Origin of the sequence: Thermosyntropha lipolytica DSM 11003 (assembly GCF_900129805.1) — a bacterium.
Lineage (GTDB): Bacteria > Bacillota > Syntrophomonadia > Syntrophomonadales > Syntrophomonadaceae > Thermosyntropha > Thermosyntropha lipolytica.
The window spans coordinates 1-57,671 of sequence record NZ_FQWY01000008.1 but is presented as its reverse complement, the minus strand read 5'-3'; the positions used below and the strand labels follow the sequence as shown (position 1 = coordinate 57,671).

General features: G+C 43.9%; 60 protein-coding genes and 1 pseudogene (1 of these 61 running past the window's edge). 57 read left to right on the top strand and 4 right to left on the bottom strand.

The window, feature by feature from the left end:
* Nucleotides 1-497 carry the 5' portion of a PulJ/GspJ family protein gene (locus BUB92_RS03585; protein ID WP_073090128.1) on the bottom strand. 16 nt of this gene lie to the left of the window's left edge, so 497 of the gene's 513 nt are visible here — the first part of the coding sequence; it begins with the start codon at nucleotides 495-497; the stop codon falls past the left edge of the window.
* A gap of 22 nt (nucleotides 498-519) precedes the next feature.
* Nucleotides 520-2,307: a carboxypeptidase-like regulatory domain-containing protein gene (locus BUB92_RS03580; RefSeq protein ID WP_073090126.1), complete on the bottom strand. Its 1,788-nt coding sequence runs from the start codon at nucleotides 2,305-2,307 to the stop codon at nucleotides 520-522.
* Nucleotides 2,308-2,665: 358 nt separating this feature from the next.
* On the opposite strand from BUB92_RS03580, the gene BUB92_RS03575 reads away from it, so the two are divergent.
* The 21 genes from BUB92_RS03575 (at nucleotide 2,666) to nrfD (ending at nucleotide 22,920) form a co-directional block, all read left to right on the top strand.
* Complete coding sequence (locus tag BUB92_RS03575; RefSeq protein WP_073090124.1) at nucleotides 2,666-4,354, top strand: GspE/PulE family protein; 1,689 nt, start codon at nucleotides 2,666-2,668, stop codon at nucleotides 4,352-4,354.
* A gap of 5 nt (nucleotides 4,355-4,359) precedes the next feature.
* Nucleotides 4,360-5,412, top strand: coding sequence for a type IV pilus twitching motility protein PilT (locus tag BUB92_RS03570; RefSeq protein ID WP_073090121.1), 1,053 nt, complete (start codon nucleotides 4,360-4,362; stop codon nucleotides 5,410-5,412).
* An 81-nt stretch (nucleotides 5,413-5,493) separates the two neighbouring features.
* Nucleotides 5,494-6,711 carry a type II secretion system F family protein gene (locus BUB92_RS03565; RefSeq protein ID WP_084728311.1) on the top strand — a complete coding sequence of 406 codons (1,218 nt, stop codon included), beginning with the start codon at nucleotides 5,494-5,496 and terminating at the stop codon, nucleotides 6,709-6,711.
* 131 nt (nucleotides 6,712-6,842) lie between these two features.
* Nucleotides 6,843-7,265, top strand: coding sequence for a competence type IV pilus major pilin ComGC (locus BUB92_RS11935; protein WP_073090119.1), 423 nt, complete (start codon nucleotides 6,843-6,845; stop codon nucleotides 7,263-7,265).
* Between the two features lie 3 nt (nucleotides 7,266-7,268).
* Nucleotides 7,269-8,018, top strand: a complete 750-nt coding sequence (locus BUB92_RS03555) for a prepilin peptidase (RefSeq protein WP_073090116.1) — start codon at nucleotides 7,269-7,271, stop codon at nucleotides 8,016-8,018.
* Nucleotides 8,019-8,033: 15 nt separating this feature from the next.
* Complete coding sequence (locus BUB92_RS03550) at nucleotides 8,034-8,426, top strand: type II secretion system protein (RefSeq protein ID WP_423230193.1); 393 nt, start codon at nucleotides 8,034-8,036, stop codon at nucleotides 8,424-8,426.
* Nucleotides 8,413-8,976 (top strand): PilW family protein, encoded by a 564-nt coding sequence (locus BUB92_RS03545; protein WP_159432300.1) that lies wholly within the window; start codon nucleotides 8,413-8,415, stop codon nucleotides 8,974-8,976. Before BUB92_RS03550 ends, BUB92_RS03545 begins: the two co-directional genes overlap by 14 nt.
* Nucleotide 8,977: 1 nt before the next feature.
* Nucleotides 8,978-10,699, top strand: a complete 1,722-nt coding sequence (locus BUB92_RS03540) for a PilX N-terminal domain-containing pilus assembly protein (protein WP_073090107.1) — start codon at nucleotides 8,978-8,980, stop codon at nucleotides 10,697-10,699.
* 20 nt (nucleotides 10,700-10,719) lie between these two features.
* A complete protein-coding gene (pilM, locus tag BUB92_RS03535; protein WP_073090087.1) occupies nucleotides 10,720-11,712 on the top strand; it encodes a type IV pilus biogenesis protein PilM in 993 nt (330 codons plus the stop codon).
* Nucleotides 11,713-12,279 (top strand): PilN domain-containing protein, encoded by a 567-nt coding sequence (locus BUB92_RS03530; protein ID WP_073090084.1) that lies wholly within the window; start codon nucleotides 11,713-11,715, stop codon nucleotides 12,277-12,279. It abuts the gene before it with no gap.
* On the top strand, nucleotides 12,276-12,881 hold the full coding sequence (gene pilO / locus BUB92_RS03525) for a type 4a pilus biogenesis protein PilO (protein WP_073090082.1): 606 nt from the start codon (nucleotides 12,276-12,278) through the stop codon (nucleotides 12,879-12,881). Before BUB92_RS03530 ends, pilO begins: the two co-directional genes overlap by 4 nt.
* 108 nt (nucleotides 12,882-12,989) lie before the next feature.
* Nucleotides 12,990-14,414: a TldD/PmbA family protein gene (locus BUB92_RS03520; RefSeq protein ID WP_073090079.1), complete on the top strand. Its 1,425-nt coding sequence runs from the start codon at nucleotides 12,990-12,992 to the stop codon at nucleotides 14,412-14,414.
* Complete coding sequence (locus BUB92_RS03515; RefSeq protein WP_242938993.1) at nucleotides 14,415-15,767, top strand: TldD/PmbA family protein; 1,353 nt, start codon at nucleotides 14,415-14,417, stop codon at nucleotides 15,765-15,767. It begins immediately after the preceding gene.
* Between the two features lie 19 nt (nucleotides 15,768-15,786).
* Complete coding sequence (aroQ, locus tag BUB92_RS03510; protein WP_073090077.1) at nucleotides 15,787-16,233, top strand: type II 3-dehydroquinate dehydratase; 447 nt, start codon at nucleotides 15,787-15,789, stop codon at nucleotides 16,231-16,233.
* A 31-nt stretch (nucleotides 16,234-16,264) separates the two neighbouring features.
* Nucleotides 16,265-17,320 (top strand): M24 family metallopeptidase, encoded by a 1,056-nt coding sequence (locus tag BUB92_RS03505; protein WP_278280491.1) that lies wholly within the window; start codon nucleotides 16,265-16,267, stop codon nucleotides 17,318-17,320.
* Between the two features lie 16 nt (nucleotides 17,321-17,336).
* Entirely contained in the window at nucleotides 17,337-17,894 is a 558-nt protein-coding gene (gene efp, locus BUB92_RS03500; RefSeq protein WP_073090070.1) for an elongation factor P, read from the top strand.
* Between the two features lie 71 nt (nucleotides 17,895-17,965).
* Nucleotides 17,966-18,400: a CD1247 N-terminal domain-containing protein gene (locus BUB92_RS03495; protein ID WP_073090067.1), complete on the top strand. Its 435-nt coding sequence runs from the start codon at nucleotides 17,966-17,968 to the stop codon at nucleotides 18,398-18,400.
* A 184-nt stretch (nucleotides 18,401-18,584) separates the two neighbouring features.
* A complete protein-coding gene (locus tag BUB92_RS03490; protein ID WP_073090063.1) occupies nucleotides 18,585-20,810 on the top strand; it encodes a molybdopterin-containing oxidoreductase family protein in 2,226 nt (741 codons plus the stop codon).
* Nucleotides 20,811-20,813: 3 nt separating this feature from the next.
* Nucleotides 20,814-21,419, top strand: a complete 606-nt coding sequence (locus tag BUB92_RS03485) for a TorD/DmsD family molecular chaperone (protein ID WP_073090060.1) — start codon at nucleotides 20,814-20,816, stop codon at nucleotides 21,417-21,419.
* Nucleotides 21,412-21,969 (top strand): 4Fe-4S dicluster domain-containing protein, encoded by a 558-nt coding sequence (locus BUB92_RS03480; RefSeq protein ID WP_073090057.1) that lies wholly within the window; start codon nucleotides 21,412-21,414, stop codon nucleotides 21,967-21,969. Before BUB92_RS03485 ends, BUB92_RS03480 begins: the two co-directional genes overlap by 8 nt.
* A 6-nt stretch (nucleotides 21,970-21,975) precedes the next feature.
* The gene (gene nrfD, locus BUB92_RS03475; protein WP_159432299.1) at nucleotides 21,976-22,920 is read left to right on the top strand and encodes an NrfD/PsrC family molybdoenzyme membrane anchor subunit; all 945 of its coding nucleotides are present in this window, start codon (nucleotides 21,976-21,978) and stop codon (nucleotides 22,918-22,920) included.
* A gap of 89 nt (nucleotides 22,921-23,009) precedes the next feature.
* Here nrfD and BUB92_RS03470 read toward each other — a convergent pair whose 3' ends face one another.
* Nucleotides 23,010-23,933: a LysR family transcriptional regulator gene (locus tag BUB92_RS03470; RefSeq protein ID WP_073090050.1), complete on the bottom strand. Its 924-nt coding sequence runs from the start codon at nucleotides 23,931-23,933 to the stop codon at nucleotides 23,010-23,012.
* A 257-nt stretch (nucleotides 23,934-24,190) separates the two neighbouring features.
* On the opposite strand from BUB92_RS03470, the gene BUB92_RS03465 reads away from it, so the two are divergent.
* The 36 genes from BUB92_RS03465 to recN all read left to right on the top strand — a co-directional run bounded on the left by BUB92_RS03465 (nucleotide 24,191) and on the right by recN (nucleotide 57,368).
* Nucleotides 24,191-25,174: a rhodanese-like domain-containing protein gene (locus BUB92_RS03465; protein WP_073090047.1), complete on the top strand. Its 984-nt coding sequence runs from the start codon at nucleotides 24,191-24,193 to the stop codon at nucleotides 25,172-25,174.
* A gap of 101 nt (nucleotides 25,175-25,275) precedes the next feature.
* The gene (rfbB, locus tag BUB92_RS03460; protein WP_073090044.1) at nucleotides 25,276-26,292 is read left to right on the top strand and encodes a dTDP-glucose 4,6-dehydratase; all 1,017 of its coding nucleotides are present in this window, start codon (nucleotides 25,276-25,278) and stop codon (nucleotides 26,290-26,292) included.
* Nucleotides 26,293-26,317: 25 nt separating this feature from the next.
* The gene (locus BUB92_RS03455) at nucleotides 26,318-27,049 is read left to right on the top strand and encodes a sugar phosphate nucleotidyltransferase (protein WP_073090040.1); all 732 of its coding nucleotides are present in this window, start codon (nucleotides 26,318-26,320) and stop codon (nucleotides 27,047-27,049) included.
* A 12-nt stretch (nucleotides 27,050-27,061) separates the two neighbouring features.
* Nucleotides 27,062-28,207 (top strand): dTDP-4-amino-4,6-dideoxygalactose transaminase, encoded by a 1,146-nt coding sequence (gene rffA, locus BUB92_RS03450; protein WP_073090037.1) that lies wholly within the window; start codon nucleotides 27,062-27,064, stop codon nucleotides 28,205-28,207.
* A gap of 15 nt (nucleotides 28,208-28,222) precedes the next feature.
* Nucleotides 28,223-29,131, top strand: a complete 909-nt coding sequence (locus tag BUB92_RS03445) for a glycosyltransferase family 2 protein (RefSeq protein WP_073090034.1) — start codon at nucleotides 28,223-28,225, stop codon at nucleotides 29,129-29,131.
* 20 nt (nucleotides 29,132-29,151) lie between these two features.
* On the top strand, nucleotides 29,152-30,414 hold the full coding sequence (locus tag BUB92_RS03440; protein ID WP_073090031.1) for an ATP-grasp domain-containing protein: 1,263 nt from the start codon (nucleotides 29,152-29,154) through the stop codon (nucleotides 30,412-30,414).
* 12 nt (nucleotides 30,415-30,426) lie between these two features.
* Nucleotides 30,427-31,482 (top strand): ABC transporter substrate-binding protein, encoded by a 1,056-nt coding sequence (locus tag BUB92_RS03435; protein WP_073090028.1) that lies wholly within the window; start codon nucleotides 30,427-30,429, stop codon nucleotides 31,480-31,482.
* Between the two features lie 2 nt (nucleotides 31,483-31,484).
* Nucleotides 31,485-32,270 carry an ABC transporter permease gene (locus BUB92_RS03430; protein ID WP_242938992.1) on the top strand — a complete coding sequence of 262 codons (786 nt, stop codon included), beginning with the start codon at nucleotides 31,485-31,487 and terminating at the stop codon, nucleotides 32,268-32,270.
* Nucleotides 32,271-32,287: 17 nt separating this feature from the next.
* Nucleotides 32,288-33,055, top strand: coding sequence for an ABC transporter ATP-binding protein (locus BUB92_RS03425; RefSeq protein ID WP_242938991.1), 768 nt, complete (start codon nucleotides 32,288-32,290; stop codon nucleotides 33,053-33,055).
* Between the two features lies 1 nt (nucleotide 33,056).
* Nucleotides 33,057-35,033: a hypothetical protein gene (locus tag BUB92_RS03420; protein ID WP_073090020.1), complete on the top strand. Its 1,977-nt coding sequence runs from the start codon at nucleotides 33,057-33,059 to the stop codon at nucleotides 35,031-35,033.
* 147 nt (nucleotides 35,034-35,180) lie between these two features.
* Nucleotides 35,181-36,140: a stage III sporulation protein AA gene (gene spoIIIAA, locus BUB92_RS03415; protein WP_073090017.1), complete on the top strand. Its 960-nt coding sequence runs from the start codon at nucleotides 35,181-35,183 to the stop codon at nucleotides 36,138-36,140.
* Nucleotides 36,140-36,664: a hypothetical protein gene (locus tag BUB92_RS03410; RefSeq protein ID WP_073090014.1), complete on the top strand. Its 525-nt coding sequence runs from the start codon at nucleotides 36,140-36,142 to the stop codon at nucleotides 36,662-36,664. Before spoIIIAA ends, BUB92_RS03410 begins: the two co-directional genes overlap by 1 nt.
* 24 nt (nucleotides 36,665-36,688) lie before the next feature.
* The gene (spoIIIAC, locus tag BUB92_RS03405) at nucleotides 36,689-36,883 is read left to right on the top strand and encodes a stage III sporulation protein AC (protein WP_073090011.1); all 195 of its coding nucleotides are present in this window, start codon (nucleotides 36,689-36,691) and stop codon (nucleotides 36,881-36,883) included.
* Between the two features lie 49 nt (nucleotides 36,884-36,932).
* Entirely contained in the window at nucleotides 36,933-37,322 is a 390-nt protein-coding gene (spoIIIAD, locus tag BUB92_RS03400) for a stage III sporulation protein AD (RefSeq protein WP_073090008.1), read from the top strand.
* Nucleotides 37,323-37,375: 53 nt separating this feature from the next.
* Nucleotides 37,376-38,572, top strand: a complete 1,197-nt coding sequence (gene spoIIIAE / locus BUB92_RS03395; protein WP_073090006.1) for a stage III sporulation protein AE — start codon at nucleotides 37,376-37,378, stop codon at nucleotides 38,570-38,572.
* A 44-nt stretch (nucleotides 38,573-38,616) separates the two neighbouring features.
* Entirely contained in the window at nucleotides 38,617-39,204 is a 588-nt protein-coding gene (locus tag BUB92_RS03390; protein WP_073090003.1) for a stage III sporulation protein AF, read from the top strand.
* Nucleotides 39,204-39,788: a hypothetical protein gene (locus tag BUB92_RS03385; RefSeq protein ID WP_073090000.1), complete on the top strand. Its 585-nt coding sequence runs from the start codon at nucleotides 39,204-39,206 to the stop codon at nucleotides 39,786-39,788. Before BUB92_RS03390 ends, BUB92_RS03385 begins: the two co-directional genes overlap by 1 nt.
* The gene (locus tag BUB92_RS03380; RefSeq protein WP_073089995.1) at nucleotides 39,785-40,339 is read left to right on the top strand and encodes a SpoIIIAH-like family protein; all 555 of its coding nucleotides are present in this window, start codon (nucleotides 39,785-39,787) and stop codon (nucleotides 40,337-40,339) included. The genes BUB92_RS03385 and BUB92_RS03380 overlap by 4 nt, the downstream gene beginning before the upstream one ends.
* 172 nt (nucleotides 40,340-40,511) lie before the next feature.
* On the top strand, nucleotides 40,512-42,416 hold the full coding sequence (locus BUB92_RS03375; RefSeq protein WP_073089992.1) for an oxaloacetate decarboxylase subunit alpha: 1,905 nt from the start codon (nucleotides 40,512-40,514) through the stop codon (nucleotides 42,414-42,416).
* Nucleotides 42,417-42,429: 13 nt separating this feature from the next.
* Nucleotides 42,430-43,776 (top strand): acetyl-CoA carboxylase biotin carboxylase subunit, encoded by a 1,347-nt coding sequence (accC, locus tag BUB92_RS03370; protein ID WP_073089989.1) that lies wholly within the window; start codon nucleotides 42,430-42,432, stop codon nucleotides 43,774-43,776.
* A gap of 75 nt (nucleotides 43,777-43,851) precedes the next feature.
* Entirely contained in the window at nucleotides 43,852-44,262 is a 411-nt protein-coding gene (locus BUB92_RS03365) for an Asp23/Gls24 family envelope stress response protein (protein WP_073089986.1), read from the top strand.
* Between the two features lie 79 nt (nucleotides 44,263-44,341).
* Nucleotides 44,342-44,884 (top strand): alkaline shock response membrane anchor protein AmaP, encoded by a 543-nt coding sequence (gene amaP, locus BUB92_RS03360; protein WP_073089983.1) that lies wholly within the window; start codon nucleotides 44,342-44,344, stop codon nucleotides 44,882-44,884.
* 37 nt (nucleotides 44,885-44,921) lie between these two features.
* Nucleotides 44,922-45,143, top strand: coding sequence for a DUF2273 domain-containing protein (locus BUB92_RS03355; protein WP_073089980.1), 222 nt, complete (start codon nucleotides 44,922-44,924; stop codon nucleotides 45,141-45,143).
* Between the two features lie 30 nt (nucleotides 45,144-45,173).
* On the top strand, nucleotides 45,174-45,575 hold the full coding sequence (gene nusB / locus BUB92_RS03350) for a transcription antitermination factor NusB (RefSeq protein WP_073089976.1): 402 nt from the start codon (nucleotides 45,174-45,176) through the stop codon (nucleotides 45,573-45,575).
* Nucleotides 45,572-46,531 (top strand): Kae1-like domain-containing protein, encoded by a 960-nt coding sequence (locus BUB92_RS03345; RefSeq protein WP_073089973.1) that lies wholly within the window; start codon nucleotides 45,572-45,574, stop codon nucleotides 46,529-46,531. The genes nusB and BUB92_RS03345 overlap by 4 nt, the downstream gene beginning before the upstream one ends.
* A 27-nt stretch (nucleotides 46,532-46,558) precedes the next feature.
* Nucleotides 46,559-47,437, top strand: a complete 879-nt coding sequence (locus BUB92_RS03340) for a bifunctional 5,10-methylenetetrahydrofolate dehydrogenase/5,10-methenyltetrahydrofolate cyclohydrolase (protein WP_073089970.1) — start codon at nucleotides 46,559-46,561, stop codon at nucleotides 47,435-47,437.
* 14 nt (nucleotides 47,438-47,451) lie between these two features.
* Nucleotides 47,452-48,669 (top strand): exodeoxyribonuclease VII large subunit, encoded by a 1,218-nt coding sequence (xseA, locus tag BUB92_RS03335; RefSeq protein WP_073089967.1) that lies wholly within the window; start codon nucleotides 47,452-47,454, stop codon nucleotides 48,667-48,669.
* On the top strand, nucleotides 48,657-48,893 hold the full coding sequence (locus BUB92_RS03330; RefSeq protein WP_073089964.1) for an exodeoxyribonuclease VII small subunit: 237 nt from the start codon (nucleotides 48,657-48,659) through the stop codon (nucleotides 48,891-48,893). The genes xseA and BUB92_RS03330 overlap by 13 nt, the downstream gene beginning before the upstream one ends.
* Nucleotides 48,890-49,804, top strand: coding sequence for a polyprenyl synthetase family protein (locus tag BUB92_RS03325; RefSeq protein ID WP_200774189.1), 915 nt, complete (start codon nucleotides 48,890-48,892; stop codon nucleotides 49,802-49,804). The genes BUB92_RS03330 and BUB92_RS03325 overlap by 4 nt, the downstream gene beginning before the upstream one ends.
* 686 nt (nucleotides 49,805-50,490) lie before the next feature.
* Nucleotides 50,491-51,063 carry a CNNM domain-containing protein gene (locus BUB92_RS03320; protein WP_073089961.1) on the top strand — a complete coding sequence of 191 codons (573 nt, stop codon included), beginning with the start codon at nucleotides 50,491-50,493 and terminating at the stop codon, nucleotides 51,061-51,063.
* Nucleotides 51,064-51,071: 8 nt separating this feature from the next.
* Complete coding sequence (dxs, locus tag BUB92_RS03315; protein ID WP_073089958.1) at nucleotides 51,072-52,985, top strand: 1-deoxy-D-xylulose-5-phosphate synthase; 1,914 nt, start codon at nucleotides 51,072-51,074, stop codon at nucleotides 52,983-52,985.
* Nucleotides 52,972-53,781 (top strand): TlyA family RNA methyltransferase, encoded by an 810-nt coding sequence (locus tag BUB92_RS03310; RefSeq protein ID WP_073089955.1) that lies wholly within the window; start codon nucleotides 52,972-52,974, stop codon nucleotides 53,779-53,781. Before dxs ends, BUB92_RS03310 begins: the two co-directional genes overlap by 14 nt.
* A 1-nt stretch (nucleotide 53,782) precedes the next feature.
* Nucleotides 53,783-54,589 (top strand): NAD(+)/NADH kinase, encoded by an 807-nt coding sequence (locus tag BUB92_RS03305; RefSeq protein ID WP_084728306.1) that lies wholly within the window; start codon nucleotides 53,783-53,785, stop codon nucleotides 54,587-54,589.
* A gap of 12 nt (nucleotides 54,590-54,601) precedes the next feature.
* The gene (gene mnmM / locus BUB92_RS03300; RefSeq protein ID WP_084728305.1) at nucleotides 54,602-55,171 is read left to right on the top strand and encodes a tRNA 5-(aminomethyl)-2-thiouridylate-methyltransferase MnmM; all 570 of its coding nucleotides are present in this window, start codon (nucleotides 54,602-54,604) and stop codon (nucleotides 55,169-55,171) included.
* 18 nt (nucleotides 55,172-55,189) lie between these two features.
* Entirely contained in the window at nucleotides 55,190-55,645 is a 456-nt protein-coding gene (gene argR / locus BUB92_RS03295) for an arginine repressor (protein ID WP_073089949.1), read from the top strand.
* Between the two features lie 43 nt (nucleotides 55,646-55,688).
* A complete protein-coding gene (gene recN, locus BUB92_RS03290; protein ID WP_073089946.1) occupies nucleotides 55,689-57,368 on the top strand; it encodes a DNA repair protein RecN in 1,680 nt (559 codons plus the stop codon).
* A gap of 17 nt (nucleotides 57,369-57,385) precedes the next feature.
* On the opposite strand, the pseudogene BUB92_RS03285 reads toward recN, so the two are convergent.
* A pseudogene (locus BUB92_RS03285) lies at nucleotides 57,386-57,671 on the bottom strand (hypothetical protein); the annotation flags it as partial.

Here is a 57,671-nt window from a genome sequence, read left to right as displayed (position 1 = left end):
CGCACCGCAAAGACTTCTTCCACATACAGCGGTTTTGCCTGAGCCTGGCTCTTTTCTATTTTAAAACGGATAACCACCTTTTTTCCCTGCCGCTGGAAAAAAGGCAGGGGCTGGTTGTTATTATCGCGCAGAGGATAGACTGCTTCCAGCAGGGGTTTGAAATTGTCGGGATTTCCTTTTTTTACCCGGCTTTTTTCCAGTTTATTATCTCTTACCCGGTATTTGATAGTGTATTCCAGGCCTTTTTCACTCCGCTTAAGTTCCAACTGGTTAGATGTTGCTTCGATGAAGGCTGCCTCCCGTATCTCATCTCCCAGTACCAGCAGCAGGCTGCGGATTTCATCGGTGTAGGAGGCATCTTCGCTGGTTTTTTGCCAGGTTTTGCCGGCAAGGAGATAAAAATTAAATATGCCGGAAAAAGCCAGGGTCATGATGGAGAGGACCAGGACAAGTTCTAAAAGGGTAATTCCTTTTTGATCAAAAAGTTTTTTTAACATAAATTTCCTCCTGTCCGCATAACTATCTGCGCAAAGGGCCACCGGCTGAAGGTTCCTTACCAGCATCATCAGGCAGGGTAAATCCATCCGGCAGATAGTAGGCACCTTTTTCTAATATTATTTTGCCACTGCTGTCTTTAACATCTTCATAAAAATACACTTCAACATATTTTTGCCCCGGAATCCCTGTGTATCCCCGGTAATCCTGAACAGCCGAACCATCAGGAGCTTCTTTTATGAGCAGGTTGCCAGAGGGATCAGTTATGGAAACATAGCTGCCGTTATAATGTATATTGCCGGTTATGGCATTAAAGGTGATTTTCCCGCTTGCGTCCTGACCTTCTTTACGAAGTTCTATTGCACTTAAAAAGGTTATGATATTACCTTTAAGCTTTAATTCTGCGTTGCTGGATATGGTAAGTTTCTGGTTATTGAACAGGAATTCAGCTGCGGTATACTGCGGAGAACCGCTGCTTAAAATTAACTCGTCACCATTATTGGTACGGAATACAGCCGGCTGAATAAGGTACATTTTAGAAGGTGGATCTGCTTCGGGATCTATTATTACTTCAATAAAAGCTATGCCTTTGTTATCAGGATTTTCTCTTATTTCGTTGTCCTCGGTCCAGCCGGCAGGTAAAACCGGGTTTTCCGGGAAAAAGAGCTTTACAAGATAAAAGGTAAGTCTTTTGACAGTGCCTGGCCGGGAGAACTCACCTCCCCATGGTTCATTCCTATCCTGATCATAGGCACCATTTTCCCCATTGCGTCCGGAAAGGACATAGCCGGGAATTTTTATCTCGGCACGGTCCCAGCTATATTTGCCGGTAAAACCTTCTCCTACCGGCCAGAGGTCTTTAAAGGGATGGCCTAAAAGTTCCCCGCTGGCCGAAGAAGATGTAAATTCCCAGCTCTGGCGGTAACCAGCAGGATGAGGATGGATGAGTGTCAATCTGGCTTTTTCGGTTAGATTAAGGGATAGCGGATTTTCATATATATCTTTAAAAAAAAGCTGTAGGCGGCAGGGTATTTCTACCCAGGCAAAAAGCTGACGGGTGCTGTTATCAGTTATAGTTATATTATTTTGCGGATAAGAACCGGGAAAAACTATCATACCGACCAGGGAAGGATCGACATCTACCTGGTAGGTGCCGGCAGGCATACCCAGAAATAGGGCTGAGCCTTTGGAGGTGGTATAGACCTGGGTGGTGCTTCCTCCCTGGCTGGCCAGCACTTTTACACTGGAAACCGGTTTTATGAAGTTAACATCGAATTCGCCGGTATCAGGGTTAAACCCGGCTCCCCAGATTCTAAAGACACATACCCGGAGATTGGCACCGGTTAAGGCCGGCTGTTCAGCATCACGGGCTATAAGGGAGCTGATTTCTACTTTTAACGGCTGTTTATTTTGCTGAAAAAAACCCCTTAATGCGGTAACCCTTATCCTAACCTGTTTATAATCCCAGTCGGCATTGTTGCCGGAGAGGCAGCCGCCTTCCTCAATCCAGTTGATAAAGGTTTCCACTTTAAAGGTATATTTGCCAACAGTTACAGTTTCGGCAAAAGGAATGTTACCGGCCGGATTTCCTCCTTCGGTTCCTATTTCATTAAAAGGAAGGGCTCTTATTTCTTCCATTTTTTTATTGGCCAGGTTAAGGGCGGCTATTTTGGCCCGGCTGTACTCGGAAGACTGGGCAGAAAAAACCAGCACCGGTGCGAGAGAAGCAACAATAAGGCCCAGGATAAGGATGGCGAGCAAAACTTCCAGCAGGGTAAAACCTTTTTCATTACGGTTTAATATTTGGAACATAAAAAATATTTTCCTCCTATCTTAAAGAGTGAGGCAGGATATTTTAGATAAAAAGTTAAAATGAATAATTAAGCTGTTTTCTATATTGATTTTAACATTAATGAAAGGAGGAAAAAATAGGATTTTTCGCTTATAACAGGCGCCAAAATTTCTTTTAACCCCGAATTTATTAGAGTATTTTATTGGTATAATAGTTCTGATTTATAGAAGTTTTGTCGATAATGTTTACAGACTTTATACAATTGTGCTAATATAGCGGCAGAAATTTGCCAATTTTTTGAAAATAGTCGTTTTCTCTAGGACTGGAGAAGGTATTAAAGAAAAAATTCACATTGACAGGTAAGGCTGGTGGCTTTATATGGGGAGAACGAAAAAGATGGGCGAAATGCTGGTGGATATGGGGCTTATAACCCAGGAACAGCTGGCAGAAGCCCTGGAAGAACAGAAGGTAACCGGTGAAAGACTGGGAAAGATTTTAATAGATAAAGGATTTATAACGGAAAATCAGCTTCTGGAAACCCTGGAGTTTATGCTGGGCATTCCCCATGTGCAGCTTAGCAGGATGCAGATAGATCCGGAAGCGGTAAAGCTTGTGCCTCCTAATATAATACGAAAATACAAGATTTTGCCTATTAAAAAGACGGCAGGCAGCATAATGCTGGCCATGGCTGATCCCTTAAACCAGCAGGCAGTAGATGATGCCCGTATGGCCAGCGGTTTTGATATAATACCGGTTCTGGCCAGTGAAAGAGAGCTGGAAGGAACTATAAGGCAGTATCTGGCTTTCCAGATGGATCCAGGCATGGAAAAAATCCTGAGTGAGCTTAAAGAGACAGGACGTCCGCTGCGAAGGGAAAATCAGAATATAATAAGAATAGAAGATGAAGCACCTATTATCCGCATGGTCAATGCTATACTGAATCAGGCAGTACAGGGAAGATGTAGTGATATACACTTAGAGCCTCAGGAAGGCGATATGCGGGTAAGATTCAGGGTAGATGGTGAGCTCTACGAGGTTTTGCATATACCCAAGGCTTCGGAACCGGCAGTAGTTTCGCGTTTGAAGATTATGGCTGGCATGGATATAGCGGAAAAGAGGGTGCCGCAGGACGGCAGGTTCAGCCTGAATATAGAAGGAAGGGAAATCGATTTTCGCGCCTCTACCCTGCCGACAGCTTACGGGGAAAAGGTAGTCTTACGTATTCTGGATAGGGCAAGTGCCCTAAACCGCATTGAACAGCTGGGGCTTACCCCGCAGAATCAGGAAAGACTCCTGCGCCTGGCTAAAAGGCCTCACGGTATGCTTATTGTAACCGGGCCTACCGGGTCAGGCAAAACTTCAACCCTTTATGCCCTGTTGAATGAGATAAATTCCATTGACAAAAACATTATTACCCTGGAGGACCCGGTGGAATATACCTTAGCCGGCATAAACCAGGTGCAGATAAATGTCAAGGCAGGCCTTACCTTTGCCAGCGGCTTGCGGTCAGTTCTCCGCCAGGACCCGGATATCATCATGGTAGGAGAGATAAGAGACAATGAGACAGCTGAACTGGCAGTAAAAGCTGCCCTGACCGGACATCTGGTGCTTTCCACCCTGCATACCAACAGCGCGGCCGGAACGGTGGCCCGGCTTCTGGATATGGGGATTGAAGGTTTTCTCCTTTCTTCTTCCCTTATAGGTATAGTGTCCCAGCGGCTGGTAAGAAAACTGTGTACTAACTGCCGCCAGCCTTATATTCTGGAAAAAGAAATGGCTGAACACCTGGGGATACCGGAAGAAGCAGGGGAGAAGTTTTACCGGCCGACAGGATGTCATATGTGCCGGCAGATTGGTTATCAGGGAAGGACGGCTGTGCATGAGATTATGCCGGTAGATGCAGGGATAAAAAAGCTTATCAGCCGGGGAGAAGTAAGTGAAGAACAGATTGAAGCCGAAGCGGTAAGAGAAGGCATGATAACGATCAAGATGGATGGCATTTTAAAAGCCAAAAAAGGGATAACATCGCTGGAAGAAGTTATGAAAGTTGTCTATCTAGGAGGATAAAGTATATGCTTACAGCCAGGGAAATCATAACCAGAGCTGTGGAAATAGGAGCTTCTGATGTCCATCTTACGGTTTTTCGCCCCCCGGTATACCGGATTAATGGGAAACTTACCTCCCTGCCGGGAGAAGAACTCCTGAAACCGGAAGATACGCAGAGGATGGCAGAAGAGATAATACCCAATGAAGAAGTGCGGTTTCTTTTTAAACAAAACGGGCAGGTGGATTTTTCCAATGCCTTCCCGGGTATAGGCAGGTTCAGGGTAAATCTTTATGTGCAGAGAGGTTCGATAGCGGCAGCTATACGCATAATTCCCATGCAGGTTCCCCACATAGATGATCTGGGACTGCCGCCTGTTGTTAAGGAATTTGCCATGAAAGATACCGGACTGGTGCTGGTTACCGGGGTTACCGGCAGCGGAAAATCGACTACCCTGGCAGCCATGATCGACCTGATGAACAGAACAAGAAGCCTGCATATACTCACCCTGGAAGATCCCATTGAATACCTGCACCGGCATGGAGGATGCATGATTAACCAGCGGGAAATCGGCATGGATGCCAGGTCTTTTCCCCAGGCGTTAAGAGCTGCTCTAAGGCAGGACCCGGATGTAATAATGGTAGGGGAGATGCGGGATCTAGAAACTATATCTACAGCTATTACGGCTGCGGAAACCGGACATCTGGTGCTGGCCTCACTTCATTCCGGGAGTGCGACGCAAACGATTGCCCGCATAATAGATGTTTTCCCACCGGAGCAGCAAACCCAGATCCGGATTCAGCTTGCCAATTCCCTGCAGGGGGTAATAAGCCAGCAGCTTATTCCCCGTTCTGACTATAAAGGACGGGTAGTGGCCTGCGAAATTCTGGTAGCCACCCCGGCAGTCCGCAATCTTATAAGGGAAAATAAGGTCCACCAGATTTATTCAGTCCTGCAAACCGGAGCTGCTTACGGTATGATAACCATGGAGAAATCTCTGCGTAACCTGTATGAAAAGGGGATAATAAGTCTGGATGAATTTAATAAGCGGATGGCAGGTAAGGATAACCAGCTTTTGTGAAAGAAGTGAACTGTAAAATTATTACTTTTTGCTGATTGCTAACTACAAAGATTATAACTATTAAGGAAAGGGGGGAGAATTTTGGAATACCGTTATAAAGTAAGGGATATGCAGGGGCAGGTTTTAACCGGGGTTCTGGAAGCGGAAAACCGGGAAGCCGTTATCCGCAGCCTTCTAAACCAGAACTACTACATAACTAAACTGGAAGAAGTCGGTTCATCCAGCCGCAAGGTGGAGTTAAGCTTAACTTTGGGCCGGGTTCCCACCCGGGATTTAGTCTTAATGACCAGGCAGCTTTCCACCATGCTTGCTGCCGGCCTTTCCATCTTACGAGCTTTCAATATACTGATTGAACAGACGGAAAATAAAACCCTGAAGAAGGCGCTGACAGAAGTAAGGGATGATATTGAAAGCGGATTACCGCTTTACCAGGCCTTAGCCAAACATCCCCGCATATTTTCCAAAGTTTATGTGAGCATGGTAAGAGCCGGCGAGTTAGGAGGGGTTCTAGAAGGAGTTCTGGAAAGGCTGAGTGAACATTTGGAAAGGGAAGAGGAGATAAATTCTAAAGTAAAGACGGCATCTATCTATCCTTCCATAATTGCCGTTTTTGCCCTTATAGCTGTATTTTTCATCATAACTTTTATAATGCCTACTTTTGTGGGCATGTTCGAATCAGCCGGTGCAGCTTTGCCCCGCCCTACCGAGATACTTTACCATACCGGCCTGTTTTTGCAGAGTTCATGGTATCTGGTAATAGCAGGCATCGTCCTGCTGGTTGTGGTGTTAAAAGGCATAGGCCGCACCGAAGGAGGCAGGATGTTTTTCGATACCCTTTATCTTAAAATTCCGGTTATAGGCAGGGCCAATGCCAAGATTATCACCGCCCGCTTTGCCCGCACCATGGGGATACTGCTGCGCTCCGGGATACCGGTTCTGCAGGCGCTGGAAGTGGTCGAAGATGTGGTGGGTAATGTCTATATAGCTAGAGCCCTGAAAGAAGCACGGGAGAGCATAAGCGAAGGGGATTACATAAGTTATCCCCTGGCCCAAGCTGGAATATTTGAACCCATGGTGGTGCAGATGATTGCGGTAGGGGAAGAAACCGGAGCCCTGGATGCCATGCTGATAAGGCTTTCCGACTATTTTGAAAGGGAAGTTATGCATACCGTTGATGCCCTGATGGCCATGATCGAGCCGGCCCTTATTATCCTGGTGGCCCTGCTGGTAGGCGGAGTAGTCGTTTCTACCCTGCTTCCGGTATTTGAAATGATAAATGTAGTAGGCCAGGGGGTATAGGGGGGTGGACATGGGCAAGGCTTAAAGGAATAAATGTCAGGCAAAAGGGGGTGGGAGAGAGAAAAAGCAGTTTGAAGCCTTATAAGGTTTTTGTCAGATTTTTATAATTTTTATAAAGGAGGAGAGAGTTTATGCTTATTAAGATGCGGGAAATGATGAGGAGAGACAGCCGAGGATTTACTCTCATCGAACTTATTGTGGTAATGGCTATTCTGGCTATTCTGGCCCTGATTGCCATACCACGGTTTAGAGCGTCAACTGAATCAGCCAAGATTAGGGCGGTAGATGCCAACCACCGGACTATAGTCAGCGCTGCCCAGCTGTATTATGCGGAGAATAATGCGTGGCCTGCAAATTTGAATGCATTAACCGCTGCAAATAATGGCTTGTTAACAGCAAGTGATTTACAAAATCCTCCCGGTGCTAACTATAATGTTTCAGTAGATACTAATAATAATAATAAATGTACAATCACGGCAACTTATGGTGGAAAAGAATGGCAATGGGATAGTGAGAATGGCTTTACCAAACGCGGCGCTACCCCAACACCATAAACCATGCTGTATGCAGTATTTATCTTCCTCTTCGGCCTTATTATCGGCTCTTTTCTCAATGTAGTCATCTACCGGCTCCCCCGGGGGGAGTCGGTAGTAGGGCCTTTTAGCTTCTGCCCTCTATGCGGCAGAAGGCTTAGAGCTTATGATCTGGTGCCGGTTTTGAGCTACCTGTGGCTTAAAGGCAGGTGCCGCTACTGCCAGGGGGTAATATCCCCCCTTTATCCCCTGGTGGAAGCACTCACCGGAGTCCTGTTTTTGTTAATTTACATACAGTACGGGGTGTCGTTTACTTCCCTTTCCGGTATGGTGCTGGTATCTTTTCTCCTGCCGGCATCCTTTATTGATATAGAACACGGTATTATCCCGGATAAGATAACCTATACCGGTTTTATGGCCGGCATTGTTCTTTCCTTTTTTACCATTGGCTTTAAGTCTGCCTTTTTGGGAGGCCTGGTTTTCAGCCTGTTTTATCTGGTAATTGCTCTGGTATCCCGGGGCGGTATGGGGGGAGGGGATGTCAAACTGGCTGCGCTTATTGGCTCCTTTGTGGGGCTTGAAGGGATACTGGCAGTTTTTATCATATCTTCCCTGGCTGGAGGAATATTTGCCCTTATGCTTCTCCTTACCGGACGGGGAAACCGCAGGACAGAGATAAAATTCGGACCTTTTCTGGCCTTTTCGGCTTACCTGGTCTGGATGTATGGAAGCGATATAATCAATCTTTACTGGCTTATGTGGCGGGGGATGTGATACAGCTTGTGGAAAGTGAAACTTCAATCTGATTGTCGGGAAAAAGGATTTACCCTGGTGGAAGTTCTAGTAGCCCTGATCATTATTACCCTTCTGGTTACCTGTTTTTTGCCGGTTTTTGCTACCGCTTCCCTTATGGTGCGCATAGCCGGGGAAGAAAACCGCATGAGCTCTTATGCCTTTATGGTTATGGAATACCTGCGTTCTTATCCCGGAGAGCTAAAAGAGGGTGTGACCCTGGCTGATATTGATGCAGAAGAGGTAAGAAAAATACCTGATGGCCTGACGGCCAGCCTCCAGGTGAACCGCTATGGAGGCGAAAGCCTTTATGAGGTGCGGGTAGAGGTGAAAAGCCGGGTTATAAAAGGTAAAAAGCTTGAGTTTGCCAGCATTATTGCCAAACATTGAGGAGGATATATATATATATGGGGCTAGGGAGAAAGTAAACCGGAGGGAAGCAGGGTTTACCCTGCTGGAAGTTTTAATCGCTTTGGCCCTGGCTGTTTTTATAGCCGGGGCGGCTTTAAGCCTGTTTAGCCTGAGCAGCCGTGCCTGGGCTTACAGTGAGGAAAAGTCGGCAGCCCAGTATGAACTCAGGATGGCTCAGGATAAGATCTGGCAGGATATAAAAGAGAGCCGGCTTATAAAAGACAGGCCGGTTAAGATAGTAAATGAACAGAGGCTGGTTATTGAAAAAGAGGAGGAAATAAACGGGGTTTTAACTCCAGCCAGGATAACCTATATGTTAAACGGAAAAGGACAGCTGGCAAGAAGGATAGATAAGCTGCCGGAAGGTACATATGTATCCCTGATGCCGCTGACGGAAATTAAGGTAGTTCCCCAATTTGAAGAGATAGGAGAGGGCGGATTTTACAGGATAATCCTGAAAGGTTTTAATGCTAAAGGTGATAAAATCGTGCAGGTCCTGGAAACTGGTTTTACCCGGAGGGTAGAGTAGAATGCAGAAGAGAAGGAAAACCGGACTTTTGGCAGGAGAAGAAGGGCAGGTAATGGTTTTTTTGCTCCTTATTTTACTGGTTCTGGCAATTATGGGAACTGCTGTTTTAAGCGGGGCAGAGGTAGAGCACAAAATGGCTCTAACCGATACCCGGGTTAAAAAAGCCCAGAATGCGGCTGATTCGGGAGTAGAAATCGTGCGCGACTTTTTTATAAGAGAGCTAAAAGGGACAGGAGAACTGAATCAAACGCGTGTAAATGCGATTAAGAACCGGGCACAGGATGAGCTGATAAATGCTTCCCCGATTATGCTGCCGGATGGGAGCAGGATTTTGATAAAAAAGGTGGATGTGAGCCGGCTTTTGTCCTATGGGGAAGTTGACCTGGTAGTAGTAGGGATGATGGGAAAAGCTTCCCGCAAGGTGACGGCTACTTTAAGCTTTAATACCCTGCCGGTAAAGGCGGTTCATGCAGATAAATTAAGGATTGTAGGAACTTATTATCTGGTTTCTGATAGTGTTCCCTGGAATATTGATGGCTATGGGGCAGGGATGAATGCCTATGAAGCTCCCCGCTGGCCTTATGTAAAAGAAACAGCCTATACCATAGGCTATGGTGATGGCAACAGCAATATCGGCAGGAAAGCCTTCTGGTGGACAGACGGGCGTGATGAACTGGTGCTTCCTCTTATAGGTGGAACCGGGCTTTATAAAATCCATTATGCCCCCTATTACCGGGCACAGGGAAAGGTTTTAGTGGATGATCCTGCAGAAATATGGTTCAATAACTGGCTGGATGATCCCGGGCCATATCGGGACAATCTTTTCTATCCCGGGCTTGATCTCTCCCAGATTGGGGATATAGCAAATCCTTTAAAATGGGGATGTGTAAGGCATGAACCTGCCAGGGATTACAGCATATTCCGCTCGCGCCATTTTGTAGAGAATACGAACTTCCAGAGTTTGAGTGAAAAAGGCCTTTACCGCAAGCCTCCTGAGTTTACAGAAGAGCAGCTGCAGAAGTTGCGGGAAATAGCCAAAAAAGAAGCAGGAAATCCGCAGGGGAATTGGGCTTATATAAACAACGGAAGCAACACCCTTTATATCTTTGCCCTGCGCAAGCCTTATACCTTTGTGGAACTGCCGGCAGGAGAGGTACTCCATATAAGTTTTGGCGTACCTCCGGGAGCTAATATCATTGATGGCATACGCAGCTTTTTCTATACGGTGATAAGCCTGTTTACAAAAGGGGTGCCGGGAGTTATGCTGGTAACGCCCGCTGATGTAAAAATAAGTTTTTCCAATGACCTTTTTAACATGATAAATGAGCTGGAAATGATTTTAGGAACTATTTTTCCCCAGGTACAGGAAGCGCGTTATCTTTTTATTACTCCCGGCAGTATAAGTATAACCTACGGAAGTCCGATTAGCAATGAGGACTTCAATATCTATGCCCTTGCCGGCCGGGATGTAAATATTGTGTGTGAAGAGAAACCGCTCAACTTTTTCTGGAGCTATAATCACGGTTCATTTAATGCAGGAAATAATGTAAATATTATCCTGAAACATGAGAAGGATATAATTTGGGGGAAAAATCAGACCAGCACCAATGATCGCACTTTAAAGCTGCGTACCGATGCTAAGCCGGTGGAGAGTTTTCAGGAAAGATGGAATCTAATCGGCATAGGCAGGATAACAGCTTATAAAGTGGAAAATGGAACTTAGATAAGGCAGGGAGGTAGAAGATGTTTAAGGACAGGATAACTCTGGGACTTGATATTGGAACCGAGAGGACTAAGATAGCTCTCTTGCAAAAACGGGGCCGGGAGGCGGAAATAAAACTCCTGGAAAGCCTTCCTACCCCCCGCGGTTTTGTAGATAGTGGAAATATTCTGGAACCAGTTCAGCTGGGGGAAGAGATAAAGAAGGTAGTAGAAAAACATGGCCTGAAAGGAAGAAAAACAGCAGCTTCTGTTTCCGGACCTCAGGTTTATACCCGCATTTTCACCATGCCGGAGATGAAAAAAGAAGAATTGAGGGAGGCTGCCCTTTATCAGGCCAGCACCTTTTTGCCTATTCCGCTGGAAGAGGCAGCTGTAGATGTCTATCCTCTGCGCCTTTTGGAAGATGACGAAGGCAAAAAAAGGGAAGTATTTTTTGTGGCGGTGCGCAAAAGCCAGGTGGAAAGGCTGCAGATTGTATGTGAGACGGCAGGCCTCAATCTTCAGGTGGTAGACATTGAGCCCCTGGCTCTGGAGCGGGCAGCTAAAGCTCCGGAAGAAATCAAAGCTTTTTTGCATATCGGTTCTAACCGGGCGCAGTTTTCTGTTTTTGCTCGGGAAATGCTAGTCATACACCGCTCGCTTTCTTTTGGCTGTTCGGCTTTTCTGATTGCCGGCAATCCTTCCTGCCCGGTTCCAGAAACCCTGGAAAACATAGATGTGCGAACGGGAGAATATGATTATCTGGTAAGTGATATGATGGGAGAACTTTTACGCGCGGTTGAGTATTACCGTCTTCAGAATAAGGAACCCCTGATGAGAATCTATATTTCCGGCGGTGGCTCCCGGCTTAAGGGGCTGGATGAGGTAATAGAGAAAAATACGGGAGTAAAAGCTTCTCTGGTGGAATTGAATCAGGTTTTTCGGGGAAAAGAGCTGGATGATGAAAAGAGAAAGCGGGAGATAAAATATGATTTCATGATTGCCCTGGGGCTGGCTTTAAGGGGGGTGATTTAGATGCTGGTCAATAGAGGAAAAAATGAAGAGAAAATCCTGATAAATCTGCTGCCCCAGGACTTATCACGGGAAAAGAGAAGAAAAGGAATGGCTCTAGCGGCTGGTATACTCATAGTCTGCGGATTGGCAACGGGTGTATGGTATAAAAATATGGGGGGATTGATCGCAGAAGAACAGGCGAAAAAAGAGCGTTTGCAAAAGGAACTCCGGATTTATACCAGTTCCCGGGAAGATTATCCGGATTATGCCAGCTTGAAGGAGCAGGTGGAAAAAAAGAAGGCAGTGCTGGAAAAGATTGAGGGAGGGAAAATATATTACGGGGATTTTCTGGAGACTTTTCAGGATATAAACGCTTCTAGTCCTTATATTGCTTATATGGAATTAAAGCCCGGATATATGAATATGGAAGGGTCAGGGCGGGATTATGATGAGATCATAGATTACCTGTCCTGGCTGTTAAACCAGGAAGAGATTGTGGTTATTGAAAAGCTGGCAACCTATAGACAAAAAGACAGCGGAAGGCTTAATTTCCGTATGTCGGTGCGATGGGAGAGTGGAAGGCAATGAAGCTGTCCGTGCGGGAAAAAGTTTTGCTCATTATTTTAGCCGTCCTTCTTTTAGGGGGAGGATTTTATAAATATATTTATACCCCTTTAGAGGAAACGCTTGCGGGATTGCGAAGGGATAACCAGATTTTAGCCGAGCAGATTGCCCGTGCTAAAAAAGAAAAGATGCAGCATGTAAGTCTGGAAGCGGAAGCTGAGAGGCTTAATGAGGAATACAACCGTCTTAATATGATTATTCCTCACGAACCGGAAATGGTGGAGGCTGCTTCTTTTATAAAAGATGCTGCCCGGGAATGTGGAGTAAATATAAATTCTCTGGAATATGAACCAGGAAGTGAAGAAGAAGGGACGGCAGTTATTAATGTAAAAGTTATGGCTGAAGGCAGGTATCTTCCTCTGCTCACCTTTATCAAGAGGGTAGAGAATGCCTCCCGGCTTTATATGGTGGAGAATTTGAGCTTCAGTGCTAAAGTAGAGGAGGGTATAAGTCCCGGTAGTGATGAAAACAGCAGTGCCGGGAGAGCTGAAGGCAGTTTTCTTCCCTACAACCCCAACTATTTCCAGCTGGATTTGCAACTGCGCACTTACTGTGAAAAATTGTAATATTTTGTTATAATAATTTATAATGTTTTTTAACAGCCTTGCTGAAAAGGCTGATTTTTTTAATTTTTATAAGGAAAATATATAAAGTCATGATAGGGGAGTTTTGGGATGCTGGATAGTAGAATATTAAGCCGGGTTTTGCACCGGGCTCTGGCTAGAGGGGCAGATTTTGCCGAAATCTATGGGGAAGAAAGAAATACCGGCAGCCTTTTTTATGAAGATGGAAGGCTGGAAAAGGTTAACCAGGGCCTGGAAAAAGGAGCCGGGATAAGGGTAGTCAAAAATGGGAATACCGCTTATGTTTATACCAATGATATAAGCGAAGAAGGGCTTTTGAGGGGGATTGACACGGCCTATCATGCAGCAGCAAAGGCTAGAGACCTGGATGAGGAGCTGGCTTTAAGGATTAAAGAAGCGCCTTTTGTTTTTTCTCCGGTAAGAAGGCCGGAAGAAGTGGAATGGGAAGAAAAGATAAGATGGGCTAAAGAGGCAGACAGAGCCGCAAGGAGCCTGGGGGAAGAAATCAGGCAGGTTACGGTAGGCATAGCCGAGGTGGAGAAAAAGGTAGTTATAGCCAATACAGAAGGAGAGCTGGTAGAAAAAGAAGAGGTTAGAACCAGAGCGGTAGTCAATGTAGTAGCCTGTAAAGATGGGATTATGCAGACCGGCTATGAAACCGCAGGAGGAGCAGCCGGCTGGGAAATATTAGGCGAAGATGGATTGAACGGCCTGGCAGTTAAAGCCGGGGATCTGGCTTTGCGGCTTCTTGAGGCTAAACCGGCACCGGCAGGAAGGATGCCGGTGGTTATGGCTGCGGAAGCGGGAGGTACTATGGTACATGAGGCCTGTGGACATGGGCTGGAAGCAGATCTGGTCGGCAAGGGACTTTCGGTTTATAAAGATAAAAAAGGAAAACAGGTGGCGTCTGAACTGGTTACGGTAATCGATGATGCTACCCTGGATAAAAAATACGGCAGTTATGTGTTTGATGATGAAGGAGTACCCGGGCAGAGAACTATTTTGATTGCGAAAGGAGAGCTTAAAGGTTATATGTATGACCGGCTGACAGCTGCCCGGGATGGGGTTTTATCTACCGGCAATGGACGCCGGGAATCTTACCAGCATAAACCTGTTCCCCGCATGAGCAATACCTTCATAGCTCCTGGAAATGACCGTATAGAGGAAATTATCAGGTCTACTCCCTATGGGCTCCTGGTAAAGAAGATGGGAGGAGGACAGGTTAATACTACGAATGGAGATTTTGTTTTTGAAGTTAAGGAAGGGTATTTGATCCGGGACGGAGAGGTAGCCGAGCTGGTAAGGGGAGCTACTATTTCCGGCAACGGACCGGAAGCTTTGCTAAATGTGGACCGGGTAGGAAATGATCTGGGATTTGCTATTGGCGTCTGTGGCAAAGAAGGGCAGGGAGTGCCGGTAGCTGACGCTCAGCCTACGATAAGGATCAAAGAGCTTACCGTAGGAGGGATAGTAGAGGAAGAAACCCCTGCGATAAAGAGGATAAGGAGAAGGTAGGTGGAAAAAAGGGTGCAGGATTATTTGCAGGAAAGAGGAGAAAAAGTTTTAAATCTGGCCGGGGATTTAAAGGTGCAGGCCGAAGCTTTTCTCCTGTATAACCGGGAGTTATCAATAGAAGTTGTGGGGGGAGAAGTCGAGACCTTAAAGCAGGCGGAGGAAATAGGTCTGGGAGTAAGGGTAATAGATAAAGGACGTCTGGGATTTGCTTATACTACTGACTTATCGGATGCGGCTTTAAAGAAAACGGTAGAAAGGGCAGTTTATATAGCCCGTTATGCCGAAACTGATGAGCATAATGTTTTGCCGGCAGGAGAACAGGTTTACATAAATCTGCCTTTGTATGATGAAAATATTGAAAAGGAGAGCCTGGAAAATAAAATAGAGCTGGCCCGGGAGATAGAAAGGGGAGCGCGGCATAAGGATAAGAGGATAAAGATAGTGGAAAGAGCAGGCTATGAAGATACTTCGGTGGTTCTGGTTATAATGAACACCGCAGGGCTTAAGGCTGCAGAGCGGGCTAATTTTTGCGGAGGTTATATATTTCTGGTGGCTGAAGAAGATGGTGATGCCCAGCATGGATTTGCGGCAGTTAGCAAAAGGAGGTTTAAGGATATTTTGCCCCGGGATATAGGGGAGGAAGGTGCAGTTCGCGCTTTGCGCGCTTTAAAGCCAGGTGCTATCAAGACCGGGAATATGCCCTGTGTTATGGAGCCTTATGTGGTTACCCGCTTTTTAGGAATAATAGCGGCAGCAGTAAGCGGGGATGCAGTGCAGAAGGGAAAATCGATGCTTAAAGGCCGGATAGGAGATAAAGTGGCGTTTGCAAAGCTTACCCTGGTTGATGATGGGCTTTATGTCGAAGGAATGGGAGCTTTTCCTTTTGATGGGGAAGGGGTAGCGGCCAGAAAGAATACGATTATCGCCAATGGGGTATTGCGAAGTTTTCTTTATGATACTTATACCGGTTTAAAAGCAGGATTATCCTCTACAGGCAATGGCCAGCGCACCTCTTTTCGCACCCTTCCCGGGGTCGGCACCACCAATTTTATGATCAGCCCGGGGGATAAAACCCCCGGAGAGCTTCTAGAAGGCATAGAGAGGGGTTTTTATATTACCGAGGTTATGGGTATGCATACGGCCAATCCGATAACCGGTGAGTTTTCCGTGGGAGCAGCAGGCATTATGATTGAGAAGGGGAAGCTTTCTTATCCGGTAAAAGGAGCTACTATTGCCGGCAATATTATTGATCTTTTGCAAAAGGTAGATGGGATAGGAAATGATATAAGGTTTTATGGGAGCCGGGCAGCTCCCAGCCTTAGGATAAAAAGCCTTAGTGTTGGCGGAGTTTAAAGAGAGGAGGTAGAGGATTTTGCCGGCTAAGATCCTGGTGATAAATGGTCCCAATCTCAACCTGCTGGGGATAAGAGAGCCCGGTATCTATGGAAGAAAAACCCTGGAGGAGATTAATGAAGAGCTTAGGAGGGAAGCGGAAAGCCAGGGAGTAGAGATTGAATTTTTCCAGTCTAATCATGAAGGAGAGATAGTGGATAAAATACATGATTGCTTAAATAAGGTAAATATTATTATAATAAATGCTGGTGCCTTTACTCATTACAGTATTGCGATAAGGGATGCCCTGCAGGCCGTAAATATACCGGCTATTGAAGTGCATCTTTCCAATATCTATAAAAGAGAAGAGTTCAGACATAAATCGGTTATTGCCGATATAGCCGTAGGTGGCATTTACGGCTTTGGCGATTTGAGCTACCGCCTGGCTTTAGAAGCCGCCCTGGCCTTTTTGCAGCAGGGACATTAAAGGTGAAGGAAGTGATAGAATAAACCGGCGTTTGCATAGATTAAGGCAAAAAATGAAGGAAAAAGGGCTTAATGCTTTTCTGGTTAGCAAACCAGAAAATATCCGGTATCTTTCCGGTTTTACCGGGGGAGAAGATGCCAAACTCCTTATTCTGGAGGATGAGCAGTATATAATAACCGATACCAGGTACCGTGAACAGGCAGCCCGCGAAGCTCCTCATTTTGAGCTCCTGTTAGACAAATTTCCTTATCTGGAAGCCTTAAATAAGGTCAGGAGGAGCTGCTGGGATAGGCTGGGTATAGAAAGTCTGCACTTAACTTATCATGAGTACAGGATGCTGGAGAGCACGCTTGATGTTGATCTTTTTCCCCTGGAATATGAGGTGGAAGAATTAAGGATGGTAAAAGAGGAAGAAGAGCTGGAATGCATAAGAGAAGCTGCCCGCATAGGGGATATGGTGTTTGAGGAGATAGTTTCTTTTTTAAAACCAGGGATAACGGAAAAGAAGATAGCAGACAGGATAGCTTTTCTTCTGCGGGAAAAAGGATGTGCCAAAGAAGCTTTTGATGTTATTGCGGCAGCAGGAGAAAATGCTTCTCTTCCTCATGCCCGGCCGGGGGAAAAGGCAGTAAAGCCTGGAGAGATGCTTATCCTGGATTATGGCGGTTTTTATGAAGGATATGCTGCGGATATGACCAGGACAGTATTTATAGGTTCTCCTTCCGCCTATTTTCAAGATGCCTACCGTGAAGTGTTAAAAGCGCAAAAAATAGGCATTTCTGTAGTGAGAGCAGGTATAAAAGCTTCGAAGGTAGATGAGGCGGTAAGGGATTATTTAAAAAGCTCAGGCTTAGGTGATTATTTTGTGCATTCTACCGGACATGGTTTAGGTTTGGAGATACATGAAAAACCAGCTTTATCGCCGGCAGGGGATATAGAACTTAAAGAAAATATGGTAGTTACCATTGAACCGGGGATTTATATACCTGGTAAGGGAGGAATAAGGATAGAGGATACCGTAATAGTAAAAAAGGATGGGTGTGAAATAATTACCCGTACTGATAAGGAATTAAGAATAATTTTTTAATGGAGGGATAATTACCGTGATTTCAGTCAACGATTTCAGGACAGGCCTTACTATTGAGCTGGAAGGACAGGCTTATCAGGTGGTGGAGTTTCAGCATGTAAAGCCAGGCAAAGGAGCCGCCTTTGTGCGCGCCAAGCTCAAAAATGTAAAGACAGGGCAGGTTGTAGAAAAAACTTTCCGGGCCGGGGAAAAAGTGCCGAAAGCTCATCTGGACCGCAGGGAAATGCAGTATCTTTATAATGATGGTGAAGGCTATATATGCATGGATAATCAGACTTATGACCAGATCAGCATTCCGGCAGAGGCGATTGGCGATGGAGTGAAGTGGCTTTTGGAAAATATGAATATTCAGGTGCTTTTCTTCCAGGGTAATATCATCGGGGTTGAACTTCCCAACTTTGTAGAGCTGGAAGTAGTGGAGACCGAGCCGGGAATAAAAGGCGATACCGCAACCGGGGCTACGAAAAACGCTACTTTAGAAACGGGTGCTGTGGTGCAGGTTCCGCTTTTTGTGGAAAAAGGAGATAAGGTAAGGATTGATACCCGTACGGGAGAATATTTAGAAAGAGTATAATCTGGTGTGTATTTTCTCCTCTTAAGGTAAATAATAAATAAAAAAATATCCTTGAGAGGAGGAAATATTCCATGCGCCAGATGTCAGAACGCTTAAGCTATCTTAAAGGCCTTAGTGAAGGGTTGAATATAAGTGAGGCCAGCCCGCAGGGAAAGATTTTGGCGGGAATAATTGATGTTCTTGAGGAAATGTCGGATATGATAAATGATATCCAGTATGATATGGAAGATTTTAAAGAATATGTAGAAAGTATTGATGATGACCTTTATGAACTGGAAGAAAGCTTTTTCGACGCTGAAGATGATGATAGGCATGAATGGGTAAGTACAAGGTGTCCTAACTGTGGAGAAGATTTATATTATGAAGCTGATATGCGAGAAGATGAAGATGAGATCGAGCTTATCTGTCCGCACTGTAATGAACTGGTGTATGTAAATGAGGATACTCTGGAAGGAAGAAGCTTTTATGATGAAGGGGATGAGGTTTATAATCCGAATCCTTCCTGATAATGACATTTTAATATGCATAGGGAGCCAGGCTGCTTTAAATAGGCAGCCTGGTTTTTTTATGGGCTGGTAAAAACAGCTATTATAAGGTAATAAAAAAGTCTGATAACAGGCGAAAATTATAAAATGTTATATTTTAATAAACAGATGTTGATTTGTGCATAAAAAAGGAGGGAAGGCGAAAATGGGCTTAACCAGACGCGAATTTTTTAAGCTGGGGGGTGGCGGTATAGCAGCTATTGCCGGAGCAGGGATTCTGGGCAACAGCCTGCTTAACAATACCAGAACCCCTCTTCGTGCTGACGCGACAGATATAAAGTATAAGCACGGGGTTTGTGAAATATGTGAAATGAATTGTGCCTTTTTAGGCAAAATCGAAAATGGAAGATTGGTTAAGCTGGAAGGGAAACCTAAAGACCAGCACAGCCGGGGATCTCTTTGTGCCAAGGGGAATGCCGGGATCAATATGCTTTATGATCCGGACCGCTTGAAATACCCTATGATGAAAACTGTTCCTGATCGGATTCCCGGCCAGGATCCGAAATGGAAGAAGGTTTCCTGGGAAGAAGCTATAAACCAGGCGGCAGAAGAGATAAGAAAGGCTATTGATAAGTACGGACCGCAATCGGTTATATGGATTGGACATAACAAAGGCAATGACTTTTTAAGAGCTATAGGAAGCCCTAATAATATAACCCATATGTCAACCTGTAATGCGGTAAGAATTTGGGCTACAAATGTAACTTTAGGGGTAGCCAATTATGTGCCTGATTTTGAAAACAGCAAATATATACTGTGCTTTGGCTGGGACCAGCTGGGCAAGGGCAAGAATTCGCTGGCCCGGGGAATGATTGAGGGCAAGGTTAATAATAATGCCAAAGTAGTAGTTTTTGATCCGCGTCTTTCTACTACTGCTTCTAAGGCCCATGAATGGATTCCTATCCGCCCGGGTACTGATCTGGCAGTTGTACTGGCTATGCTTAATGTAATTATTTCGGAAGAAAGGTATAACAAGGAGTTTGTAGCTAAATATGTTGATGGTTTTGAAAAACTGGCCGAGGAGGTAAAAAAATATACTCCGGAGTGGGCCTCCAGGATAAGTGATGTTCCTGCTGATACTATAATCCGCATTGCCCGCGAATTTAGCAGCGGATGTCCGGCGGTTATACCTATTCACAAGCGGGAAGCTATTCAGGTAAGGCCGGGTGGATTTGAGCTTGTTAGAGCCTGTCTGGCTATGATGGCTATAACCGGCAATATAGAAAGGAGAGGCGGAGCTCTCCTGCCGCGCATTGCTCCTTTGAATAATCCGGCTCCTAAGGTAAAACCCCCGGAAATAGAAGTAAAAGAAAGAGTAGATGGCGGACATCTTTTCCCGCTTGCAGTACCGGCTCCTTTGGGAGGAACCGGACTTTATCAGAGTGTGCCGGATATGATCCTTAAGGAAGAGCCTTATCCGGTTAAGGTAGCTATAATATACGGGCAGTCTCTGCAGTCAATGCCCCAAACCGATAAGTGGATTAAGGCTCTGCAGAAGCTGGACTACATCATAAACATAAATATTTATCCAGATGATATGGCAACTATGGCCGATCTGGTGCTTCCGGAATCGGTATACCTGGAAACCGCCCACATATCACCGCGCATAACTAATGCCCGCTATCCCCAGATAGCCGTAGGAGAACCGATGATAGACAAGCTTTATGATACTAAGGAAGTAGATGAGATCAAGTATTTGCTGGCTAAAAAGCTGGGGGTTGAACAATATATGCCTGCTTTGCGGGGTAAAGCTCTCCTCAATTACAGGCTTAGAAGATATGGCATTACCTATGATGAAGCCTTAAAAAAGGGCGGTATTTTAAATGGGAGCCAGAAGTTTGAGCCCCGGGATTTGACTTCTCTTCGTACGGAAAGCGGCAAGATTCAGCTTTATTCTTCCAGACTGGAAGAAATGGGTTATCATCCTCTACCCTGGTTTGACGAAAAGTGGCTCTTACATCCTGAAGCTAAAGACGAGTTTTATGTGGTAACCAGCAGGCCGGCGGTGCATCGCCATGCCAAGACCCATAATATGAAGTGGCTGCATGCGATAATGCCGGAAGGATTTATCTATATGAACAGCACGCGGGCTGCCGAGCTGGGCATAAAAGACGGGGATATGGTGGAATTGACCTCCAGGTACGGCAGGGAAAAGGGCAGGGTAAAACTTATACAGGGGATAAGGCCGGATACCATCTGCATTTTACATGGTTTTGGACAAAAGTCGCCTTATCTTAAGCTGGCGCAAAATAATGGCCCTAATGATTCACAGATCATGCCGGCTTATCCTAAAGAGACGAATATAGCCCTGAAAGACCCCGTAGGAGCTAGCCTGGATTGTCATTTTATTGTTAAAGTCAGGAAGGTGTAATTTATGACTATATTGCTAAATGCTGACTTTATATGGGGATTGAAAAATCTCTTGCGCTATCCAGAACGGAAGATGTGGCAGGAAAACCGTTCTGACCTGGATGTGCTTCTTGATTGGGCAGAAAGAGAAGGTTTGCCTGTAGAAAGCATAAAAGGATATGTGCAGGATGAAGAGAAACTGCTTGCTGATATCGAGATTGATTTTACCCGTTTGTTTATAAATGGAGTTCCTACTGCCAAAGCCCATCCTTTTGCTGGATGGTATAGGGGAGATAAAATCGTATTTGGTGAAACTGATCGCGAGATGCTGGCATTTTATTCCCGCTACGGTTTTATCTATGATGAGGACAGCAAGCTGCCGGCTGACCACATACTGGTTGAGCTGGAGTTTTTAGCCCTTATGCTGGAAGAGTACCAGCATAATCCGGATGATTTTTATATAAAAGGAATTAAAGAGATATTAGGGCATATGAAGCAGTGGGTTCCGGATTTTATACGCAGCATTAAAAACCATGCGCAAACGGATTTTTATAAGGAAGTAGCCGGTATGCTGGAGTATGTTTTGCATATGCTGGAGGCAAGATTGGAGGAGGTGAAAACTGATGGCTAAAAAAAGATGGGGAAAGATAGTTGATCTTAATAAATGTGTAGGATGTCATGCCTGCAGTGTGGCCTGTATAGCGGAAAATAAAGTAGAAGAAGGCAAATACCGCACCAAAATAATTGAGCATGAAGAAGGGGTATTTCCCAATGTTTATAAATATACGGAAAAGTGGTCCTGCAACCACTGTCAGCATGCACCCTGTGTCGATGCCTGTCCTACCAAGGCTTCTCATTATACAGAATGGGGAACAGTAGAAGTTAAGCCTGAACTTTGTATAGGCTGTGGCTATTGTGTTCTGGCCTGCCCTTACCGGGTAAGGATTATGAATGAACGCAAACATGGAGGCCTGCCGGAAAAATGTACTCTTTGTGTGCACTTGCTGGAAAAAGGAAAAAAACCGGCCTGCGAAACTTCCTGCATTGCCGGGGCTATTATAACCGGGGATCTAAATGATCCGCACAGTGAAATAAATCAGTGGATGGCCAAAGGTGCGGTGGAGAGAAGGCCTGATCTTATGACTCATCCCAATGTATTTATTATTCCTTACCGGAGGTGATAAGTGGTGGAACATCATTTTACCTGGGGATATTTGATTGCGATTTATCTTTTCACAGCTGGGATTTCTTCCGGAGCAGGCATTGTGGCAGCCATAGGCTATATTGTTAATGGCATGGATGAAAGGCTAAAGAGGCTGGCAGCTTATTTTGCTCCTTTTCCAGTACTTATAGGTTTGGCCTGCTTGATTTTAGACCTGCACCGGCCCTGGAATTTTTATAAGGTTTTAATCTATTATAATCCGACTTCGGTTATGTCCTGGGGAGCCTTTTTCCTTCTGGTTTTTCCTCTGGTATCTCTGGCTTTTGCAGTGATGGTTTATTTCAATATTGATAATAAGTTAAGAAGGTTTTTAGCCTGGATGGAACTGGTATTTGGCATAGCCATAGGGGTATATGCCGGCTTGCTCCTGGCTGCTATTTACAATAATCCGGTATGGAGTAATCCGCTTATTGCTTTTTTATTCTTTATATCTGCTCTTTCTACTGGCATCTGCAGCCTGATGCTTATAGGCAGAAAAGGGGATAAGCTGGATGATCTGGTTAGAAGATTTATCCCGCAAAAATGGCAGCCGGAGAAGATTAAGCTGGATTTTGATAAAAAACTTTTCCTGCGTTTGCTTATTGTCGATGCAGTTTTTATTGTGCTCGAACTAATGGTAATATCAACTCTGCTTATAAGTTATGCCTTAAGGCCAACCGGGGAAATTGCCCTGGGAGCCATAATTACCGGAGGATATTATCTCCTGTTCTGGATAGGGGTGGTCCTGATTGGACTTACTATTCCCTTAATTTTAGGGATAATGGAAGTAGGAGGCAGGATAAAAGGCAGGCTGGGACATATAGTACCCTGGGCTGAGCCTACCATGGTTCTCATAGGAGGGTTTTTGCTCCGCTATGTTATTGTTTACGGCGGAGAGATTGTATATCCGATACTTACTCTTTATCCCTAAACATTGCTTTCTCTTTTCCCACTAATATATATACGGGTACCGCATAGAGCATTTCGGTACCCGTATATGTTATTTCATCTATGTATAAGTTAATCAAACACCTTGTTCTCCCAGCAAAAAATGCTTTTCTGCGGATGTAATAACAGGTTAACAAATCTTTGCGCGGGGAGAGAGAGTTCTTCATTTTTTAAATAGGCAAGATGGATGGGCATATAAAGATCAAGTCCGGTTACTTTTACGGTTTTTAGAAGCTGGTTATTTATTTCTTTTTTTATTGTAATTTCAGGCACTATTGATATCCCAATATCGTCCTGCACGGCGGCTTTAACCGCATGGATACTGGTCATTTCGGTTACGATATTGAATTGTTCCAGGCTGTATCCGTGGTCGGCAAGTGCTTTTTCAAATATCTGCCTTACAGCTGCTCCTTTTTCCCGGATGACAAAAGGTTTAGAAGAAAGCTCGGTCAGGGAAATCTCTTTTTTCTTTACTATTCGGGAAGCCAAAGAAACAATAAAGACTAATCGGGTATCGGTTATTTTGTAAACTGCCAGATCGGGATTTTCCGTACTGCCTTCGATTACTGCCACGTCTATTTCTTTGCGGTGCAGTTTTTCCAGAATGCCCCGGGAATTGCTTATGTCAAGCTTTACTGTTATATCAGGATAACGGTCTTTAAAAATCTTAATACAGCTAGGCATGGCATAGTTGCCTACTGTACAGCTGGCACCGATAGTCAGGATAGAGTTGTTTTGTAAGAGCTGTTTGAGTTCTTCATCCATGGCCTGTTGCAGTTCAGCAAAGCGCACAGCATAAGCATTTATTATTTTACCGGCTTCGGTAAGGGTGACCCCCTGAGCAGTGCGGTGGAAGATTTTTAGACCATAGTAGTCTTCTATATCTTTGATTTTACTGCTGATAGCCGGTTGAGACAGGTGCAGGATCCTGGCGGCTTTGGAAAAACTTTTAGTCTCGGCCACGATAGGTATGATGGATAAAGGGTTTAAATACATTTTTTTCCCTCATTTCTCTATTTGTTTTAATCTGCAAAGGTATTAAAAATTTTTATATCCTGTTTTTATTATAGTGAAAGGAAAGATTTTTTTCTATGGCTGAAGGCAAAAGTGCGGTTTTTTATAGTTTATAAGAAACTTTTTTATATTTGCTTATAGGGTTATAAATATTTTGAATAATTTACCTGCTATGCCTTCAGTTATAATTAAAGCAACCAGATGTTGGAGGTAGCTCGAAAATTCCAGTTTAGCAGGGGGTGAAAAGGAGTAAAGAAATATTTGTAAAGGTACGGTTTATAATTACTGAGAAAGATGAAAGGAGAGGATTTGGGGTGCTGAAAAATATGAAGGCCAGATGGCTGTCTCTTTTACTGGTGATGGTTCTCTTATCTTCCCTGCTGGTAGGCTGTGGGGCCAAAAAGGAAGCTGCTCCTCCCGTTCCGGAAGAAAAACAAGCGGTAGAACAGGTTGATATCAGGGATATTGCTGATGAGTACTTTGCTCAAATGCCGGAAAATAATAGAATAATAAAATCGCCTGCTTTAAAAGAAAGGATTGATGCTGGTGATACGGATATACTGGTAATCGATATTCGTCCCCCGGAAGTCTATGCCAAGGGACATATCAAAGGGGCAGTCAATATTCCCTTTAGAAAAATGCATGAGTATTTAGATAAGCTGCCTGCTGATAAGGAAATAATTATTGCTTGTGTTACCGGTCAAACAGCTGGACAGGCTATAGCTATTCTGAATATGTACGGGTATGATGCCAAGTCATTATATTTAGGTTTTGACAAAGGATGGGTAGGAGAAAATGACTTCCCGGTAGATACTGCTGAATATAAGCTTCCTCAGGATGTAACCCCGGCTAAACCTGATCCGGCAATTGCCCAGATTCTGAAAGATTATTTTGCTAACCTGCCTGATAATAATAACATAATAGATCCGGAAGAATTGCAGAAAAAGATAGATGCCAGTGAAGATATCATGATAGTTGATATCCGGGCTCCCGAAGATTATGCCGAAGGACATATTAAAGGGGCAGTAAATATTCCTTTTAGAAAAATAAACGAACATTTTGATGAATTTGCTCAGGATAAGCCGGTATATGTATATTGCTATACCGGTCAGACAGCCGGCCAGGCGATAGCTGTGCTCAAAACATTAGGCATAGATGCCTATTCGGTAAAAGGCGGATTTAAACTGGGCTGGGCTCCGGCCGGGCTGCCTGTAGAAAAGTAAATGGGGTCTGTGTTACAATAAAATTAATGCCATATGATAAGGGGGAATTTATTTCCCCTTTATCAGTTTTAGGAACATTGCTGCCGGTGGGAGGTTAGGTTTTGCAGACTTATTTGGTTACAGGAGGAGCCGGTTTTATCGGCTCTAATTTTATACATTACCTTTTGACCAGATACCACAGGGATATTGTGGTGGTAAATGTAGATAAACTTACTTATGCAGGCAATATTCATAATCTGGACGGGGTAAAAGAATATGGGAATTATGTTTTTATTCAGGCTGACATCAATGACCTTATCACATTGGAAAAAGTTTTTGCACGGTATAGGCCGGATGTAGTGGTAAATTTTGCTGCTGAGACGCATGTGGACAGGAGCATATCTTCACCCCGTATTTTTGTAGAGACTAATGTCTTAGGCACGCAGGCTTTGCTTGATATGTGCCTTAAATATCCGGTAAAAAAGTTTGTTCAGGTTTCTACCGATGAAGTTTACGGGTCGCTGGGGAAAGAAGGGGTTTTTACCGAAGATTCTCCTTTAAGGCCTAGCAGCCCTTATGCGTCATCCAAGGCGGCAGCTGATTTGATACTGCAGGCTTATCACCAAACTTATGGCCTTCCTTTTAATATAACCAGATGTACCAATAACTACGGACCTTTGCAGATGCCGGAAAAGCTGATACCCCTTGTTATTTCCCGGGTTTTGGATGGTATGCCGGTACCTGTGTATGGTGAGGGTACTAATATAAGGGAGTGGATTTTTGTCGAGGACCACTGCCGGGCTCTGGAGGAAGTAATCCATAAGGGGGTTACAGGGGAGGTTTATAATATAGGCAGCGGATGCGAGATAGAAAACCTCAGGCTGGTCAAGCTGGTAATAGATATGGTAAAAGAGCTTTTGCCGGCAGGGGATAGGCGAAAGAATTGTATAAGCCATGATTTAATTGAGCTGGTTGCCGACCGTAAGGGACATGATTTCAGATATGCTGTAAGTTCAGAAAAAATAAGGCAGGCTACCGGCTGGCAGCCAGCGGTCAGTTTTGAGGAGGGAATAAGGTTTACGGTAAACTGGTACCTGACCCATGAGGAATGGGTTAAGAAGGCCCGCCAGCGCCTTTAAACTGTGTAGATTATGAGGTGATATGATGAAAGGGGTTATACTGGCAGGGGGAAGAGGAACCCGCTTGTATCCGCTTACCAAGGTTACCAACAAGCATCTTTTACCCGTAGGCAAAGAGCCTATGATTTTTAATCCTGTTAAACAGCTGGTGTCGGCAGGCATTCATGATATTATGGTGATTACCGGAAAAGAACATATGGGGGAAATGGTGAGGCTTTTAGGCAGCGGAGAGGATTTTGGCTGTGATTTTACCTTTAAAGTGCAGGAGGAACCGCTGGGAATTGCCCATGCCCTCCTGCGGGCGGAAGATTTTGCCCGCGGTGAGAAGATAGTAGTTATCCTGGGAGATAATATCGCTACCCACAGCATAAAAAAATATGTTGATAAATTCAGGGAGCAGAAGGAAGGAGCCCGGGTACTTTTGCGTAAGGTAGAAGATCCGGAAAGATACGGCATAGCTGCTCTCGATGAGCTAAAAATTGTGGAGATTGAGGAAAAACCCCTGCAGGCTAAAAGCCCTTATGCCGTTATTGGTATCTATATGTATGATGAAAAGGTTTTTGATATTATCCGCTGTTTGGGACCTTCCCCTTCCGGCGAATATGAAATAACACCGGTCAATAACTACTATATAAAGCTGGGACAGCTGGCCTATGATTTGCTGGAAGGTGACTGGGCTGATGCCGGTACTTTTACTTCCTGGGCCTATGCCAATCAGATGATGCTTAGCATAGAAAATAAGATAATAAACAGCTAAAGGATGAGGTTTATGTATATACCTTTTAACCGGCTTTATTTTTCCGGGCGGGAACTTGCCTGTATAAAGGACTGCCTGAAGAGAAACAGCATAGCCGGCAATGGTTATTATACCGGTAAAGTGCAGGATTTTATGGCTAGCCGATTTAAAGCCGAGAAGGTTTTCCTCACCACTTCGGCTACCAGTGCTCTGGAGATGGCTTCTCTTCTCCTTTCTTTAAAGCCGGGGGATGAAGTTATCATGCCTTCTTTTACTTTTGTATCTACGGCCAATGCTGTTATGCTAAGAGGGGCTAAACCGGTATTCGCGGAAATTGATCCGCGAACTCTTAATATTGATCCGGAGGATGTTAAGGAGAAAATAAGCCCTCATACCCGGGCGATAATCCCTGTCCATTATGCCGGGGTAGCCTGTGATATGGATAGTTTGCTGGCTATAAGCAGGGAATATGGCCTTTTTATCATCGAGGATGCGGCTCAGGGAGTCAATGCCCTCTATAAAGGACGATATCTGGGGACTATTGGCCATATAGGATGCTACAGTTTTCACGGCACTAAAAATTACAGCTGTGGTGAAGGCGGGGCTCTTTTGCTGAATGGCCTGGGGAAAGATATGCTAAAAAAGGCAGAATACATATGGGAAAAGGGGACTAACAGGTCCAGTTTTTTGCGCGGAGAAATTGACAGGTACACCTGGATGGAAATCGGGTCAAGTTATACTCCTTCGGATATACTGGCCGCTTATCTTTATGCCCAGCTGCAAGATATGGATATGATTACGGAAAAAAGAGAGAAGATTTATTATAATTATTTAAACAGCTTGCGGGAATATGAAAAGAAGGGGCTCCTAAAGCTTCCTTACCTGCCTGATTATGCGGTTTCTAATTATCATATTTTCTATATTATTTTTGCCCATAAAAACACAAGGGATTATGTACAGGAAAAATTGAAGCAAAGAGGAATCGAGTCTGCTTCGCATTATGTGCCTTTGCATCTTTCTCCCATGGGTAAGAGATTAGGTTATCGCCCGGGTGAGTTGCCGCTTACCGAAAAATTAGCCGATGGGCTTTTACGTCTTCCTCTTTATCCGGATATGACTGCCGGGGAACAGGAATATGTCATAGAAAACCTGAGAAAAGTTTTGCATGAACTGGAATAAACAGGGGAGAGTTGTATGCTTTTTTCGGTAGTAGTTCCTGTATACAACAGTGCCAGAAGCCTTCCCGAACTCTATGAACGAATAAAAGGGGTCATGGAGGAAAGAGGGTGGGATTTTGAAATAATTATGGTTGATGACCGGAGCCGGGATGAAAGTTACCAGGTTATGCAAAGACTGCGGGAAGAAGATAAAAGGGTGAAAATAATAAAACTGGCTTTTAATGCCGGACAGCATAGTGCTACCTTGTGTGGCCTGAGGTATGCTACGGGAGATTATGTCATAACTATAGATGATGACCTGCAGCATCCTCCCGAAGAGATTCCCCGGCTTTATGCCAGGATTAAAGAAGGCTATGAAGTCGTATTCGGGGTTCCCCGGGAGCGAAAACATCCTTTTTATCGTAATCTGGGCAGCAGGCTTATAGATAAGAGTCTGGGTTTAATATATAAAAAACCGGCGACTTTAAAAATGAGCAGTTTCCGCATTATGGATAAGAGAACGGCGGGGCGACTGGCTGCCTGCCGAAGAAGAAATATCTATCTGGCAGCCCTCCTTTTGCAGGATGTATCCCGGGCAGTAAGTTTGGAGGTAAAACATGATAAGCGCAAATATGGAAGGAGTAATTATAATTTTTCTAAAGCCTTAGGGTTAGCTCTTGATCTTATTTTTAGCTATTCCCATCTTCCCTGGCAGGTAATTACCTGGTTATGGGCAGGTTTGCTTTTATTATCCTTATGCTGGGGGCTAAAGTTTTATTTTTATCCGGGAGATAAGAGCATTTGTCAGGGGGGAAGCCTGTTTATTATAGGAGGAATTCTACTTTTAGGTTTTTTGACTTCCCTTACCGGTTGGAAATATGCTAAATGCTGGCTTAAGGAGATGGATGGCCGGCCTCCTTATTCTATAGAAAAAATGGAGCTATGACGGTTTAGGCGGGGGATAACATGAAGGTTTTGATTTTAGGCGGCGGATTTATGCAGCTCAATGCTATACGCAGGGCAAAGGCCAAAGGATGGACGGTAGTGGTGTCTGATTACCTGCCCCATGCTCCCGGCAAAAGACTAGCCGATTTTGCCGAACTGGTAAGCACTTTTGACATCGAAGGCAATATCGAAGTAGCTTTAAAACACAGGGTAGATGCCGTTTTTACCATAGGGACTGACCAGCCGGTTTTAACTGCGGCTAAAGTAGCTGAAACCCTTAATTTGCCTGCTTTGATAAGTGCAGATACAGCTTTAAAGGCTACCAATAAAAAATACATGAAAAAAACCATGGAAGAAAACGGGATCCCTTCCAGCCGTTATATCCTTGTAAAAAAGGAAGAACTGGCAACTCCGCATACCATAAGAAAACGTCTGGACGATTTTAATTTACCGGTAGTCGTAAAACCCTTAGACAGCCAGGGACAAAGAGGAGTATTCAAGCTTTACCGCTTTGATGAACAGGCGATATCTTATATGCAGGAAACTTTTAAGTTTACCCGTCAGGAAGAGATAATCGTAGAGGAGTTTTGTGCTGGAGATGAAATAACAGTAAGTGCCTGGGTAGAAGAGGGCATACCTTATATTCTTATGATAACTGACAGGCCGCTTCTCTATGTAGAACCCCACCTGGGAATACCGGATGGACATGTTTTCCCTTCCGTATATACTTTAAGCTACTATGATGAGATTAAACAGCTGGTAGCAAGGATTATCAGGGCTTTTGCTATAAAAAGCGGACCTTTGTACATACAGATGATAATTGGGGAAAGCGGGGTTAAGGTAGTAGAGATTGCCTGCCGTATCGGTGGCGGCCATGAAGAAGAACTGATCCCTTTAGTTTCCGGTATAGATATAGTAGATATGTTTCTGGAAAAGTCAGTCGGCAACCATATAGATGTTGAGAGCCTGAAGAGGTATAATCTTTTAACCAATTCCCGATATGCTATGGTTAAATTTATAATAGGCCAGCCAGGAGAAGTGAAAACCTGGGCGAGCCTGGAAAGAGTAAAAAATATGCCGGGGGTGATAAATGCAGGTTTTTATGATACGAGCCGCAGGGAGATAAGGCCGCTTACCGATAGCACCTGCCGCATCGGATATTTGCTGGTGGAAGGAAAGGACAGGCAGGAATTAATGGCCAGGGTAAAGAAAGCCTATGATGAAGTTAAGGTTTGGGACAGCAAGGGTAATAACATGGTAGTCTGGTTTAAAACTTATGCTTGAGGAGGAGAAAAAATGCACCAGAAAAAGGCTTTAGCTGTTTTAACCCTCATGATTTTTTTAACCGTTGCTTTGCTGGCTGGATGTCAGCAAAAAAATCCTGAAAATGCTGTTTTACCTGACAGGACAGCCTCCAAAATAACAATTGCTACCCAGTATGGGTTAGGTTATGCTCCCCTGCAGATAATGGAAGAAAAAAAGCTTGTGGAAAAATATCTGCCTGGGGTAGAGGTGGAGTGGAAACAGATGGGAACTGGTCCTGAAATCAGAGAGGCTATGGTAGCTGGCCAGGTAGATGTAGGGTTTATGGGGATATCTCCGTTTCTTATCGGATGGGATAAGGGGGTAAAATGGAAGATAGCAACTGCTTCTTGCAGCCAGCCTCTGGCTCTTATGACTTACAAGGAAAATATAAGAAGCCTTAAAGATTTTGGTGTGGAAGATAAAATCGCTACTCCAGCCGTAGCCAGCATTCAGCATATTCTGCTTTCCATGGCAGCCAAGAGGGAACTGGGAGATGCCAGGGCTCTGGATAATAACATGATTTCCCTTACGCATCCTGATGCGGCAACCGCCTTAAAAGCCAAAAAAGATATCGCAGCTCATTTTGCTTCTCCTCCCTATCTTTTTGAAGAACTGGCTGACCCGGGGCTGAAAAAAGTGCTGACCGGAGAAGAAGCTTTTGGTGGTGAATATACATTTATTTTCGGGGTAGCCACCGAAAAGTTCCATGATGGTAATCCGGCTGCTTATGCAGCTTTTATCGCTGCTTTTAATGAAGCAGTAGCCTTTATAAATAGCCAGCCAGAAGAAGCAGCTTCTATTCTGGCTCCCAAGTACAATCTGAGTCCGGAAAAAGTTTATGAATATATAACCTGGGAAGGGACTAATTATTGCTCTACTCCTTACGGCATAATGGCTTTTGCCCGGTTTATGAAAGAGGCGGGTTATATTGAAAAAATGCCGGCCAGTATAAGCGATATAGCTTTTGCCAATGTCCAGGCAGCTATTGGCAAACGTTACGGAGAAATGTCAGCTATTGAAAAACTGCAGTGGGGAAAAGGTGAATAGATTTGGCGAAGCGGATGTTTGCCAACCGGCTTTTAAGTAAATTATTTTGGCTTTTGCTTTTGCTTCTGCTCTGGGAGTTAATCTCCCGGAGCGGGATTTTTGAACCTACCCTGTTTCCGCCTTTTTCCAAGATATTGCTGGTTTTTTGGCAGGAGCTTACAGATGGCCTTTTGCTGGAAAAAACCTGTTATTCCCTGCAGCTTATCCTGAAAGGACTTTTTTTATCTCTGGCTATAACAGTAGTTTTGAGCTTTGGTGCTGTATCTTCCCGTTGGGTAGAAGATCTGGTAGATGTTTTGAATTCTATTTTACATCCTCTGCCGGGTATAGCCTTGCTGCCGGTAGCTATTCTCTGGTTTGGCATAGGGGAGACCAGCATACTTTTTATCATACTCCATTCGGTTATCTGGCCTATGGTAGTAAATTTAAAGACTGGTTTTAGATCGGTACCCTCAATTTACCTTGAGCTGGGACGAAGCTTTGGCTTAAAAGGGATAAGGCTTTTAGGGGGAGTGATCCTGCCTAGTTCTCTGCCCTATTTTATATCCGGGCTGAAAATCGGATGGGCCAGGGCCTGGAGGGCAGTAATTGCCGCGGAGATGGTTTTTGGGGCGGCTTCAGGTACAGCAGGTGGGTTGGGCTGGCATATTTATATGACCCGGTATTATTTCGACATAGCCGGTACTTTTGCTGCTCTGCTGGCTATTGTTATTATAGGTATACTGGTGGAAGAATTGTTTTTTAATATTTTAGAAAAGATGACGATAAAAAAATGGGGAATGGTATAAACAGGAGGCCAGGTGGGATGCTGGAACTGCAAGAGGTGGTAAAAGTTTATCTCCGGGAGAATTTTCGGCATGAAGTGCTGAAAGGTATAAGCTTTCAGGTGAGCCAAGGAGAATTTTTCTGTATTTTAGGGCCTTCGGGCTGTGGAAAAACTACCCTTTTGCGCATGATCGGCGGTTATGAGAAGGTATCTGGCGGCAGGATTCTGCTCCAGGGGGAAGAAATAACAGGTCCCGGACCTGACCGCATTATGGTTTTTCAAACTTTTGACCAGCTTTTTGCCTGGCAGACGGTAAGAGGAAATGTCGAATATCCGCTTAAGATAAACGGCATGGCACGCGGTGAGCGCCGGGAGAGGGCTGATTTTTATATAGAAATGGTAGGCTTGAAAGGTTATGAAAACTATTATCCACACCAGCTTTCCGGAGGGATGAAACAGAGGGCAGCTCTGGCCCGGGCACTGGCTTTACAGCCGCAGATTCTTCTTCTCGATGAACCTTTTGCCAGCCTGGATGCGCAAAATAGGGAGATACTGCAGGAGGAGCTTTTGCGAATATGGAACTCTTTAAAACCGACGGTGATTTTTGTGACCCATGCGGTGGATGAAGCTATTATCCTGGCAGATCGCATACTGGTGATGACTGAAGATGGAGATATAAAAATGATCGTGGAAAATAAGCTGCAGCGTCCCCGCCGCCCTGGTATGCCGGGTTTTGCCCGGATGTGGGATTTTTTATACGAACAGGTACGCAGTTCAAGATGGCAGGCAGAAAAGAGGAAGAACTAAGATGAAACCGAAGATACAGGGCAAAATAGCAGTCATCTTGTGGTTAGCTTTAAATGTGCTGGTATTAAATTTTTACGGTGTAGCCGGCAGTGATATTTTAAAATTTGCTGTGGCGGTTTTTCTGGCTGCCTTTATACCCGGCTTGCTTCTGGTAAATGTCATAGCTCATGATCACTATAGAGGCTGGTATAAACTGGCCTTAGCTCTGGTAGTGGGCATAGCTCTGGACATATTTTGCTATATAGCTTTTGCGGCTCTCCAGATTAAGCCTTTTTTGTATTTCTTTTTTGCTCTGCTCGTTTTAAGGTATATTAGCAGTTCCTGGTTGAGAAAAGATGTTGCTTTATGCACCCGGCTTTTGTCTAAACCTTTAGATAAGTATGAGGCAGGCTGGCTCCTGCTTTTAATGGGGCTTTTAGTTTTAACCGCCAAAATATATTTTAGCCCTAATCTTTTACCTGGACAGGGTGATATTATTTACAGTGTAGACTATCCCTGGCATATAGGAAATATAGCCGAAATTTTAAACCACTGGCCTCCCCAGGATCCCAGGCTGGCTGGTTTTCCTTTTCACTATCATATATTTTTCTATGTTTTAACCGCTTTTTTTTCTTATCTTACCGGTATTTCCATACCAGTTCTGTTTTTCCGGCTGGTGGTTCCTTTTTTACTGTACTTATGTATGCTCGGAGCCTACTTTGCAGGCAGCAGGTGGTATGGCCGAAAAGAGATAGGTCTTATAAGTGCAGCTGTTTTTCTAACAGCCGGTACCGCTTTACTTTCCCACCCTTATAATATCTTTTTGAAAAACCTCTTTTTTAGCCCTACTTTTTTGCTAGCTTCCCTTGTGTGTCTTTTCTTTCTCATCGAGCTGAAAGCCTATTTAAAAGATGAAGGCAGCCTTTTTTTACTTCTGATCCTCACCGGGGTTTTAAGTGGAGCTAAAGGCAGCTTTTTTCCGGTAATATTTGCTGGATTAGCTTTAACCTGTGCTTATTATATGCTGGGGAAGGATAAGTCTGGTCTTAAGAAGACTGTTATCTTATGCTCAGGCAGCCTGGTTATTTTTTTCGCTGTTTATTTTTACATATATGGCCTAACTCCAGGGGGGGAAGGGATAAAGCTGTTTCCCCTGGAGATAGTTTACAATACTCATATTTATAAAGTATATGAGCAAATTTTTAAGCTAGATACTGTATGGATGGTGATCTTTTTTATACCGGTATATCTGTTGCTGTTCTTCAGTTTCCGACTCCTGGCTTATGTTGATGGGATAAAGGAGCTTATAAAAAATAAAAGCCTATCTCCTGACCGCTTCTTCCTGGCAGCTACGATCCTGGTAAGCTTTATACCTGCTTATTTGTTGAGCTATCGCGGAACCTCCCAGTATTATTTTTTATTTGTAGGCTATATATGCCTTAATCTTATGGCATCAGCCTATATTTATAAAACCGTAAAAGGGGAAAAAGGCAGGACGCTCAGGTTTATAGTCATGATTTTACTATTTATATCTTTTGCGGACACCATAGGTATGGTTAATGACACTGCCAGAATAAATGGTAAGCTGGCAGCTTTAAGCAGTAAGCCTTTGACGGAAGGGCTTTATGAAGGCCTGGTTTTTTTGCGGGACCATACGGAAAAAGATGCGGTTATAGCTGCCCGCCGTGCCTTTTTGCTGACTCCGGATAATGCAAGGTTTTTTTATTATTCTGCCTTTAGCGAGAGGCGCATCCTGGTGGAAGGATGGCAGTATATGTCCCTTGAGCGGCAAAAAGAAGCGGAAAAGAGGTATGCAGATATGACCTTGCTGTACTTCACCCGTGATGAGAAAACTGCTGCCCGCATCATACACAAGTATGATGTGGATTATCTTATAGTTGATAAAAAAGCGAGACAGAGATTAAGGTTTAAGGGGGAAGGTTTGTTAGTTAAGTGTTTTGAAAACAGCGAAGTAGTTATATTTAAGGTCATAAAATGATAATTTGCCTTTAGGCTTTGGGGAAACCAGACTGGGTAAAAGCAGTCTGTTTTTTTTTTTGCCTGCTTAAAAATGATGCCGGGTATATTACATGGAATAATTTGCGCCTTTCTCCAATATTTATTTAGAGCAGAGGTGGTGAAAGAGATGAGAGAAGAAAAAGATGCCCGGATAATTAAACGCGAAATATTGCCCTATCTTGCTCCTGGTATAGCAAAGCTCCTCTGGGGTAAGGATGATAAGTTTTTTGCCGGTCTGGAGGAGATAAGACTGAGAATAAAAAGCCCGCTTATTTTAAAGATAGGGGACAGAGATTACACGATAAACCGCAGGGGGGAAATAACGACTCGCCTGGATGATGCTTATGTGGTGGAGGGAGAAGATATATATCGCAGTATTGCTTCTATAAGTGATAATTCCCTCTATGCTTTTGAGGAAGATATAAAAAAGGGGTTTATAACTATTCCCGGCGGTCATAGAGTAGGACTGGCCGGACAGGTAGTTTACAAAGGAAATAATATATGTATACTCAAAAATTTTTCCAGTATTTGTTTTCGGGTGGCCCGGGAGATTAAAGGATGTGCGAAAGGGCTTCTTCCTTATCTTATAGACAAGAACGGCCAGATAGTAAACACCTTGCTTATTTCTCCTCCGCGCTGTGGAAAAACTACTATTTTAAGGGATTTAGCCCGTATGATAGCCGACGGTATCCATATCCCTTTTCCCCATAATGTAGTCATAATTGATGAAAGATCGGAAATAGCAGGATGTTATCAAGGGGTTCCCCAGTTAGAAGTGGGAGTAAGGACTGATGTATTGGATGCCTGCCCCAAAGCTTTGGGGATGATGATGGCTATACGCTCTCTATCCCCGGAAGTAATAGTTACTGATGAAATAGGAAGGGAAGAAGATATAGCCTCTATATATGAATGTATTAATGCCGGGGTAGCAGTTATTGCTACTGTTCATGCCCGTAATATTGAGGAACTGGAAAGAAGAGTTTTATTTAAAGAGCTTTTAAAGTCGAAAAGCTTTGGCCGGGGAGTAGTGCTTTCCAGACGCCAGGGACCTGGTACGGTAGAAGCAGTTTACAGGTGGGATGACTGATGGGGTGGCTGAAAGCAGCGGGCATAGTATTAGTTATAGCCGGCTCAGGTTTATGGGGGTTAATGGGGGCCAGAAGGCTGGCGCAAAGAGTTGAAGAGCTTAAAAATTTGCGCCTGGCTTTAAATTTCCTGGAAAAAGAGATTACCTACATGCATACCCCTTTAAGCTCAGCTTTTAAGAAAACAGCTTATTTTTGTGCACCTCCTTTATCCTGTTTTTTTCTTGCCTGCAGCGAAAGGCTGGATAAAAAAGCAGGGGTGACGGCTGCCGAAGCCTGGATGACTGGGCTTAAAGAACTCCAGAAGATATCGAGCCTGAAGCCTGAGGATATAGAACTTTTAAAAACGGTAGCTATGCAAATAGGCATGTCTGATACTTATGAACAGCACAAATTTTTAGCCCTGCTGCAGGAAGAGCTGAAAATAATAGAACAGAAAGCGCGGGAAGAAGCACAAACCGGGGGGAAGTTATGGTCATATGGAGGTTTTATTTTGGGAGCTTTGCTGGTTTTGCTTTTTATATAAACCGATAGAATAAGGAGGTTTTATATGAATATTGAGATTATTTTTCGCATTGCGGGTATCGGTATTTTAATATCCGTACTTTCGATAGTTCTAAAACAGGCCAAAAAAGAAGAACAGGCTGAGATGCTGACTTTAGCCGGAGTAGTGGTGGTACTTATAATAGTAGTTCAGCTGATGAACCAGCTCTTTACCGTGGTACGTTCTGTTTTTAATCTTTAGAGCAGTTCCCTGCTCTAACTTCTATTAAAAAGGAAAAGGAGCGATACGATTGGAAATTGCCCGGATTGTTGGACTGGCCCTTATAACTACCCTCTTTCTCCTTATCCTGCGCCAGGAAAAACCAGTTATGGCTGTAGTTTTAAGCATAGTTTTCAGTGTAGTTATATTTACGCTTATGATGGAAAAAATGTCCGCTATTATCGATGTGATGCAGGAGATAAGCCGCAAGGCGGAAATCAATAATTTTTTTCTCGGCACTATTTTAAAAATTCTCGGTGTTGCTTATCTGGGTGAATTTGCGGCTGCCATATGTCAGGATGCCGGGGAACAGGCTGTTGCCAAAAAGGTAGAGTTTGCTTCCAAGATTATCATAGCCGTTTTAGCTCTTCCTATTATGATTGCCATCCTGGAATCTCTCATGGAGCTTATACCTAAATAAAAGTTTTATGATGACACCTTTATATAAAAGCTTTAATTGAGGAGGATATTTGTTTGCTGGGTGAGTATGCGGGGTTACTTAAAAAAGCGGTTTTTATCTGGATATTATTATGTATTATCTTTTTAAGCCCGGATAGAAATGCCTGTGCTTCTGAAGCTGATATCGAGGTTTTTTCTGTCAGCCAGGCGGTAGAAAGTTTAGATTTTACTGTGCTGGAGGAATACAAAAAGAAGATTGATGGGGAAATAAACTCTTATCTGGAAAACAAAACGGTTAAAGACTGGGTAATAGCCTTTATTAAAGGGGAATGGAAGTTTGATTACAAGGAATTGATAAACAGCATAACCGGGTATTTGTTTAAGGAAATAAAAGCTAATACAGGACTTTTGGGCAAACTTTTGCTTTTGGCGGTTTTATCAGCTTTGCTTATAAACCTGCAGACCTCTTTTGCTTCCGGTATAGGACAGATAGCTTATATGGCTTGTTTTCTGGCTCTTTGCGCCATAGCTCTGGGGTCTTTTAAGCTGGTTTTAGATATAGGATTAACAACGGTGAATAATATGGTGTCTTTCATGGTGGGCCTGCTCCCCCAGATGGCTGTTCTGGTAGCTGGACTGGGGAATATAAATACTTCGGTCATGATATTCCCCCTGGTTATGGGAGCAACCAGTTTTTTTGCCAATGCTATAAAAAACATAGTTTTTCCCTTAATTATTATGTCTGCTCTTTTGCACCTGATTAACAATATGACGGATAGCCTTAAGGTAGCCCGCATGGCCAAGTTTTTTACCCAGGTGGCCCAGCTGGCTCTGGGTTTGTTTTTAACCGTTTTTGTCGGCATATTTACCTTAAAGGCACTTTATGCTTCGGTTTTAGATAAGGTTACTTTGCGCACCACCAAGTTTATAACTGATAATGCGATTCCCGTGGTAGGAAAAATGTTTTCCGATACCCTGGAAGTAGCAGCCGGCTATATAGTGCTTTTAAAACAGGCGGTAACTGTTTATGGAGTGCTTATTATACTAGGTATCGTTTTATTTCCGGTTCTAAAAATAGCTGTTATAGCTCTTATATATAAAATTGCTTCTGCTTTAGCCGAGCCTTTAGGAGATGGACGTACAGCTACCATTCTGGAGATTATGAGTGCCCACCTGTTTTTGATGATGTCTGCGGTAGCTGCTGTTTCTTTGATGTTTTTAATCATGATAGTTATCGTGGCTTCATTATCCAATTATGCTATGGTAAGATAAGATTTTTGCTTTATGGACTAATAAAGAACGAGGGGCAGGGGGATATGTCGGTACTGGCAGGTATAGTAAAAAATATTCTGGTGATTATAATTCTTACTAGTTTTTTGGAGATTTTACTTCCCGAAGGCAGGCTTAAGCCTTTTGTACGTTTTACCGTAGGGCTCTTTATTCTCATATCGGTATTAAATCCTGCTCTGACTTTTATTTTTAAAAATCAGGAGGTGAAGGTGAGCATGTGGGATTATACTGAAAAATATATAGATAACCGGGAAATACTTGCTAAAGGGAACAATTTAAATGAAGAGATCAGAAAACAAAGCAGTACAGTGGTAGGAGAAAAGATTCAGGGACAGATAAGCGCGGTTGCCTTAATGCTTCCCGAAGTAGAAGATGTAACCACCAGGGCTTATATAAGTGATGAAGGAAGATTAGAAAAGGTGCATATAATAGTGAGGTCTAGAAAAGGGGAAGCGGAGGAAAAAGCAAGAGCTGGGGTTTTTGCTGGCCAGCATAATGGCCGTAAGGATAAAGCTGATGAGGAAGTAGTAAAAAAGAAGATAACCAGCATTATCCAAAATCTGTATGGCCTAGCAGAAGATTACATACAAATTGAATTTGAGGGGGGTTCATAATGCTTAGTGAATGGGTACGAAGTGTTCAGACCAGGGAAACAAATATAAAGGAAGAATGGATGCGAAAAGGCAGGTATCTGCTGGTCATTTTAGTATGTATAGGGATTCTCGCTCTTATATGGCCGGTTACTGATATAGGGCAGCATGATGCGGTATCCCCTCCGGAACCTGTTTACCAGCAAGAAGATGTAAAAGGAGTAAAAGCTCAGATGGAAGAAGAATTAGCTTCTATACTTTCCCAGATTGAAGGAGCAGGAAAGGTGGATGTAAGTTTAACTTTGAGCTCAGATGGGGTTAAAACTTATGCGGCCAATGTAAGGGAAGAGAAGAAAGATTATGAAGAGAATAGTGGAGGAGGCAAAAAAGTTACCAGTGAAACCAATATTGCTCAGGACATAGCTGTTAATGCCGGCAGTGCTCTGCTTATAGAACATAAAAATCCGGAAGTCGTCGGGGTTTTAGTAGTAGCCGAAGGAGCAGGTGATGCCAGAGTTAGGGAGGATCTTAGCTGGGCGGCTGCTACTTTACTTGATGTTCCTATTCATAAGGTAAAAGTAATGCCCATGCAGGAGGGGAGAAAATGATTAAGGTGATAGATATTAAGAAATTAATCTGGGGTTTTCTGGTCATAATAATTTTAATTTCCGGTACAGGCAAACTGTATGCCTGGCATCAGGATAAACTGGATAATAAGGTGGAAGTAGTTGAGAAAAATATCGAGGTAGCGGGGCAGACTTTAGTTTCTGATGCAGCAAGGGCATCTAAGAAAGCAAAGAAGGAAGATTTTTTTGCTGCGTACAGGCTTATGCGGGAAAATATGCGCAGCCGGGAGATAGAAATGCTGGAGAAGATAATAAATAGTGAAAAAACCGAGAAAAAAGCAAAGGATGCCGCTTCTCTGCGTATAGTCCAGATAACGAGAGAAATGGAGCAAGAGCTTAAAATAGAAAATCTGATAAGGTCTAAAGGTTTTGCTGATTGCGTAGTTTTCTTGCAGCCAGAAGGAGTTAGCATAGTAATAAAGGGGGATGGCCTTAGCGAAGGAGAGGAAAGTGAAATAAGGAAGCTGGTAAAGGGCATACTAGGAGAAAATAATAAAATATCCATAATATTAAAGGCCGGGGAAGAAAATTAATGTATACATAAATCCCCATGATTGCAAAAACCACCTATTATTTTTATAATATATCAAGATAAATTAGTGTCTCAGGCAGTAGCCTGAGTCTATTTGTATATGCAGGAAATGTGCAAGTATAATTTTAGTTTATATATTATTTTTATTTTTTTTTACCTTCAGGGGGTGCGATATGAGCAGGATTAAGATAACTGACACTACTCTGCGTGATGGGCATCAAAGCCTGTGGGCTACCCGTATGACTACGGATGATATGCTGCCGGTTCTGGAATACCTGGATGAGATAGGCTATCATTCGCTGGAAGTATGGGGTGGGGCTACTTTTGATGTATGTATTCGCTATTTAAATGAAGATCCCTGGGAAAGACTGCGTATAATCCGTAAAAAAGTAAAAAAGACTAAACTGCAGATGCTTTTAAGAGGGCAATCTTTGGTAGGATATACCCATTATCCTGATGATATAGTTTATAAATTTGTGGAGAAAGCAGCAGAAAATGGTATAGATATTTTCCGGGTATTTGATGCCTTGAATGATGTGCGCAATCTGGAAACAGCGATGAAAGCTGTCAAGAAGACAGGAAAACATGCGCAGGCCTGTGTTGTATATACTATAAGTCCGGTGCATACCATGGAACATTTTGTAGAAACTGCTTTAGCCCTTAAGCAGATGGGAGCTGATTCTATCTGTATAAAAGATATGGCAGGCCTTTTAGCTCCTTATGCGGCTTATGAGCTGGTAAAAGAATTGAAAGCAAAGGTAGGGCTCCCTGTGCAGCTGCATACGCATTATATAGGAGGTCTGGCGGTGGCTGCCATCCTTAAAGCCGTAGAGGCAGGAGTAGATATTGTTGATACCGCCAGTGTTCCCCTGGCTTTCGGTTCCTCCCAGCCACCGGTAGAAACTATTGTGCGGGCACTGCAGGATACGGAATGGGATACGGGGCTTGACCTGCATCAGCTTTTTGAGGTAGCTACCCATTTTGAAAAGATCCGCAAACATAAAGGATTTGAACGCGGGGTAACCCGTATATCCGATATGAAGGTATTTGAACATCAGGTTCCGGGAGGTATGATTTCTAATCTTTATTCCCAGTTAGAAGAGCAGAGGGCAGCTGACAGGATTGACGAGGTTTTGGCGGAAATACCCAGGGTTAGAGAAGATATGGGTTATCCTCCCCTGGTTACTCCGACCAGCCAGATAATAGGCATACAGGCGGTTCTTAATGTTTTAACAGGTGAAAGGTATAAATTATGTCCGGGTGAAGTTAAGGATTATGTGCGTGGTTTCTATGGTAAGCCTCCGGTACCGGTAAAAGAAGAGGTAAGACGCAAGATAATAGGTGATGAACCGGTAATAAGCGTAAGGCCGGCTGATCTCTTAGATCCGGGCTGGGAAAAAGCCAAACAGGAAGTGGCTCATCTGGCGGAAAGCGAAGAAGATATACTTACTTATGCCTTGTTCCCGCAGGTAGCTTTAAAATTTTTCGCATATCGCCAAAACAGGACGGCAGAAGATGTTCCCCAGATAAGGTCACAGGATGAAGTAGGTGAGGAAATAAAAGCGGAAAGAAAAGAAACCAGGCCGGCAGTTAAAAGGCCGAAAAAGGCAACAGTTAACAGGGGTGATGATGAGATGAGTATTGATGAAATAAGGGAAATAATGCTTCTTTTAGATCAAACGGGCATTGCGGAACTGGAATTGCAGAAGGATGATTATCGTTTAACTCTGCGCAAGTTTGTACAGGGTGCCAAAGAAGCTTTGCCTGCGGAACCGTTAAAACCGGCTTTAAAAGAGCCTGAAGTTAAGGAGACCCAGGAAAAAGGGAAAGAAGAAAATGTGGTAGAAGTTGTTTCACCTATGGTGGGAACTTTCTATGCTGCTCCCTCGCCTGATTCTCCTCCTTATGTGCAAATAGGAGATCGGGTCGAAGTAGGCCAGACCTTGTGTATTGTGGAAGCTATGAAGCTTATGAATGAGATAAAAGCAGAAGTGGCCGGGGTTATAGTTGATATACTGGTGAATAATGCAGAACCGGTAGAATATGGACAGCCACTGTTCCTGATTAAACAGGATTAAGGGGTGTTAGGCGTTGTTTTCCAAGGTTTTAGTAGCTAATCGTGGTGAAATTGCCCTGCGGGTTATAAGAGCCTGCAAAGAACTGGGGATAAAAACGGTAGCTGTATATTCAACTGCGGACCGGGAAAGCCTCCATGTTAAGCTGGCTGATGAAGCAGTATGCATAGGTCCGCCCCCTGCCAAGCAGAGCTATCTTAATATACCTAATATAATCGCCGCCGCTCAGACTACCGGAGCAGAGGCGATTCACCCTGGATATGGGTTTCTGGCGGAAAATGCATATTTTGCTGAACTTTGCGCCAGCAATGATATAAAATTTATCGGGCCTAAAGCAGAAGCTATTGAGATTATGGGTGATAAGATTAGAGCTAAAGAAATAGTAAAAAAAGCTGGTGTTCCTCTGGTTCCCGGCAGTGATGGAGCCGTAAAAAATTATGAAGAAGCAGTTAGGATAGCTGATAAGATAGGTTATCCGGTGATGATTAAGGCTTCAGCCGGAGGAGGAGGAAGAGGGATGCGGCTTGCCCATTCTCCGGAGGATTTGCGGGAAGCTTTGCAGACAGCCAGGATGGAAGCGGGAGCTGCTTTTGGCAATGATGAAGTGTATATAGAAAAATATATTGAAGAGCCCAGACATATAGAAATTCAGATTCTGGGAGATGAACATGGCCATATAATACATCTGGGAGAAAGAGACTGTTCTCTGCAGAGGCGGAATCAAAAGCTTTTGGAAGAGGCTCCTTCGGTTTTTGTTGATGAAGAGTTGCGGTATAAGATGGGAATGACAGCCGTTAAAGCGGCGCGCGAAGTAGGTTACTTCAGTGCAGGTACGATAGAATTTTTAGTAGATAAACACAAGAATTTTTACTTTATTGAAATGAATACCCGTATCCAGGTAGAACATCCGGTTACCGAGATGGTTACGGGAATAGACCTGGTCAAGGAACAGATAAAGATTGCAGCTGGAGAAGCTTTAACTTACCGGCAGGAGGATATAAAAATAAACGGCTGGGCTATCGAGTGCCGCATCAATGCTGAAGATCCTGCTAATGATTTTTGTCCTTCTCCGGGTGCGGTTAGCAGATATATTGTTCCGGGAGGCATAGGGGTAAGGGTAGATTCGTCAGTATATCCGGGATATGTTATTCCCCCTTATTACGATTCCATGGTAGCCAAACTTATTGTGTGGGGCAAAGACCGAATGGAGGCAATTGCGCGCATGAAGAGAGCTTTGCAGGAATTTACGGTTGAAGGAGTAAAGACTACTATACCTTTCCATCTCAAGGTTCTGGATAATGCTTTCTATCGGCGGGGAGAAGTTTATACTAATTTTATCCAAAGGCGTATGCAGGAAAAATAACCGAAATAACTGTTTGCAACTAAAAGGAAAACTTTGCTATAATACACCATATAGGACATTGGGAGGTGGAAAGGCGTGGAAAACCAGAAACCGGAAATCGCCAATGAATTGGGAGTAATACGCATAGCAGATGAAGTTGTTTCTACTATTGCTGGTTTGGCAGCCTCAGAAGTAGAAGGGGTAGCTGCCATGAGCGGCACCTGGGGAACAGAACTGGTAGAGAAGCTAGGAAGAAAGAACTATGGCAAAGGTATAAAAGTGGAAGTTAGCGGGGAAGAAACCAAAATCGATATTTTTGTCGTAGTAGAGTTTGGTTATCCTATTCCGCAGGTAGCAGGCAATGTGCAAAAAGAAGTAAAGATGGCGGTAGAAACTATGACCGGGTTAACTGTAACCCAGGTAAATGTTTATGTAGCAGGAGTTTCGATGAAAAAGTCAGCTAACCCAGATAATAACAGTGAACTGGCTGCTGATGTGGAAAAATAATCGGAAAGGGAACTTTTATAACCCCCTGTGTGGCCAGGGGGTTATTTGTTATTATTATGCTTAGAAAGAGGGGGAAAAAATGTCCTTAGGGTGGCGTTTTTTACTGTTTTTATATAACCTGATATTTTTAGGTTTGGCCGGTGCTGTTCTGGCCGGTGCTGCTGGCAGACCGGAGCCGATGCATTATGCAAATCTTCTTTTTTCTACCCCGGAAAATAGGATTCTGTCTGGCGTTTGTGCTTTAGTCTTAATAGTTGTTTTTGTTTATATTATGTTAAGAGCCCTAATTCCGGAAAAGAAGCCTAAAACGGTGGTTATAGACCAGAGCCTTAACGGGCAAGTTCTCATAACTATAGAAGCGGTAAAGGTTATAATCATGAAAGCGGTAAGACAGGTAGAAGGGGTAAAAGAGATAAAGCCAGCAGTGCGGAACAGTAATAAAGGATTGCTTGTCTATTTGCATATGATGATAAATCCGGAATGCAGTGTCCCAGAGATAACGGAAAAAGTCAAAGATACAGTAAAGAGATATTTGGAGGAATTAGGCGGGTTGAAGGTGGCTGAAGTCAGGATTCTGGTTGATGATTTGGGAACTGCCGGCAATAAACAGCTTAATGCCTGAGAAGGGCATGACTTAGCATGTTGAGGGGGCATAGCTTATGTGGGAAAAATTTTTACTTTTAATACTGCAGGAACACCGGGGAAAGGTATTAGGGATTTTAATAGGACTTGTAGCCGCTATCCTGATAGTAAGTTACGGATTATTGAAGGCGCTTTTTATCATGATTTGCATAGGTTTAGGGTATTTTATTGGTAAAAAGATAGATGAAAAACAGGATTGGGATGAATGGCTGAAAGAAGTTTTTCGCCAACGAGAATAGATAGGGAATATAAGAGAAAGGGAGAGAGTTTTGAGCAGACGCAGAGCAAGGGAGACCGCTTTTAAAGTAGTTTTTCAGGTGGAACAGTCGGGAATAGATCCCGGAGAGGCTTTTGCCTATTTGCTTGAGGAAAAGGATTTGCCGGAAAAGGACCGGGACTTTGCCTGGCGGCTGGTGCAGTCATGCCTTGAGCATAGGGAAAAGATCGACCAGAAAATAGCTCAATACTCCAGGGCCTGGGATATAAGCCGCATGTCGAGTGTGGACCGCAATATAATGCGCATAGCAGCAGCGGAAATGCTTTATTTAAAAGAGGATTTGCCGGTTATCGCTATCGATGAGGCAATTGAGCTGGCTAAAGTATATGGTGATGAGAAGTCTTCTGCTTTTGTCAATGCTATACTGGATAAGATTGCAGGGGAGATAAAATGAAGCTTTATTTAGGTATAGATACCAGTGCTTATACTACTTCTCTGGCCGTAGTAGATGAGGAAGGGAATATATTAAACGATGAGCGGATGCTGCTTAATGTACCCCAGGGAGGAAGGGGGCTCAGGCAGTCAGAAGCTGTTTTTCAGCATATAAAAAACCTGCCCCTTTTATTTGCCAGGATTAAAGGTATAAGTTCTCATCTGGAGGCCATAGCTGTAAGCGATAGGCCCCGGCCGGCAGAAGAAAGCTATATGCCGGTTTTTAAGGCGGGAGAAACCGGGGGGCGTATTTTAAGCCTGGCGGGTAATATTCCCCTTTACCCGGTAAGCCACCAGGAAGGGCATATCATGGCTGGTATCTGGAATAACCCTGTATTGCTGGAAAAAGAAGAGTTTCTGGCGGTTCATTTTTCCGGCGGGACTTCGGAGATCCTCTATGTAAAAAGGGGAAAGACATCTTTTTTTGCCATAGAAGAATGTTTAAAAGGTCTGGATATCCATGCCGGCCAGTTGATAGACCGGGTAGGGGTGGCTATGGGGCTTCCTTTTCCGGCTGGTAAGGAAATGGAAAAACTTTTGCTGGCCGCTGGCAAAAATGAAACCGCCTTGACTATACCTTCTTTTGTAAGCCGGCAGGGTTTTTCTTTTTCTGGAGCAGAGACGATGGCTTTAAAGCTTCTTAAAAAAGGATATTCCCGGGAAGATGTAGCTTTTGCCCTTTTGCGGGTTATTGCCAATACCCTGGAGAAAGCTTTATTGATGATTGGCGAGGAAAGAGGGGTAAAAGATGTGCTCCTGGTAGGAGGAGTGATGGCCAATATCTTTATAAAAGAGCGGCTCATAAAGAGGCTTATGCCTAAAGGGGTTGGATTTAAACTGTATTTTGCCTATCCCCATCTGAGCACTGATAATGCTGTAGGGGTGGCTTTGCTGGCAAGGGCCTGGCATAAAAAATAGGCTAGTTTATATACGGGGTGAAGGAGAATGGGAAAGGGAAATATTTTGTATGGCAGGATGGTAGGGGATAAAATTTTAGAAGAAGTGGCGAAGGGTGTACAGGAGATAAAAGAAAAATATGGCAAATCCCCTCTGCTTATGACTTTGGAGGTAGGAGACAATCCGGCTTCCAGGGTTTATCTTTCCTCGCAAAGAAAAACGGCAGAAGAAGTAGGGATAAATTATGAAACGATTCAACTTTCAGCTGCTACCAGCCAGGAAAGGCTTTTAAATATGATAAGAGATATAAATAAAGACCCTTATATAAATGGATTGATCCTGCACCTGCCCCTGCCCAAACACATAAATACCAAGATTGTCCAGTGGAGTATAGAGCAGAAGAAGGATGTAGAAGGGGTTACTCCTATGAATTTGGGCCAGCTTTTTTTAGGTATGCCAGGATTGATTCCCTGCACGGCCCAATCTATAGTAGCCTTGATAAAGTCTACCGGAGTAGATTTAAAGGGAAGAGAAGTTACCATTATAGGAAACAGCGATATAGTAGGCAAGCCGGTTGCTCTCCTGCTTATGCAGGAAGAAGCTACGGTTACGGTTTGTCAGCTGACTACTTATGAACGAGGCTTTTTAAAAGAGCATGTACAGAGGGCGGAGATATTGATAGTAGCTGCCGGACATCCCGGGCTGGTTAAAGGAGAATGGATTAAAGATGGAGCTATTGTTATAGATGCAGGTATAACCGCGGTTGAAGATAAGATTTTAGGAGATGTCCAGTTTGAGGAGGCAGTAAAAAAAGCGGATTATATAACCCCGGTGCCGGGAGGGGTAGGAATTTTAACCGTTGCCTATCTTATGAAAAATACTCTGGAAGCTTTAAAGTGGCAGCTGAGGGATAATGAAGAAGACTAAAGGGGAAAAGCAAGATGCCTGATTTTGTTACTGTAAGCCAGGTAAATGACTACATAGATGAGCTTATAAAAATAGACGGTGTTTTGTGCGATATCTGGGTGAAAGGAGAAATATCCGGCTGTAAGCTGCACCGGCCTTCCGGGCATATGTATTTTACCTTAAAGGATGAAAGAGGAATCTTAAACTGTGTTATGTTTAAAAGCCGCTGTAAGAGCCTTAATTTTTCTCCAGCTGATGGGCAGGAGGTTCTGGCACGGGGAAGTGTAGCTGTATTTGCTCCTCAGGGCAAATATCAGCTTTATGTGGAAGAAATGAAGCTTTATGGTTTAGGGGAGCTTTTTCGCTATTTAAGCGAATTGAGGGACAAACTGGAAAAGAAGGGGTATTTTGCTCCGGAAAATAAAAAGCCTCTATCCCGTTTTGCCCAAAGGATAGGTATAGTTACTTCCCAGGATGGTGCAGCCCTTCGCGATATGTGGCGTATTTTAAAAAGCCTGCATCCTGGAGTAGAGGTGGTGCTGGTACACAGTGCGGTACAGGGAGCGGAGGCTCCTTATGAACTGGCAGCAGGGATAAGAAGGCTTAATGAATATGGAGAGGTTGATGTCATAATTATCGGAAGGGGTGGGGGATCAGTGGAAGATTTAATGGCTTTCAATACCGAAGAGGTAGTGAAAGCTATATATGAATCGAAAATCCCTGTTATTTCTGCGGTGGGACACGAAGTAGATTTTTGTCTGGCTGATCTGGCTGCTGATGTGCGGGCAGCTACTCCTACCCAGGCAGCGCAGATAGCCGTACCGGATTTGAGCCGTTTAAGTGAAGAAATGATTAATTATCGCCAGCGTCTGGTCAATCTGCTGGCAAAAAAGATTTCCTATTACAGTGAAGTTTTGGATAAAATTATGATGAGAAAGATCTGGCAGGAACCGGAGTATATACTGCAGAAGAAAGGAGAATATTTAGACAGGCTTAGTAAAGATTTAATCCGCAGCATGATGGATATACGAAAAAGAAAGTCTTACCAGCTGGCTTTAGCTGTATCTGCTCTGGAAAATCTGAGCCCCCTTAAGGTTTTACAGCGGGGTTATGCGGTTATTCTCAAAGATGGACAGGTGGTAAATAGTGTGGCAAAGGTAGAAGAGGGGGAAAGAGTTATGGCTAAATTGCGGGATGGAAACATCATCCTGGAGGTAAAAGGCAGGGAGAGAGAAGAATTATGGAAAATATAAGTTTTGAAGAAGCCTTACAACGCCTGGAAGAAATAGTAAGGAAATTGGAAAATGGCGATTTGAGCCTGCAGGAATCGCTTATGGTTTTTGAAGAAGGCATTAAGCTATCTTTTTATTGTCAGCAGGAACTGGAAAAAGCAGAAGCCCGCATAAAGAAACTGCTGAACCGGGAAGATGGGGGATGGGAGCTGGTCCCATTTGATATAGGGGAAGGTGGCGCATGAAAAGGATAGCTTTTAATGAAAACTTATTCCAGCAGATGTTTAAGGAAAAACAAAGTTATGTAGAGCGATGTTTACATGATTCTTTTGCCAGGATAAAAGGCTATCCTCCTATTATACATGAAGCCATGCATTATGCCCTTTTTAACGGGGGAAAAAGGATAAGGCCTATTTTAGTTTTGGAAGGGGCCAGGCTGGCAGGGGGGAAGCCGGAAGATGTAGTTCTGACTGCCTGTGCGGTGGAGATGATTCACTGTTATTCCCTGGTACATGATGACCTTCCGGCTATGGACAATGATGATTTTCGGAGAGGAAAGCCTACCTGCCATAAGGTATATGGTGATGCGGTAGCTATTTTAACCGGAGATGCTCTTCTTACAGCTGCTTTTGAACTTATGGCCTGTAATGCTGAAGTGCCGGGAATTATGCCGCAAAACGTGGCCCGAGCCATAGCAGAGGTAGCGGAAGCCGCAGGCAGCAGGGGTATGATTGGAGGACAGGTTATAGACCTGGGAACCGAAGGGAAAAAAATAGACTATGCTACCTTAAAGACGATGCACAGGCTTAAAACAGGAGAGCTTTTTAAGGCTTCTTTGAAAGCAGGAGCTATATTACAGGGGATGCCCGAGGATAAGCTCCAGTGCCTGGAAGATTATGCTTATAATTTTGGTCTGGCATTTCAGATAACAGATGATATCCTGGATGTAAAAGGAGACCAGAATATTACAGGCAAGCCGATAGGCAGTGATGAGAAAAACAGGCGCACTACTTATGTAAGCCTTTTTGGTATAGAAAAGGCATGGGATATGGCCGAAGAAAGAATAGAGGAATGTATTGACAGTTTGCGTGATTTTGGGGAGGAAGCTGAGTTTCTGCGGCAGCTTGCCTGTTTTGTACTGTATCGCAATTATTAGTTTGCTTTTATTTGCGCAATATGTTAAAATACATCTCTCAACAATTATTTATAAATTATGGTATAATATTAATCGAACCGTAGCTGGCAAAAGGTTGCAGTATTCTAGTCAACCCTTTTGGTGTCGAAGACGGGCCTAAAAATCCGTTAAGGGCACATCGATGAAGCTTCTGGTACTGGCTTTTGACGCCCAGTCAGGGGTCAGTGCTGGGAGTTAAGAATATAGGGGCAATCCGCAATGGCATGCGGACATGACCCCTATGTTCGCGGAGGCTCATCACCGCAAGGTGGTGAGAAAACCTGCATTCGGTTAAAGCTGGGTGCAGTGTAGCCTGCCTTGAGTGGTGGCGGCGGATAAACCTGGTAGGTGGCAGTATCTTGGCCAGGATACTGCTGCCTGTTTTGAAACCGTCTGCTGCAAAAGAGGCTAGACACCAAGTAGGGTTGTTGAGGAAAACTCCTAGACTGTGCGCATTTTTGCGCGGTTTATCGAGGATTAAAGTGCGTACTTAGTGGTAATCCAGTCTCACTTGCGGTGACGCGGTGAAGCGGGCATAAAGGGAAACCGCCCATTTGGCAACAAATGGGAGACCCGCTGGGAAAACCTACTGGACCTATGTCGCAGCGTTTACTCGATAAACAACCTTTTGCCAGAACCGTTTTTTTTTATCTGGAGGAAGCGAAAAATTGCGAAGATACATACAAAGGGAAAATCTGCTTTCCGGTTTAATAGTAGCCTTTTTTACCTTTTTTATTGCCCTTGTCATTAGCCTGGGTTCGGAAGCTCTGGTAAGGGCAGTAAATAGTGTAATACTGGCTATTATTTTATTATTTTTAGTTATTTTTACCGGTATATGTTTTGATATAGTAGGAACAGCGGCTACCGCTGCTGATCTGCCTCCTTTTAATGCTAAAGCGGCTAAAAAAGTGCCTGGGGCCAAACAGGCGGTGAAGCTCATACGCAATGCCGATATAGTAGCTAATTTTTGTAATGATGTGGTAGGAGATGTAGCCGGTACTTTAAGTGGAGCCATAGGGGCAGGAATAGTTATAAGCCTGGTGGATGTATTAGATTTAACTAATACTGTCTTGCTGGGGGCTTTGATGACCAGTTTCATTGCTGCTTTGACCGTAGGAGGAAAAGCGGTGGGAAAAAGTATAGCCTTAAGCCATGCGGATAATATTATTTTCAGGGTGGCTCTTATTATAAACTGGTGGGAAAGAATTACTGGATTAGAATTATTTTCTAATAGAAGGTGATAGCGCTAATGCCCAGAATAATAGACGGGATAAATTCACCTGGAGACTTAAAAAAACTCAATATTCCTATGATGAACAAGCTGGCAGAAGAAATAAGGGAACTTTTGGTCCACACGGTTTCCCAGTGTGGAGGACATCTGGCTGCCAATCTGGGGGTAGTTGAGCTTACTTTAGCCCTGCATTATGTTTTTAATTCGCCGGTGGACAAAATTATTTGGGATGTAGGCCATCAGAGCTATGTGCATAAAATATTGACCGGACGTAAAGACAAAATGCCTACTTTAAGGCAGTATGGGGGGCTAAGCGGTTTCCCCAAATATGAAGAATCCGCGCATGATGTTTTTAATACCGGACACAGCAGCACCTCGATTTCCGCTGCTTTAGGATTAGCTTTGGCCCGGGATCTTAAAGGGGAAAAGTATTCGGTAGTTGCGGTTATAGGTGATGGGGCTCTTACTGGAGGCATGGCCTTTGAAGCTTTGAACCATGCCGGACATGCGGGAACTGATATTCTGGTAGTTCTCAATGATAATGAAATGTCTATTTCTAAAAATGTAGGTGCTTTATCAAGCTACTTAAACCGCCTTCGTACCCAGCCTTCGTATTTTCGTACCAAGGAAGAGATTGAAACCGTATTACACAAGATTCCGGGTATAGGGCCTAATATTGCCCGGGCTGCTGGCAGAGTCAAAGATATGGTAAAATATATAATGGTGCCCGGGGTTTTTTTTGAAGAACTTGGCTTTACTTATATAGGGCCGGTTAACGGCCATGACCTGCATGAACTTACCCTGGTACTGGCCAATGCTAAGAAGATGAAAGGGCCGGTGCTCATCCATGCTATAACCGAAAAAGGCCGCGGATATGAACCTGCCCGCCGTAATCCTGATATTTTCCACGGTATTGGCCCTTTTGATGTGGATACAGGAAGTCCCATAAAGAAAACGGTAAAGACTTATACGGAAATATTCAGCGAATTTATCGTAACCAAGGCTGAGCAGGATAGAAATATCGTAGCTATAACTGCAGCTATGGCGGGAGGAACAGGTCTTGAATCTTTTGCCAAAAAGTTTCCGGATCGCTTTTTTGATGTAGGCATTTGTGAACAGCATGCGGTGACTCTGGCTGCCGGGATGGCCAGAGGGGGCTTGCGCCCGGTAGTTGCTATTTATTCTACTTTTCTGCAGCGGGCATATGACCAGATTATACACGATGTAGCCCTGCAAAGGCTTCCGGTGGTATTTGCCATTGACCGGGCCGGGCTGGTAGGGGAGGATGGTCCTACCCATCACGGGGTTTTTGACATTTCGTATCTGCGCAGTATTCCTAACCTGGTTATAATGGCTCCTGCGGATGAAAATGAATTTTTAGATATGCTGGAAACGGCTTTTACCCTTGATATGCCGGTAGCAGTAAGGTATCCGCGCGGGGTAGGAGAAGGGGTAAGGATTGAGGAAAATAGAAATATAATCGCGCCAGGAAAAAGCAGGCTACTGCAGGAAGGGAAGGATTTAGGAATAATTGCAGTAGGGCGGGGAATGAGCATTGCCCGGGATGTAGTAAAACTCCTGCAGGAAAAAGGGGTTGAAGTTTATCTGGTGGATGCCCGCTTTATAAAGCCGCTGGATGAGGAACAGTTTATAAAAATGGCTAAGAAAGTGAAAAGATTAGTTACTATTGAAGAGGGCTGCCTGGCGGGAGGATTTGGCAGCAGCGTTCTGGAAATACTGGCTGATAATGGAATAGAAGCTGATGTTATGCGTATAGGAGTTCCGGACGAATTTATCGACCACGGAAAAGTGGAGGTATTGTGGGAATATATAGGTATGAACCCGGTTTCCGTAGCGGAAAGTATAGCAAGCCGCTGGCCGGACTTGCTTGATTATAAAAAATGGGAGTTGTTCCGGTTTGGCCAAAGTTAGATTAGATGTGCTTATGGTAGAAAAAGGAATGGTAACGAGCCGGGAAAAAGCCAGGGCTTTAATTTTAGCAGGAGAAGTGCTGGTAAATGGCGTAAGAATAGATAAACCAGGTACTCTGGTAGAAGAAGATGGTCAAATTCTTTTACAGAGAAAGGGACCTGTCTATGTAAGCCGGGGAGGCTTAAAGCTGGAAAAGGCGATAAAGGTATTCGGCATTGATTTTAAAGACAAGGTAGTCCTGGATGTAGGTGCTTCTACCGGCGGTTATACAGATTGTGCCTTACAGCATGGAGCCCGCAAGGTATATGCTGTGGATGTAGGCTATGGCCAGCTGGACTGGTCTTTACGCAATGATCCCCGGGTTATAAATATGGAAAAGACTAATGTGCGATATCTTACCCTGGATGATCTGGGGGAGCTGGTGGATATTGTAACGATTGATGTTTCTTTTATATCTACCCTCCTGGTTTTTCCGGTGGTGAAAAATTTAATCCAGCCTGAAGGATTGATAGTATCACTCATCAAACCTCAGTTTGAAGCGGGGAGAGAAAAGGTAGGCAAAAAAGGGGTTGTAAGGGATCCTCGGGTACATGAAGAAGTTTTGTACCGGTGTATTAAAGGGGCTTTAGATGAAGGTTTAAACTGTACAGGGATAACTTATTCTCCCATCACTGGTCCCCAGGGGAATATCGAATATTTTATAAAACTGAGCCGGAAAGAAGCTGTTCTACCGGACATGGCAAAAGAGATAAAATCAGTGGTGGCCGCAGCGCACAGCGAGCTGGGAGGGCATTAAGGTGAAAATTCTTTTGGTTAATAACCGTTTTAAAGAAAATACCGAAATTATGGCCCAGGAGGTAGCTAAAAAACTTTTAAGCCAAGGGTGCCGGGTGGAAGTAGATAATGGCGAAGCCTTGCCTCAACTTGAAGATGTGGATATCATAATGGTTTTGGGGGGAGATGGCACCATTTTAAGGGCTGCCAGACAGTATGCAAGGTTTAAGGTGCCGCTTTTAGGGGTAAATATGGGGACAGTTGGCTTTTTAAGCCATATTAAAGTTGAGGAAATAGAAACCTGTTTAGAAAAGTTTGTCCGCGGGGATTATACAGTTGATGAGCGGATGATGCTAAAAGCGCTGGTATATAGAGATGGTACTTTGTATAAAGAACTTGGGGCCTTAAATGAGGTGGTAGTGCGCACCAAAGTACCAAGACTCCTGTCGCTTCCCCTGTACATAGAAAGAGAAAAAATCGCCGATTATAAGGGAGATGGGGTTATAATAGCTACCCCTACCGGCACGACAGCTTATTCCCTTTCCGCAGGAGGGCCGGTTTTGGAACCGGAAATGGAAGCTCTGGTCATAACTCCTGTTTCTTCTTATGTTTTGGCACGCCGTCCTCTGGTAGTAAGAGGAGATCGGGTTTTGGCTTTAAAAAATACCGGAAATGGAGAAGAAATATTGTGTGCTGACGGGCAGATCAATGTGGATCTTTTGCCCGGGGATGAGATTATTGTCCAAAAGGCAGATTATAAGCTGAGGCTTTTAAATATAAAAAAACCTTCTTTTTTTCACCATTTTGATGAGCGGTTAGGGAGGGTGTAAAAGGAAAGATTTATGTTTAAGATGCCACTTAAAAGCGCAGTTAACATTTCCCATCTGGTAGTGAGCGGGGTGGTAAAGGAAGGAGATACCGTAATTGATGCCACCTGTGGGCGCGGCCATGATACGCTTTTTTTGGCCCGGCTGGTAGGAGAAAAAGGAAAAGTCCTGGCTTTTGATATTCAGGAAGAGGCTATAGAGTCAACTTATGCTTTATTAAAATCCCATCAGATGGAAAAAAGGGTTATACTTATAAAAGAAGACCATGCCCGGATGAAGGATCATGTGCAGGAAGAGGTAAAAGCCTGCATGTTTAACCTAGGTTATCTCCCAGGAGGAGATCATGCCGTAAAAACGGAAGGAGAAAAGAGTTTAAGGGCAGTAAAGGCTGCTCTTGACCTTCTAAGCCCGGGAGGGGTAATAACCGTGGTAGGTTATCCAGGACATGAGGGAGGAGAAGAAGAGGTTTTTCTTATCCGGGATTATCTTATTTCTCTTCCCCAGCAAAGGTTTGAAGTCTGGGAAACGAGGTTTATAAATCAGGTTAATAAACCTCCCTGTATAATGGTGATACAAAAGTTATAGGTGGTGGTATCTGTTAATATGAAAGCCCGCAGGCATTTTGCCATAATAGATATAATATCCAACCAGCGTATAACTACCCAGGAAGAGCTTTGTGAAGCCCTGAGGAAAAACGGCTTTGATGTTACCCAGGCTACGGTTTCCCGGGATATAAAAGAGTTGCAGCTGGTTAAAATTCCTGATAAGGAAGGTTACCGCTATGCGCTGCCTGCTCCTGCGCCCCTTATTGCTTCTCAGGAAAGGATGAAAAGGGCTTTTGCTGATGCGGTGGTGAACATCGATTATAGTGGCAATATAGTAGTTGTCAAAACCCTTCCCGGAGCTGCACAGTCGATTGCTTCTATCATCGATAATTATGATAATCCGCGTATTTTAGGTACCGTAGGCGGAGATGATACGGTTTTTGTAGTGGTAAAACCGGAGAAGGCAGCAGAAGAAATCGCCGCGGAATTCAGAAGTTTTATCATGCCGGTTTAGAAATGGAATCCGGGAATATGGGGAGAGGTGGAAGGGGATTTTTATGCTGCAGGAAATATATATAAACAATTTTATTCTTATCGATGAATTACGTCTGGAATTTGATAAAGGACTTAATGTATTAACCGGGGAGACCGGAGCCGGTAAATCGATTATTATTGATGCCCTGGGACTGATTATGGGGGAGAGGGTAAGAAACGATCTCTTAAAGGACGACAGCCGCAAAGCGGTGGTAGAAGCTGTTTTCAGTCTGGAAAGTGAAGAACTTAAAGCTATGCTTAAAGAAAATGGATTTATGGAAGAGGAAGATGAAAGCCTTATCATAACCCGGGAAATGTATCCCCAGGGGCGGAGCGTAGCCCGCATAAATGGACATACGGTTAATATAACTTTTTTGCGCAAAATTGCTCCCTGGCTGGTAGATATGCATCTGCAGCATGACCATTTAACTATGCTGCGTCCGGAGAAGTATTTAACCTATATCGACAGCTTTGTTCCTGAGGCTAAAGATTTGCGAGCCAGAATAAAAGAGGTTTATAAAGAATATCGACGCCAGATAAAAGAACTGGAAGAGATAAAACAGGAAGAAAAGGATAGGGCTCAGAAGCTTGATTTTCTGGCTTTTCAGATAAATGAGATAAAAAAGGCCGATTTAAAACCGGGAGAGGAAGAAGAATTAAACGAACTGGCAGAGAAAATGCGCAATGCGCATATGCTGGCCAGAGCTGCTGATCAGGTTTTAAAACTGGTTTACAGTGATGAAAACAGTTCCAGTGCTTATGATAATATAGCTTCTGCTGTTGCTATTCTGCAGGGAAGCAAAAAAGACGCTTTTCTGGAAGGTTTATGCCGCCGCCTGGAAGATGTGTATTACAGCCTGCAGGAAATAGCCGAAGAACTTTCCCGCTACCGGGATAGTTTAGATTTTGAACCTGGCCTTGTAGATGAGGTAGAAGCCAGACTGTATGAGATAGGCAAACTTAAAAAGAAATATGGAGGAAGTGTGGCTGAGATCCTTGCTTTTTTGGACAGGGCAGAAAAGGAATGGGAAAGATTAAGCCGGGCAGAAGAAAGGCAGGAAGACCTGCTTCAGAGTATAGCCCTGGTGGAAAAAGAGTATCTTGCTCTGGCTGACGAACTTACCAGAATAAGGCAAAAAGGAGCGCAGCTTTTGGAAGAGAAAGTTAATAAAGAATTAAAAGAGCTTAATATGCCTTACATAAAATTTGCGGTAGTTCTGGAAAAAGGAGAAGAATTTTCCGCTGATGGCCTGGATAAAGCTGAATTCATGTTTTCGCCCAATCCGGGTGAAGAAATGAAACCCTTGTCCCGGATTGCGTCGGGAGGAGAAATATCTCGCTTTATACTGGCTTTAAAGAAAGCTCTGGCTGAGGCTTATGAAGTTCCCACCCTTATATTTGATGAGATCGATGTAGGGGTAGGAGGGACTGCTCTTACAGCTATGGCTAAAAAGCTAGCTGAGCTTTCCCGCAGCCATCAGGTTATCCTGGTTACCCATTCGCCCCAGATTGCTAGCTATGCCCACAAGCATTATCTAATCGAAAAAGAAGTGCAAAACGGGCAAACCTTTACCCGGGTTAAAAAACTTGATTATGCCGGCAGGATCAAAGAGCTGGCCAGGATGCTGGGAGGAGAAAACTATTCGGAGATTACTTTAAAACATGCCGGAGAAATGCTGGACCGGGCTATACTGGAAGCCTGAGGGATTCCCCTCAGGCTTCAGATTGTAGACAAAACCGCTTTTAGAGGTGCTAATCTAAAAGCGGTTTTCTTTTTTACATGCGAGATAATATGTAAAATATACCAAAAGCCAAAATTTGAAAATAAAAAAACACCATATACTGGTGTTGCCGGAGGGAGTTCTTTCTGTTTTCTTTTCCAGGTGGCTAACTTCTTTAAATTCATGCAGGCAAACAGAAGCGTGAGGTAATCTCCTACTTTCCTCAAGCCTCTTAAAGTTGCATCTATAAATACTGCATCTGCCTGTACAAATCCACATTCTACT

Bases quoted from the DNA above. Each gene is read 5' to 3' on its own strand.
- BUB92_RS03480 (WP_073090057.1), top strand. From the start codon at position 21,412: ATGGCTAAAAAAAGATGGGGAAAGATAGTTGATCTTAATAAATGTGTA.
- BUB92_RS03540 (WP_073090107.1), top strand. From the start codon at position 8,978: ATGCAGAAGAGAAGGAAAACCGGACTTTTGGCAGGAGAAGAAGGGCAG.
- BUB92_RS03470 (WP_073090050.1), bottom strand. From the start codon at position 23,933: ATGTATTTAAACCCTTTATCCATCATACCTATCGTGGCCGAGACTAAA.
- BUB92_RS03490 (WP_073090063.1), top strand. From the start codon at position 18,585: ATGGGCTTAACCAGACGCGAATTTTTTAAGCTGGGGGGTGGCGGTATA.
- recN (WP_073089946.1), top strand. From the start codon at position 55,689: ATGCTGCAGGAAATATATATAAACAATTTTATTCTTATCGATGAATTA.
- BUB92_RS03575 (WP_073090124.1), top strand. From the start codon at position 2,666: ATGGGGAGAACGAAAAAGATGGGCGAAATGCTGGTGGATATGGGGCTT.
- spoIIIAA (WP_073090017.1), top strand. From the start codon at position 35,181: ATGAGAGAAGAAAAAGATGCCCGGATAATTAAACGCGAAATATTGCCC.
- BUB92_RS03380 (WP_073089995.1), top strand. From the start codon at position 39,785: ATGATTAAGGTGATAGATATTAAGAAATTAATCTGGGGTTTTCTGGTC.
- BUB92_RS03390 (WP_073090003.1), top strand. From the start codon at position 38,617: ATGTCGGTACTGGCAGGTATAGTAAAAAATATTCTGGTGATTATAATT.
- BUB92_RS03520 (WP_073090079.1), top strand. From the start codon at position 12,990: ATGCTGGATAGTAGAATATTAAGCCGGGTTTTGCACCGGGCTCTGGCT.
- BUB92_RS03435 (WP_073090028.1), top strand. From the start codon at position 30,427: ATGCACCAGAAAAAGGCTTTAGCTGTTTTAACCCTCATGATTTTTTTA.
- BUB92_RS03495 (WP_073090067.1), top strand. From the start codon at position 17,966: ATGCGCCAGATGTCAGAACGCTTAAGCTATCTTAAAGGCCTTAGTGAA.
- mnmM (WP_084728305.1), top strand. From the start codon at position 54,602: ATGTTTAAGATGCCACTTAAAAGCGCAGTTAACATTTCCCATCTGGTA.
- BUB92_RS03530 (WP_073090084.1), top strand. From the start codon at position 11,713: ATGCTGGTCAATAGAGGAAAAAATGAAGAGAAAATCCTGATAAATCTG.
- BUB92_RS03410 (WP_073090014.1), top strand. From the start codon at position 36,140: ATGGGGTGGCTGAAAGCAGCGGGCATAGTATTAGTTATAGCCGGCTCA.
- BUB92_RS03485 (WP_073090060.1), top strand. From the start codon at position 20,814: ATGACTATATTGCTAAATGCTGACTTTATATGGGGATTGAAAAATCTC.
- BUB92_RS03330 (WP_073089964.1), top strand. From the start codon at position 48,657: ATGGAAAATATAAGTTTTGAAGAAGCCTTACAACGCCTGGAAGAAATA.
- argR (WP_073089949.1), top strand. From the start codon at position 55,190: ATGAAAGCCCGCAGGCATTTTGCCATAATAGATATAATATCCAACCAG.
- BUB92_RS03425 (WP_242938991.1), top strand. From the start codon at position 32,288: ATGCTGGAACTGCAAGAGGTGGTAAAAGTTTATCTCCGGGAGAATTTT.
- BUB92_RS03570 (WP_073090121.1), top strand. From the start codon at position 4,360: ATGCTTACAGCCAGGGAAATCATAACCAGAGCTGTGGAAATAGGAGCT.
- BUB92_RS11935 (WP_073090119.1), top strand. From the start codon at position 6,843: ATGCTTATTAAGATGCGGGAAATGATGAGGAGAGACAGCCGAGGATTT.
- BUB92_RS03440 (WP_073090031.1), top strand. From the start codon at position 29,152: ATGAAGGTTTTGATTTTAGGCGGCGGATTTATGCAGCTCAATGCTATA.
- BUB92_RS03355 (WP_073089980.1), top strand. From the start codon at position 44,922: ATGTGGGAAAAATTTTTACTTTTAATACTGCAGGAACACCGGGGAAAG.
- BUB92_RS03445 (WP_073090034.1), top strand. From the start codon at position 28,223: ATGCTTTTTTCGGTAGTAGTTCCTGTATACAACAGTGCCAGAAGCCTT.
- BUB92_RS03375 (WP_073089992.1), top strand. From the start codon at position 40,512: ATGAGCAGGATTAAGATAACTGACACTACTCTGCGTGATGGGCATCAA.
- BUB92_RS03420 (WP_073090020.1), top strand. From the start codon at position 33,057: ATGAAACCGAAGATACAGGGCAAAATAGCAGTCATCTTGTGGTTAGCT.
- BUB92_RS03455 (WP_073090040.1), top strand. From the start codon at position 26,318: ATGAAAGGGGTTATACTGGCAGGGGGAAGAGGAACCCGCTTGTATCCG.
- BUB92_RS03340 (WP_073089970.1), top strand. From the start codon at position 46,559: ATGGGAAAGGGAAATATTTTGTATGGCAGGATGGTAGGGGATAAAATT.
- pilO (WP_073090082.1), top strand. From the start codon at position 12,276: ATGAAGCTGTCCGTGCGGGAAAAAGTTTTGCTCATTATTTTAGCCGTC.
- BUB92_RS03555 (WP_073090116.1), top strand. From the start codon at position 7,269: ATGCTGTATGCAGTATTTATCTTCCTCTTCGGCCTTATTATCGGCTCT.
- BUB92_RS03385 (WP_073090000.1), top strand. From the start codon at position 39,204: ATGCTTAGTGAATGGGTACGAAGTGTTCAGACCAGGGAAACAAATATA.
- pilM (WP_073090087.1), top strand. From the start codon at position 10,720: ATGTTTAAGGACAGGATAACTCTGGGACTTGATATTGGAACCGAGAGG.
- xseA (WP_073089967.1), top strand. From the start codon at position 47,452: ATGCCTGATTTTGTTACTGTAAGCCAGGTAAATGACTACATAGATGAG.
- BUB92_RS03325 (WP_200774189.1), top strand. From the start codon at position 48,890: ATGAAAAGGATAGCTTTTAATGAAAACTTATTCCAGCAGATGTTTAAG.
- spoIIIAC (WP_073090011.1), top strand. From the start codon at position 36,689: ATGAATATTGAGATTATTTTTCGCATTGCGGGTATCGGTATTTTAATA.
- rffA (WP_073090037.1), top strand. From the start codon at position 27,062: ATGTATATACCTTTTAACCGGCTTTATTTTTCCGGGCGGGAACTTGCC.
- amaP (WP_073089983.1), top strand. From the start codon at position 44,342: ATGTCCTTAGGGTGGCGTTTTTTACTGTTTTTATATAACCTGATATTT.
- dxs (WP_073089958.1), top strand. From the start codon at position 51,072: ATGCCCAGAATAATAGACGGGATAAATTCACCTGGAGACTTAAAAAAA.
- BUB92_RS03345 (WP_073089973.1), top strand. From the start codon at position 45,572: ATGAAGCTTTATTTAGGTATAGATACCAGTGCTTATACTACTTCTCTG.
- BUB92_RS03580 (WP_073090126.1), bottom strand. From the start codon at position 2,307: ATGTTCCAAATATTAAACCGTAATGAAAAAGGTTTTACCCTGCTGGAA.